Source organism: Allomuricauda sp. M10 (assembly GCF_020782875.1).
GTDB lineage: Bacteria > Bacteroidota > Bacteroidia > Flavobacteriales > Flavobacteriaceae > Flagellimonas.
The window spans coordinates 115,117-172,787 of sequence record NZ_JAJGBN010000004.1 but is presented as its reverse complement, the minus strand read 5'-3'; the positions used below and the strand labels follow the sequence as shown (position 1 = coordinate 172,787).

At 41.5% G+C, this 57,671-nt stretch carries 62 protein-coding genes (2 of these 62 only partly in view); 23 read left to right on the top strand and 39 right to left on the bottom strand.

Translation table 11 applies throughout. The annotated features are described in order from the left end of the window. Both LKX84_RS12005 and LKX84_RS12000 read left to right on the top strand, forming a co-directional pair. Positions 1–92, top strand: partial view of a zinc-dependent metalloprotease gene (locus LKX84_RS12005; protein WP_228237406.1) — the 3' portion only. It extends 2,311 nt beyond the left edge of the window; only the last 92 of its 2,403 coding nucleotides appear in the window; the start codon falls outside the window, past its left edge; its stop codon occupies positions 90–92. A 205-nt stretch (positions 93–297) separates the two neighbouring features. Further along, a complete protein-coding gene (locus LKX84_RS12000; RefSeq protein ID WP_228237405.1) occupies positions 298–1,323 on the top strand; it encodes a threonine aldolase family protein in 1,026 nt (341 codons plus the stop codon). A 72-nt stretch (positions 1,324–1,395) separates the two neighbouring features. Here LKX84_RS12000 and LKX84_RS11995 read toward each other — a convergent pair whose 3' ends face one another. After that, a complete protein-coding gene (locus tag LKX84_RS11995) occupies positions 1,396–1,722 on the bottom strand; it encodes a YbaB/EbfC family nucleoid-associated protein (protein ID WP_228237404.1) in 327 nt (108 codons plus the stop codon). Between the two features lie 60 nt (positions 1,723–1,782). On the opposite strand from LKX84_RS11995, the gene LKX84_RS11990 reads away from it, so the two are divergent. The 3 genes from LKX84_RS11990 to LKX84_RS11980 all read left to right on the top strand — a co-directional run bounded on the left by LKX84_RS11990 (position 1,783) and on the right by LKX84_RS11980 (position 6,417). Next, a complete protein-coding gene (locus LKX84_RS11990) occupies positions 1,783–3,921 on the top strand; it encodes a S9 family peptidase (protein ID WP_228237403.1) in 2,139 nt (712 codons plus the stop codon). 71 nt (positions 3,922–3,992) lie between these two features. Further along, a complete protein-coding gene (locus tag LKX84_RS11985; protein WP_228237402.1) occupies positions 3,993–5,033 on the top strand; it encodes a PLP-dependent cysteine synthase family protein in 1,041 nt (346 codons plus the stop codon). A 124-nt stretch (positions 5,034–5,157) separates the two neighbouring features. Then, positions 5,158–6,417, top strand: a complete 1,260-nt coding sequence (locus LKX84_RS11980) for an aminotransferase class I/II-fold pyridoxal phosphate-dependent enzyme (protein ID WP_228237401.1) — start codon at positions 5,158–5,160, stop codon at positions 6,415–6,417. Positions 6,418–6,578: 161 nt separating this feature from the next. Here LKX84_RS11980 and LKX84_RS11975 read toward each other — a convergent pair whose 3' ends face one another. The 9 genes from LKX84_RS11975 to LKX84_RS11935 form a co-directional block, all read right to left on the bottom strand. After that, entirely contained in the window at positions 6,579–6,968 is a 390-nt protein-coding gene (locus LKX84_RS11975; RefSeq protein ID WP_228237400.1) for a DUF1801 domain-containing protein, read from the bottom strand. A gap of 55 nt (positions 6,969–7,023) precedes the next feature. After that, complete coding sequence (locus tag LKX84_RS11970) at positions 7,024–7,644, bottom strand: DUF2306 domain-containing protein (protein ID WP_228237399.1); 621 nt, start codon at positions 7,642–7,644, stop codon at positions 7,024–7,026. A 4-nt stretch (positions 7,645–7,648) separates the two neighbouring features. Further along, positions 7,649–7,849 carry a hypothetical protein gene (locus tag LKX84_RS11965; RefSeq protein ID WP_228237398.1) on the bottom strand — a complete coding sequence of 67 codons (201 nt, stop codon included), beginning with the start codon at positions 7,847–7,849 and terminating at the stop codon, positions 7,649–7,651. A 64-nt stretch (positions 7,850–7,913) separates the two neighbouring features. Next, a complete protein-coding gene (locus LKX84_RS11960) occupies positions 7,914–8,306 on the bottom strand; it encodes a VOC family protein (protein WP_228237397.1) in 393 nt (130 codons plus the stop codon). Between the two features lie 129 nt (positions 8,307–8,435). Next, positions 8,436–9,962: a carbon-nitrogen hydrolase family protein gene (locus LKX84_RS11955; RefSeq protein ID WP_228237396.1), complete on the bottom strand. Its 1,527-nt coding sequence runs from the start codon at positions 9,960–9,962 to the stop codon at positions 8,436–8,438. Positions 9,963–9,974: 12 nt separating this feature from the next. After that, positions 9,975–10,409, bottom strand: a complete 435-nt coding sequence (locus LKX84_RS11950; RefSeq protein WP_228237395.1) for a DoxX family protein — start codon at positions 10,407–10,409, stop codon at positions 9,975–9,977. Positions 10,410–10,433: 24 nt separating this feature from the next. After that, positions 10,434–11,246, bottom strand: a complete 813-nt coding sequence (locus LKX84_RS11945) for a DUF2490 domain-containing protein (RefSeq protein ID WP_228237394.1) — start codon at positions 11,244–11,246, stop codon at positions 10,434–10,436. Between the two features lie 52 nt (positions 11,247–11,298). Continuing rightward, positions 11,299–12,417: a GTP cyclohydrolase gene (locus tag LKX84_RS11940; protein ID WP_228237393.1), complete on the bottom strand. Its 1,119-nt coding sequence runs from the start codon at positions 12,415–12,417 to the stop codon at positions 11,299–11,301. A 65-nt stretch (positions 12,418–12,482) separates the two neighbouring features. Further along, on the bottom strand, positions 12,483–13,466 hold the full coding sequence (locus tag LKX84_RS11935; RefSeq protein ID WP_228237392.1) for a transporter: 984 nt from the start codon (positions 13,464–13,466) through the stop codon (positions 12,483–12,485). Positions 13,467–13,552: 86 nt separating this feature from the next. Between LKX84_RS11935 and LKX84_RS11930 the strand changes: the two genes are divergently transcribed. The 4 genes from LKX84_RS11930 to LKX84_RS11915 are packed head-to-tail and all read left to right on the top strand — an operon-like array spanning position 13,553 to position 18,998. Then, positions 13,553–13,813: a DUF4834 family protein gene (locus LKX84_RS11930; protein ID WP_228237391.1), complete on the top strand. Its 261-nt coding sequence runs from the start codon at positions 13,553–13,555 to the stop codon at positions 13,811–13,813. Positions 13,814–13,837: 24 nt separating this feature from the next. Next, positions 13,838–16,270 carry a YfhO family protein gene (locus LKX84_RS11925; protein WP_228237390.1) on the top strand — a complete coding sequence of 811 codons (2,433 nt, stop codon included), beginning with the start codon at positions 13,838–13,840 and terminating at the stop codon, positions 16,268–16,270. Beyond that, positions 16,270–17,538: a glycosyltransferase family 4 protein gene (locus LKX84_RS11920; protein ID WP_228237389.1), complete on the top strand. Its 1,269-nt coding sequence runs from the start codon at positions 16,270–16,272 to the stop codon at positions 17,536–17,538. Before LKX84_RS11925 ends, LKX84_RS11920 begins: the two co-directional genes overlap by 1 nt. Continuing rightward, positions 17,538–18,998, top strand: coding sequence for a lipopolysaccharide biosynthesis protein (locus tag LKX84_RS11915; RefSeq protein WP_228237388.1), 1,461 nt, complete (start codon positions 17,538–17,540; stop codon positions 18,996–18,998). Before LKX84_RS11920 ends, LKX84_RS11915 begins: the two co-directional genes overlap by 1 nt. A gap of 51 nt (positions 18,999–19,049) precedes the next feature. On the opposite strand, the gene LKX84_RS11910 is transcribed toward LKX84_RS11915, so the two are convergent. Together LKX84_RS11910 and uvrA are read right to left on the bottom strand one after the other, a co-directional pair. Further along, complete coding sequence (locus tag LKX84_RS11910) at positions 19,050–20,216, bottom strand: hypothetical protein (RefSeq protein ID WP_228237387.1); 1,167 nt, start codon at positions 20,214–20,216, stop codon at positions 19,050–19,052. Positions 20,217–20,331: 115 nt separating this feature from the next. Further along, the gene (gene uvrA / locus LKX84_RS11905; protein WP_228237386.1) at positions 20,332–23,109 is read right to left on the bottom strand and encodes an excinuclease ABC subunit UvrA; all 2,778 of its coding nucleotides are present in this window, start codon (positions 23,107–23,109) and stop codon (positions 20,332–20,334) included. Positions 23,110–23,357: 248 nt separating this feature from the next. Here uvrA and LKX84_RS11900 point away from each other — a divergent pair, with 248 nt between their 5' ends. Continuing rightward, entirely contained in the window at positions 23,358–23,939 is a 582-nt protein-coding gene (locus LKX84_RS11900) for an RNA polymerase sigma factor (protein ID WP_228237385.1), read from the top strand. Positions 23,940–24,188: 249 nt separating this feature from the next. Here the strand turns inward: LKX84_RS11900 and LKX84_RS11895 are convergent, their stop codons facing one another. Beyond that, positions 24,189–24,851 (bottom strand): endonuclease III domain-containing protein, encoded by a 663-nt coding sequence (locus LKX84_RS11895; protein WP_228237384.1) that lies wholly within the window; start codon positions 24,849–24,851, stop codon positions 24,189–24,191. A 53-nt stretch (positions 24,852–24,904) separates the two neighbouring features. Between LKX84_RS11895 and bcp the strand changes: the two genes are divergently transcribed. After that, entirely contained in the window at positions 24,905–25,360 is a 456-nt protein-coding gene (bcp, locus tag LKX84_RS11890) for a thioredoxin-dependent thiol peroxidase (RefSeq protein WP_228237383.1), read from the top strand. A 105-nt stretch (positions 25,361–25,465) separates the two neighbouring features. On the opposite strand, the gene LKX84_RS11885 is transcribed toward bcp, so the two are convergent. Beyond that, a complete protein-coding gene (locus LKX84_RS11885; RefSeq protein WP_228237594.1) occupies positions 25,466–26,917 on the bottom strand; it encodes a TonB-dependent receptor in 1,452 nt (483 codons plus the stop codon). A gap of 89 nt (positions 26,918–27,006) precedes the next feature. On the opposite strand from LKX84_RS11885, the gene LKX84_RS11880 reads away from it, so the two are divergent. Both LKX84_RS11880 and LKX84_RS11875 read left to right on the top strand, forming a co-directional pair. Then, positions 27,007–27,771: an MBL fold metallo-hydrolase gene (locus LKX84_RS11880; RefSeq protein ID WP_228237593.1), complete on the top strand. Its 765-nt coding sequence runs from the start codon at positions 27,007–27,009 to the stop codon at positions 27,769–27,771. Between the two features lie 4 nt (positions 27,772–27,775). After that, entirely contained in the window at positions 27,776–28,270 is a 495-nt protein-coding gene (locus LKX84_RS11875; protein WP_228237382.1) for a hydrolase, read from the top strand. 117 nt (positions 28,271–28,387) lie between these two features. On the opposite strand, the gene LKX84_RS11870 is transcribed toward LKX84_RS11875, so the two are convergent. The 8 genes from LKX84_RS11870 to LKX84_RS11835 all read right to left on the bottom strand — a co-directional run bounded on the left by LKX84_RS11870 (position 28,388) and on the right by LKX84_RS11835 (position 36,437). Further along, the gene (locus LKX84_RS11870; protein ID WP_228237381.1) at positions 28,388–29,047 is read right to left on the bottom strand and encodes an alpha/beta hydrolase; all 660 of its coding nucleotides are present in this window, start codon (positions 29,045–29,047) and stop codon (positions 28,388–28,390) included. A gap of 9 nt (positions 29,048–29,056) precedes the next feature. Further along, positions 29,057–29,380: a hypothetical protein gene (locus tag LKX84_RS11865; protein ID WP_228237380.1), complete on the bottom strand. Its 324-nt coding sequence runs from the start codon at positions 29,378–29,380 to the stop codon at positions 29,057–29,059. Further along, positions 29,377–30,633, bottom strand: a complete 1,257-nt coding sequence (locus tag LKX84_RS11860; protein WP_228237379.1) for a dihydroorotase — start codon at positions 30,631–30,633, stop codon at positions 29,377–29,379. Before LKX84_RS11860 ends, LKX84_RS11865 begins: the two co-directional genes overlap by 4 nt. Then, positions 30,630–32,552 carry a BatA domain-containing protein gene (locus tag LKX84_RS11855; RefSeq protein WP_228237378.1) on the bottom strand — a complete coding sequence of 641 codons (1,923 nt, stop codon included), beginning with the start codon at positions 32,550–32,552 and terminating at the stop codon, positions 30,630–30,632. Before LKX84_RS11855 ends, LKX84_RS11860 begins: the two co-directional genes overlap by 4 nt. Before the next feature lie 128 nt (positions 32,553–32,680). Then, complete coding sequence (locus tag LKX84_RS11850) at positions 32,681–33,688, bottom strand: glycosyltransferase (protein WP_228237592.1); 1,008 nt, start codon at positions 33,686–33,688, stop codon at positions 32,681–32,683. Positions 33,689–33,708: 20 nt separating this feature from the next. Beyond that, positions 33,709–34,104, bottom strand: a complete 396-nt coding sequence (locus tag LKX84_RS11845) for a hypothetical protein (protein ID WP_228237377.1) — start codon at positions 34,102–34,104, stop codon at positions 33,709–33,711. An 8-nt stretch (positions 34,105–34,112) separates the two neighbouring features. Then, positions 34,113–34,808: an SGNH/GDSL hydrolase family protein gene (locus tag LKX84_RS11840; protein WP_228237376.1), complete on the bottom strand. Its 696-nt coding sequence runs from the start codon at positions 34,806–34,808 to the stop codon at positions 34,113–34,115. Between the two features lie 138 nt (positions 34,809–34,946). Continuing rightward, positions 34,947–36,437, bottom strand: a complete 1,491-nt coding sequence (locus LKX84_RS11835; protein ID WP_228237375.1) for a S10 family peptidase — start codon at positions 36,435–36,437, stop codon at positions 34,947–34,949. A 142-nt stretch (positions 36,438–36,579) separates the two neighbouring features. Between LKX84_RS11835 and LKX84_RS11830 the strand changes: the two genes are divergently transcribed. Further along, entirely contained in the window at positions 36,580–37,719 is a 1,140-nt protein-coding gene (locus LKX84_RS11830; protein ID WP_228237374.1) for a Gfo/Idh/MocA family protein, read from the top strand. Here LKX84_RS11830 and LKX84_RS11825 read toward each other — a convergent pair whose 3' ends face one another. The 7 genes from LKX84_RS11825 to LKX84_RS11795 all read right to left on the bottom strand — a co-directional run bounded on the left by LKX84_RS11825 (position 37,720) and on the right by LKX84_RS11795 (position 42,794). Next, a complete protein-coding gene (locus tag LKX84_RS11825; RefSeq protein ID WP_228237373.1) occupies positions 37,720–38,856 on the bottom strand; it encodes a serine hydrolase domain-containing protein in 1,137 nt (378 codons plus the stop codon). It abuts the gene before it with no gap. Between the two features lie 10 nt (positions 38,857–38,866). Next, a complete protein-coding gene (locus LKX84_RS11820; RefSeq protein WP_228237372.1) occupies positions 38,867–39,457 on the bottom strand; it encodes a hypothetical protein in 591 nt (196 codons plus the stop codon). Positions 39,458–39,559: 102 nt separating this feature from the next. Continuing rightward, positions 39,560–40,378, bottom strand: coding sequence for a LytR/AlgR family response regulator transcription factor (locus LKX84_RS11815; RefSeq protein WP_228237371.1), 819 nt, complete (start codon positions 40,376–40,378; stop codon positions 39,560–39,562). Between the two features lie 60 nt (positions 40,379–40,438). Then, entirely contained in the window at positions 40,439–40,933 is a 495-nt protein-coding gene (locus LKX84_RS11810) for an SRPBCC domain-containing protein (RefSeq protein WP_228237370.1), read from the bottom strand. Further along, positions 40,930–41,250 (bottom strand): ArsR/SmtB family transcription factor, encoded by a 321-nt coding sequence (locus LKX84_RS11805; protein WP_228237369.1) that lies wholly within the window; start codon positions 41,248–41,250, stop codon positions 40,930–40,932. The genes LKX84_RS11810 and LKX84_RS11805 overlap by 4 nt, the downstream gene beginning before the upstream one ends. A 109-nt stretch (positions 41,251–41,359) precedes the next feature. Further along, positions 41,360–42,124 carry a TIGR02757 family protein gene (locus tag LKX84_RS11800; RefSeq protein ID WP_228237368.1) on the bottom strand — a complete coding sequence of 255 codons (765 nt, stop codon included), beginning with the start codon at positions 42,122–42,124 and terminating at the stop codon, positions 41,360–41,362. Between the two features lies 1 nt (position 42,125). After that, positions 42,126–42,794: an ABC transporter ATP-binding protein gene (locus LKX84_RS11795; RefSeq protein WP_228237367.1), complete on the bottom strand. Its 669-nt coding sequence runs from the start codon at positions 42,792–42,794 to the stop codon at positions 42,126–42,128. Between the two features lie 158 nt (positions 42,795–42,952). Here LKX84_RS11795 and msrA point away from each other — a divergent pair, with 158 nt between their 5' ends. The 3 genes from msrA to LKX84_RS11780 are packed head-to-tail and all read left to right on the top strand — an operon-like array spanning position 42,953 to position 44,430. Beyond that, on the top strand, positions 42,953–43,516 hold the full coding sequence (gene msrA, locus LKX84_RS11790) for a peptide-methionine (S)-S-oxide reductase MsrA (protein ID WP_228237366.1): 564 nt from the start codon (positions 42,953–42,955) through the stop codon (positions 43,514–43,516). Further along, positions 43,503–44,102 carry a GTP cyclohydrolase I FolE gene (folE, locus tag LKX84_RS11785; protein ID WP_228237365.1) on the top strand — a complete coding sequence of 200 codons (600 nt, stop codon included), beginning with the start codon at positions 43,503–43,505 and terminating at the stop codon, positions 44,100–44,102. Before msrA ends, folE begins: the two co-directional genes overlap by 14 nt. A 40-nt stretch (positions 44,103–44,142) precedes the next feature. Continuing rightward, positions 44,143–44,430, top strand: a complete 288-nt coding sequence (locus tag LKX84_RS11780; RefSeq protein ID WP_228237364.1) for a hypothetical protein — start codon at positions 44,143–44,145, stop codon at positions 44,428–44,430. Between the two features lie 41 nt (positions 44,431–44,471). Here LKX84_RS11780 and LKX84_RS18005 read toward each other — a convergent pair whose 3' ends face one another. The 10 genes from LKX84_RS18005 to LKX84_RS11735 form a co-directional block, all read right to left on the bottom strand. Next, a complete protein-coding gene (locus LKX84_RS18005) occupies positions 44,472–45,734 on the bottom strand; it encodes a TonB-dependent receptor (RefSeq protein WP_317206476.1) in 1,263 nt (420 codons plus the stop codon). After that, entirely contained in the window at positions 45,649–46,728 is a 1,080-nt protein-coding gene (locus LKX84_RS18000; protein WP_317206475.1) for a TonB-dependent receptor, read from the bottom strand. Before LKX84_RS18000 ends, LKX84_RS18005 begins: the two co-directional genes overlap by 86 nt. Before the next feature lie 27 nt (positions 46,729–46,755). After that, positions 46,756–47,109 (bottom strand): hypothetical protein, encoded by a 354-nt coding sequence (locus tag LKX84_RS11770; protein WP_228237363.1) that lies wholly within the window; start codon positions 47,107–47,109, stop codon positions 46,756–46,758. A gap of 54 nt (positions 47,110–47,163) precedes the next feature. After that, complete coding sequence (locus tag LKX84_RS11765; protein ID WP_228237362.1) at positions 47,164–47,679, bottom strand: DUF6787 family protein; 516 nt, start codon at positions 47,677–47,679, stop codon at positions 47,164–47,166. Between the two features lie 30 nt (positions 47,680–47,709). After that, positions 47,710–48,165, bottom strand: coding sequence for a DUF6146 family protein (locus LKX84_RS11760; protein WP_228237361.1), 456 nt, complete (start codon positions 48,163–48,165; stop codon positions 47,710–47,712). Between the two features lie 69 nt (positions 48,166–48,234). Next, positions 48,235–48,876 (bottom strand): DUF937 domain-containing protein, encoded by a 642-nt coding sequence (locus tag LKX84_RS11755; RefSeq protein WP_228237360.1) that lies wholly within the window; start codon positions 48,874–48,876, stop codon positions 48,235–48,237. A gap of 77 nt (positions 48,877–48,953) precedes the next feature. Further along, a complete protein-coding gene (locus tag LKX84_RS11750) occupies positions 48,954–49,907 on the bottom strand; it encodes a D-2-hydroxyacid dehydrogenase (protein WP_228237359.1) in 954 nt (317 codons plus the stop codon). 34 nt (positions 49,908–49,941) lie between these two features. Continuing rightward, a complete protein-coding gene (locus LKX84_RS11745; RefSeq protein WP_228237358.1) occupies positions 49,942–50,280 on the bottom strand; it encodes a four helix bundle protein in 339 nt (112 codons plus the stop codon). 30 nt (positions 50,281–50,310) lie between these two features. After that, the gene (serC, locus tag LKX84_RS11740; protein ID WP_228237357.1) at positions 50,311–51,375 is read right to left on the bottom strand and encodes a 3-phosphoserine/phosphohydroxythreonine transaminase; all 1,065 of its coding nucleotides are present in this window, start codon (positions 51,373–51,375) and stop codon (positions 50,311–50,313) included. Positions 51,376–51,446: 71 nt separating this feature from the next. Then, on the bottom strand, positions 51,447–52,415 hold the full coding sequence (locus tag LKX84_RS11735) for an acyl-CoA reductase (protein ID WP_317206474.1): 969 nt from the start codon (positions 52,413–52,415) through the stop codon (positions 51,447–51,449). A 163-nt stretch (positions 52,416–52,578) separates the two neighbouring features. Here LKX84_RS11735 and LKX84_RS11730 point away from each other — a divergent pair, with 163 nt between their 5' ends. The 6 genes from LKX84_RS11730 to LKX84_RS11710 all read left to right on the top strand — a co-directional run. After that, the gene (locus LKX84_RS11730; RefSeq protein WP_228237355.1) at positions 52,579–52,932 is read left to right on the top strand and encodes a 4Fe-4S dicluster domain-containing protein; all 354 of its coding nucleotides are present in this window, start codon (positions 52,579–52,581) and stop codon (positions 52,930–52,932) included. A gap of 53 nt (positions 52,933–52,985) precedes the next feature. Further along, positions 52,986–53,114, top strand: a complete 129-nt coding sequence (locus tag LKX84_RS17945; RefSeq protein ID WP_262909139.1) for a hypothetical protein — start codon at positions 52,986–52,988, stop codon at positions 53,112–53,114. A 130-nt stretch (positions 53,115–53,244) separates the two neighbouring features. Next, complete coding sequence (ychF, locus tag LKX84_RS11725) at positions 53,245–54,339, top strand: redox-regulated ATPase YchF (RefSeq protein ID WP_228237354.1); 1,095 nt, start codon at positions 53,245–53,247, stop codon at positions 54,337–54,339. Positions 54,340–54,406: 67 nt separating this feature from the next. After that, a complete protein-coding gene (locus LKX84_RS11720) occupies positions 54,407–55,309 on the top strand; it encodes a DMT family transporter (RefSeq protein ID WP_228237353.1) in 903 nt (300 codons plus the stop codon). Positions 55,310–55,414: 105 nt separating this feature from the next. Continuing rightward, complete coding sequence (locus LKX84_RS11715) at positions 55,415–57,274, top strand: DNA topoisomerase IV subunit B (RefSeq protein WP_228237352.1); 1,860 nt, start codon at positions 55,415–55,417, stop codon at positions 57,272–57,274. Positions 57,275–57,298: 24 nt separating this feature from the next. Next, positions 57,299–57,671 carry the beginning of a DNA gyrase/topoisomerase IV subunit A gene (locus tag LKX84_RS11710; protein ID WP_228237351.1) on the top strand. 2,255 nt of this gene lie beyond the right edge of the window, so 373 of the gene's 2,628 nt are visible here — the first part of the coding sequence; the start codon lies at positions 57,299–57,301; its stop codon lies off the right edge, out of view.

Genomic DNA, 57,671 nt, shown 5'->3' with positions numbered 1-57,671 from the left:
ATGATTTTGTAAAAGAGCCTTCCAAATTTGAACTTATTGAAGTGCCTCAAATCCCTGATGGTTCGCCCATTGGAATGGATTGTATGGACTAGACATTAAGCGAAATTCAAGTTCAAGAATCAATTGCAATTCATTGAAACGACAACTGTGAATAACATGCAATAGCAGGAAACTGAAGTTTTTTTATAAAACATGGGTGTCCAATGTCAGTCAAAACCATTTTTTAGAAATAACCGGTAACAGAAATTTAAGTAATGAATAGGGCACTTTTGAGCTTTATTTTGAATTTGAACTTATATGACAATCAATTTAATCAGTGATACGGTCACCAAGCCCACACCGGGCATGCTGGAGGCTATGATGACCGCCAAAGTGGGCGATGATGTTTTCAAGAACGACCCCACCGTAAACGAACTGGAAGCCAAAGTTGCCGATTATTTTGGCATGGAAACCGCTTTGTTTTTCCCGAGTGGGACAATGACCAATCAAACAGCGATTAAAATCCATACACAACCTGGGGATCAATTGATCTGTGATAAATATGCCCACATCTATAATTATGAAGGTGGAGGCGTGAGTTTCAATAGTGGTGTTTCCTGTAAACTGGTAGATGGAAATCGGGGCATGATGACCGCTGAGCAGGTGGAAGTTTCCATAAATCCGCCAGATTTTTACCATAGCCCTTTAACTACACTGGTCTGCATTGAAAACACCACGAACAAAGGTGGTGGGGCCTGCTGGGATTTTGCAGAACTGCAAAAAATTGGCAAAGTCTGCGAAGAGCATAATCTGAAATACCATTTGGATGGTGCCCGACTGTGGAACGCTTTGGTAAAGAAGGGCGAGGACCCAAAAACCTATGGCAAGTTGTTCGATACCATCAGTGTATGTTTGAGCAAGGGAATGGGCTGCCCGGTAGGTTCGGTATTGGTGGGCAGTAAGGAACATATTCATAAAGCCCTTCGTATTCGAAAGGTATTTGGTGGTGGTATGCGACAATCAGGATTTTTGGCCGCAGCGGGTATCTACGCTATGGACCATCATATTGACCGACTGGCCGAAGACCATAAAAAAGCGGAAGAAATAGGTGAGGTGCTCATTACCTTGGATTTCATCAAAAAAGTGGAGCCTATTGAAACGAATATCATCATTTTTGAGATTGATGAAACTAAAATGTCCTCCGCAGTTTTTCTGGAACAATTAAGTCAAAACCAGGTATCCATTATTGGTATGGGGCAGGGGAAATTACGAATTGTCACCCATCTTGATTATACGGACGAGATGCACCAACGTTTCTTGAAAATCCTGAAAACTATAGGGTAAACTTGTCAAGTTCAAGTATCAAGCCCAAGTTCAAAACATCCAAAAATCTAGCAATCTGAATACTGACTTTTGCTATTTCATAAAGGAATCCAACCCAGGAATGTTCGGCATTCCTTCCTTGGCAACAGCTGCAAGTTCAGCTTCATTAATATTGGTAGCTTTTGCGATGGCTTTGTTCAGTGTAAGGATAAGATAATCTTCCAATTGCTCTTTATCGGCCAAAAGAGAATCGTCTATGGATATGGATTTTATTTCGCGGTTTGCAGTCAAGGTCACTTTCAACAATCCATCGGCAGACTGCTCATCAACCAGAACGGTGTTCATGCGTGCTTTGGTTTCCTCTACTTTTTTCTGGGTTTCCTTCAATTTGCCCATCATTCCCATGATATCTCCAAACATAATTTCAATTTTAAAGGTGAGTAAGGTCAAAAGTAGTAAATTGGCTAAAACCTAAAACTGATGAAACAGACTATTTCTAGAATTCATATTCTGGTTTTATGCCTTATTTTTGCAAGTTCTTGCAAGAACAGTAAAGAAGAATCAATGAACATAGCCCCACCTGTGGCCCCTAAGCATCCAACCAAGTTGGAAAAGCACGGCGATGTGCGAATAGATGATTATTATTGGATGAACAATAGGGAGGACCAGCAGGTTCTGGACTATTTGAACGCCGAGAACGAGTACTACCAAAAAATGACGGCGCATACCGTTGCTTTCCAGGAAGAACTTTATAAGGAAATGAAGGGAAGGATCAAGGAAGATGATTCCTCCGTGCCATACAAACTGGATGGCTATTGGTACATCACCCGTTATGAGGAAGGAAAGGAGTATCCTATCCACTCCCGTAAAAAGGAAAGTCTGGATGCCGATGAGGAGTTGATGTTCGATTGCAACCAAATGGCCGAAGGGCATGAGTTTTTCAACCTAAGGGGAATTTCAGTGACTCCCGACAATACTTTGGCTGCTTTCGCTACGGATACCATTTCCAGGCGTCAGTATAACATCCAGTTCAAGAATCTGATTACTGGTGAAATTTACCCTGATATCATTAATAACACCACAGGAAGTTCCGTTTGGGCCAGTGACGGCAAAACTTTGTTCTATACCAAAAAAGACCCTGTAACCCTTCGTTCCGACCGTATTTTTAAGCATGTTTTGGGTACCCCTTCGGAAGAGGATGTACTGGTTTTTGAGGAAAAGGACGATACCTACAACACATTTGTCTACAAGACCAAATCCCGAAAATATATTGTCATCGGTTCTGGCAGTACCCTGACCACCGAATACCAAATTTTGAATGCCGATGACCCGAATGGGGAATTCAAGATATTTTCTCCACGCGAAAAGGGTGTGGAATATTCCATCTCCCATTATGATGGCAATTTTTATGTGTTGACCAATAAGGATGGGGCCACCAACTTTAAGTTGATGAAGACCGATGAGGAGCACACCACTTCCGATCAATGGAAGGAATTTATTCCCCATCGGGAAGAAGTTTTGTTGGAGGATATCGAAATCTTCAAGGACTATTATGTGCTGTCCGAAAGGGAAAACGGTCTCAACCAGATGAAAATCTCCAAATGGGACGGTTCCGACAGTTATTACCTTCCTTTTGAAAGTGAGACCTATGTGGCCGGACCTTCCACGAATTTGGATTTCGATACCAAGGAACTCCGTTATTATTACAACGAAATGGGTGCGCCTTATGCCATGATTGATTTCAACATGGAGACCAAGACCAAAACCGTTTTGAAGGAGCAAGAAGTGTTGGGAGGCAAGTTTGATAAGAACAATTACAAGACCGAACGCCTTTGGGCCACAGCCAGGGATGGTAAAAAAGTACCCATTTCTTTGGTGTATAGAAAAGACACTCCGCTGGATGGCACCAGTCCATTATTACAATATGGATATGGGTCATATGGAGCTACCATTGATCCCTATTTTTCTTCGGTACGTTTGAGTTTGTTGGATCGGGGTTTTATTTACGCCATCGCCCACATTCGTGGTGGCGAGTATTTGGGCAGACCTTGGTATGAAGATGGAAAATTGTTGACCAAAAAGAATACGTTCACCGATTTCATTGATGTTTCCAAATTCCTGATCGAGCAAAAATATACCAGTCCGGAACATTTGTATGCGATGGGCGGTTCTGCTGGTGGACTTTTGATGGGCGCCGTAATCAATATGGCTCCGGAATTGTACCATGGTGTCATTGCAGCTGTACCTTTTGTGGATGTGGTCACCACCATGTTGGATGATACCATTCCTTTGACCACAGGTGAATATGATGAATGGGGCAATCCAAATGACAAGGAATACTATGACTATATCAAATCGTATTCCCCATATGACAATGTTGAGGCCAAAGCCTATCCAAACTTATATGTGTCCACTGGTTTGCACGATTCCCAGGTACAATATTGGGAGCCAGCAAAGTGGGTGGCCAAGTTGAGGGAGTATAAAACGGACAATAACCAACTGTTTTTGGATACCAATATGGATGCCGGCCATGGTGGTGCATCGGGGCGTTTTGAGGCCTTGAAGGAGACCGCCAAGGAGTATGCCTTCATTTTAGACCTCGAAGGGAAAGTCCATTAAAAATAAAATATTACTTTTGCAGGGAACAATTTTCTTATCTTTAGAAAAATGTTCCCTACCTAATACCAGTTATGAAGAAACAGATAAATGCTTACAGCAGTATCCTAGACCTAATTGGAAGTACCCCCTTAGTCAAGCTTAACAAGATTACAGCCCCACTTGCCGGAAACTTCTACGCCAAACTGGAGGCCTTTAACCCTGGGCATTCCTCGAAGGACAGAATCGCTGTTCACATTATTGAGGAAGCCGAAAGAAAAGGGCTCCTGCATCCAGGTAGTACCATTATTGAGACAACTTCTGGGAACACAGGATTCAGTCTGGCGATGGTGAGCATTGTTAAAGGTTACAAATGCATTTTGGCCGTTAGCTCCAAATCCTCACCAGACAAAATTGATATGCTTCGTTCCATGGGAGCCAAAGTGTATGTTTGCCCTGCACACGTAAGTGCGGACGACCCAAGGTCGTACTATGAAGTGGCCAAGCGTTTGCACAGCGAAACCAAGGATTCCATCTATATCAACCAATATTTTAACGAACTGAACATTGATGCCCACTACAAGACCACCGGTCCTGAAATTTGGGAACAGACCAATGGTCAGATTACGCATTTGGTTGCGTGCAGCGGAACCGGTGGTACCATTTCCGGTATTGCCCGTTATCTTAAGGAGCAGAATCCAGCAGTGAAAGTTTTGGGTGTTGATGCGTACGGTTCCGTATTGAAAAAATACCATGAAACCGGTGAGTTCGATCATAATGAGGTGTATCCATACCGTATTGAAGGTTTGGGCAAGAACCTGATTCCATCAGCTACCGATTTTAATAGCATAGACCGATACGTAAAAGTAACGGATGGTGAGAGTGCCCACATGGCCCGTAAATTGGCGCATACCGAAGGTATTTTTGCTGGGTACACCAGTGGAGCGGCTATGCAGGCTTTGTTCCAATTGGATACCGAAGGGGAATTTACTGCCAACAGCAATGTGGTAGTGGTATTCCCAGATCATGGCTCACGTTATATGAGCAAGGTATACAGTAACGAATGGATGGACAATCAAGGATTTTTTGACATCCAAAATGCGGAAGTGCCAGAAAAAATTGAATACATCAAATAATGAATACTTCATTATAATATTAAGGAACGGCAATGCAAAACATTGCCGTTTTTTTATGCTAAAAATTCGTTGTGCGAGCAACGTAAAAATATATACTTTTGCAATTGAATAAAATTTTAGGTAGATGAGAGATTTATTTGATAGAATCATTGAAAATAAGGGACCACTGGGAAAATGGGCATCACAGGCCGAAGGATATTTTGTATTCCCGAAATTGGAAGGACCCATTTCCAACCGCATGAAGTTCCAAGGAAAGGATGTTATAACGTGGAGTATCAATGACTATTTAGGTCTGGCGAGTCTGCCCGAGATTAAAAAAGTGGATGGTGAAGCAGCCATGGAACACGGGGCTGCATACCCTATGGGTGCCCGTATGATGAGTGGACATACCGATTACCATGAACAATTGGAAAAAGAATTGGCCGCTTTTGTACACAAACAAGCTGCCTATCTTTTAAACTTCGGGTACCAAGGATTTATGTCCGTGATCGACGCCTTGGTTTCCAAGGACGATATTATTGTATACGACGTGGATTGCCACGCCTGTATCATAGATGGGGTACGTTTGCACATGGGCAAGCGTTTCACTTTTAAGCACAACGACCCTGAAAGCTTGGAGAAAAACTTGGAACGCGCCACAAAAATGGCAAACGAGACCGGGGGTGGTATCCTTGTAATCTCTGAAGGGGTATTTGGAATGCGTGGGGAGCAGGGAATACTAAAGGAGATTGTTGCCCTGAAGAAAAAATACAAGTTCAGGTTTATGGTCGATGATGCACACGGTTTTGGAACTTTAGGTAAAACCGGTGCCGGAGCAGGTGAGGAGCAAGGTGTACAGGATGAAATCGATGTATATTTGGCCACCTTTGCCAAATCTATGGCCGGTATCGGTGCTTTTGTAGCGGCCGATAAGGAGATCATAGAATATTTAAAATACAATCTTCGATCTCAAATGTTCGCAAAATCCCTTCCTATGATTTTTGTGAAAGGAGCCTTAAAACGTTTGGACATGCTCCGTAGCAAGCCAGAATTGAAGGCAAAACTTTGGGAGAACGTAAACGCACTTCAAAATGGATTGAAAGAGCGTGGTTTTGATATTGGTACCACTACCAGTTGTGTAACTCCTGTATATTTGAACGGTAGTATCCCCGAAGCAATGGCTTTGGTAAAAGATCTTCGTGAGAATCACGGAATCTTCTGCTCAATAGTAGTGTATCCGGTAATTCCAAAAGGATTGATCCTATTGCGTTTGATTCCGACCGCTACACACACTATGGAAGATATCGCCGAAACACTGGATGCCTTTTCATCTATTCGTGAAAGGTTGCAAAACGGAACATACAAGCGTTTGTCCGCTGCTGTTTCCGCTGCTATGGGGGAATAAATATTCTCGAAAACATATAAAAGCCGCACAGTTCATGAACTTGTGCGGCTTTATTATTGGAACAAATGTGGTGATTCCAGAACTTCAGGAAAGGAATCAGCAATTGATTTAAATTCTTCAAATGTCATGTGATACTCAAATGAATTATCTGCTGTTATGGATTATTCAATTGTTGCCTTAATCCAATCTTTGACAATATCCTTTAATTCGGACTTGCTGTTTTCAATTTCCGTTTTGTTTTTGAAGGAGGCAATTGCTCTATCATTTTCCTTCCAAGCAAGCAGTTTTGTGTTGGTGGACAACAATCTTTCCTTGGGTTGTTCCAGTTTTTTCACCCCTCGATGAAAAATCAATTGGATTTGTTTTGGGGGTTGGATTTTCATGGTAATCCGATCGGCATCACCAATGCAATAATTTGGGCCGTTCCACTTCACATTTTCACTGAGCTTTGGTTCAGCCTTCAATAGTAATTCCCGCAACTGCTCTATTTCTGCCCGTAACGGATGGTTGAGTTGATCCAAAAAAGTGGTAACATCTTGGTTTTTATTCATTCTATTGGCTATTGAAATTTTGAAATACTATAATGGCGTTCATAAACTTGTTGACTTATCTTTTTTTAAGAGCTGGCACCCAAGAAATCCAAAACTCAACAATCAAAAGGGGTAAAACCCAACTCATCCATTCATAGGTTGCATCTTTGACTTCTTCACTATGAATAAAAAACAAGAGGTTCGCTTTATACACAAGGTCTCCCAATAATCTTAGTACCACAAAGGTCAGGGCCAAAGTATAACTGCGAATCATGAACAACCGATGGTTTTTAATGTCCTTCCTTTTGATGGTCACCCAAGCGGAAGTGGTCATGAACAACCAAAGCAGGGCCAAAATGACAACGGGCACAATGGAACCTTCATACGGTTGCGTTATGCCCAATATCAATGCAGTCAATCCTCCCAGTAAAGATCCTACGATATAAATTTTCCCAAGGAGGCGATGCCATTCCACATACCGAATCCGAAATTTGTTCCAGAATTGTATCGGTCCTAAAATCAATGGTGCCAGAGTGGTGAACAGATGGAATACAAACAAGAACTGCTTATTCCAAAATGTCGGTCCTGTACCTTCATTAAAAAACCGAAAAAGAATGGCACGGTACAAATAATAAGCACTGAAGATTACAATTACGGTCCAAAACACCTTTGGTCTGACCTTTTTCCAAGTATTCATGCTACTACTTCTTTATGTGGTTGTATTTTTTCAGGATTTCAATCAATTTGTCGTGGGGAATGGCCAACCAGGTACTTGTAGTAGTGATAGCATTGAATTTGTCAGTTTCAACTACAAAGGGAATCCCCAATTCCTTCGCGCGAGGTTTTTGGGCATAGCCAATGGATGTGATCAACAAGGCTATCAAGGGTAGTACTTGTTTCATTAGGTTAGTTATTTATGTGCCTAATCTACAAGTTTTTACCTTTGACTGTACAAGATATCTTTGCTTAAATTTTCTTCTGGATTTGCCAAAAATGGCCAAAAGGGTCTTGGAACATTCCCTGGCGATATCCATAATCGTGGTCTGTGGTGGGATTGATCAATATGGCCCCTGCCGCTATGGCTTTATCCATCACTTTTTGCACATTCGGCACAAATAGGCCAATGATAGTGGTAACCCCTTTTGCACTTTTGGGTTCCAAGGAATTGCCCCGCATGGTTTCATGAACATGGAAAATAGCTCCGTCAAAATTCAATTCGGCTACATGGATGCTACCGTCATCATTTCGGAAACAGAAATGTTCCACAGCTCCCCATTTGGTATAAAAACCGATTTCGAGTGTTCCTTTGGGGATATGCAGTTCGGGGGCGAAATGGGTAGTGGATCCTTCTTGGGACATAATTAATTCAAATTAAACCAGTGTTTACTAAAGGTAGTTACTTTACTGGTTATGAATTGGATTTAAGGTAATAAAGTGATTTTAAGAATAATTCCCATCTATCTAAAAAATTAGAGCAATATCCCAAGTCTATTTCTTCTTCAAGACAAAAAGGTCTTTTCTTCTGTCCTTGAGATTGCGCACACTACCAAATCGATGTAGTTCACGGAGTAGGTCAATATCCAGATCCGCAATCAAGATCATTTCGGTATTCGGCGTGGCTTCCGCCTTTATTCCGTTTGTAGGAAAGGCAAAGTCGCATGGAGTGAATACCATGGATTGTGCAAATTGAATATCCATATTATGCACATTGGGAAGGTTGCCCACACTTCCTGCAATAGCCACATAACATTCGTTTTCTATGGCCCTCGCCTGTGCGCAATTCCTAACCCTGGAGTAGCCGTTTTGAGTATCTGTCAAGAAAGGCACAAATAGGATATCCATTCCTTCATCTGCCAGCAACCTGCTTAGTTCCGGAAATTCGGAATCATAACATATCAAGATCCCGATCTTACCACAATCGGTATCAAAAACTTTTAGTTCATTGCCACCCTGCATTCCCCAGACCTTGGCCTCATCAGGTGTCACGTGTAATTTTTCGTACCGTTCCACCGTTCCGTTCCGTTTGCACAAATAGCCCACATTATACAGTTTGCCATTTATAATCTCCGGCATACTTCCTGCTACTATATTGATATTGTACGATATGGAAAATGCCGAGAATTGCTGAACAATGTCACTGGTATGTTTAGCCAATTCGCGGATGGCCTCTGCTTCACTCAAATGGTTATTTTGGGCCATTAAGGGAGCATTGAAAAACTCGGGGAACAAGGCAAAATCAGAGCGATACCCTGATACGGCATCAATAAAGTATTCTGCTTGCTGCATTAAGGAAGCTACATCTTTATAGGGCCTCATTTGCCATTGTATGAGCCCCAGCCGTACCACCTTCTTTTTAATAGCGGCCTTTTTTGCTGGCTTCTCGTAATAAATGTTGTCCCATTCCAACAGCACTGCAAATTCCTTGGAGGCCGCGTCACCTTCCAAATATCCTTGCATGATTCTGGTCGGGTGAAAATCATTGGAAATCTGGAAGTTCAGCACTGGGTCATGAATCTCCCTTCTTCGCACTTTTTCAATATACTCCTTAGGACTTATTTCGTGGGAATATTTGTGGTAGTTGGGTATTCTTCCTCCAAAGGCAATACCTTTTAAATTTTTCTTTTCACAAAGTTCCTTTCTGTAATCATAAAGTCTTCTTCCCAACCGTAGCCCCCTGAACTCTGGCTTGATGAAAACATCGATTCCGTAAAGTACATCCCCATCGGGTGTATGGGAATTAAAAGTGTAATTGGAAGTGATTTCGCGATAGGTATGATTTTCATCAAACTTGTCATAATCCACAATAATGGACAAGGCACAACCGGCAATTTGCCCATTTACCTTGATTACAACCTGTCCTTCGGGAAACTTTTTAAGCAACGCGCTGATATGTTCCTCTCCCCAATATGCCCCGGGCATGGATGAGTAGGCGGATACCATAACATCCTTGATTTCCAAATAATCCTCAAACTGAAGATACAGTAGTTCAATATTGTCAATGTCGCTAAGCTCCATTTGTCTTTATATTTAAGTTTTTGATGTTTTGATAAGGCTGTCCAATTCCCAATGTTTTTCTTTTATCATGCTTAGGGCAAAGGCGCACCCGGCAGCACTGAAAACAGAGTAATCAAAAGCTCCTTTGATTCCTGTTGAAAATGTCATGGATATTGCAAACAAAAGCAATAAAATACCACTCCATTTAGCAAACAATTCCGTTTTAAATCCGATGAGCAAGAAAAGGGCAAATACAATTTCGGCTGCAGTGGCCAAAAATCCAAGGGTTGGAATTAAGGTTTCCGGAATCCAAGGATTAATCATTTGTGTATAGGCCAAGAAATTTTCCCAATTGCCCCAAACGGATATTTCTGCTGGCCAAATGCCCAAACGATCGGCCACGGCGGATAAAAAACTGGCCGCCAAGGCAAAACGTAAAAAGAGCTTTACATATTTGATGTTGTTCATGTATGCTTAATTTGTGAAAACGTATTATTCCGCTGCATCCTTTGAATTGGGTATCACAGGATTCTGGTATAAAGGAAGATTTTCTTCCTTTTTATGTGCTAAATTTAGTGTATGGTTAAGTTGTAACCAAAAAGCATTGGTGTGGATATATTGTCCTGCTGTTGATGTATTGAAAAATTGATTGTTCCAAGCCAAGGCTACCGCCACCCATTTATTGAACTGTACCGTGCTCGTCACAACAAATCTGTTCTTGTCGAAAACATTATAAACAATCTCCTTTCCTGCATTCACCATTACTTCATCACTTATCCCCAAACTCAATTTAAAGTCTGGGTTTTCCTTGGACAGGTTGGCAATAGGGATTCGGGTTGATAATGCATATCGAAAACGTACCGCGAAAGTATTCTCGGATTGAATGTCACCATCTACAACCGGGTTATAAAACCGTTGTTCAAATCGAAAACGATGACTCAGTCCAAACTTTTTCTCAGGATTGGCCCTGACCAACAGTTCTTCATACGGCCTGAATTCCGCCAAATAAGTTGCTCCTTCCCGTTTTAATTCTGCATAGGTAAAACCGGTACTCAACCGAACCGTTCTGTTCAAATTATAACCGGTTCCAACCCTTCCAAAGAAGAGGGTATATTTTTCAAAACTGTCCCTCCATCGGGTTCCTGTGTTTCCAAAAAACATCCATTTTTCACTGGTGATCACATTCAGATTGTATTGAATCCATTGTTCCCCGCGGTGAATGATTTCCTTTTCCTGGGCGTTATCTTGGTTGGGCCACAAAGTAAATAACAACAGCAGCCCCATAAAGGGCCACTTAATTTTCATGAAAGTTGGTTTTTTGAGGTTGTGAGGCTGGCATTTGGTTGGTTATTTGTGGTTATAAATCTTTTCGATAGGTACGGCGTCTTTTATGGGTTACGGGATCAAAATGCTTCCACATTTGTCTTATGGCCACATTATCCTCCAACTCAGGCGTACGAATACAATTGACCACACCTTTTTTCTTGAAGGTATGATGAAACTCGTTGAAGATGATGGAGGTGACGCCTTTATTTTGATAGGAGGGATGGATGCCGATGAGATAAAAAATAACATCCTTGCTGTTCTTTTTCGCACTTAACAGATGGAAGATTCCGGTCGGGAACAATTTTCCATTTGCTTTCTGCAAGGCTCTTGAAAAAGAGGGCATCACAATGGCGAAGGCCACCAGATTATCCTCGGAATCCACCACAAACTTGATGTATTCCGGGTTGATGAAACTGATGTATTTTTTCTTGAAATATTCCTTTTGCACATCGGTAATCCTAACGAAAGACGAAAGCTTGGCATAAGAATCATTGAACAGGTCGAACATTTTGTCGACCCACGGCATAATCTCGGAGCTTTTTTGAAAGTTCATTTCTTTAAGGCCATAGCGTTGTTTGATCAGCATATTGGCTTTTTCAAAAAGCTTCGGGTCGGCATTGGCCGCCAAAAACTTGTTTTCCAGATATTCCTTCTCCTTTACAAAACCATGATGTTCGTAATGCGATTGGTAATACGGATGATTGTACCATGTGATCATGGTTCCAATATGATCAAACCCTTCAATAAGTACCCCAACCTTATCCAAATTTGAAAACCCGACAGGACCTTCCATGTACTCTAGTTGATGTTGGAATCCTATCTCTTTTACTTTTTCCAAAAGGGCTTTGGAAACTTCAAGGTCGTCCTCAAAATCGAACCAACCGAACCGCATTTTCTTCAAGCCTTGGTCATTCACCTCCAACCAATTGATGATGGCAGCTATCCGTCCAACCACTTTATCACCTTTATATGCGAGAAAAAAGGTGGCTTCGGCATTTTGAAAAACAGGATTCTTTTCCGGGTCAAAGGATTCCATTTCATCATTGATGATGGGCGGTACCCAATATGGTGAACCTTTATAAAGGGAAAAGGGGAATTTTACGAAAGTTTTTAAATCTGATTTAGATTGAACCTGCTTTACGGTAACCATGTATCCTAATTATATCTTCAATATTAGGAATATTACCTACAGTAGAAAAATGATAAGGGCAAAACTTAGAAATCTATGTCATCTTTGTTTTTATCCTTCTTCTTTTTTGAGTTTTTCTTATTGGCGTTCTTCTTTATTGCACCATTCTGACCTGCTTTTTGGTCGTCGATGGGGATTAGCTGGTCTTTGTGGAAGTCTAAACGGTACGAAAAGCCCAAGACCACGAATACTTTGGAAGGGGAATTGTTAAAACCGGAACCCATGTGAATGTCCGCCTGAAAATTGGAACTAATCAAACGGGCCACGCCGGTTCTTAATATCACATCGGAATAACGGTCACTGGAAATTCCCTGTCCTTCAAAGAAAACACTCCAACGGGGATCTCTAAAAGCATGACTAAGGGACAATGCCGCACGCCATTCCGGGAAATCGGTCCCGATACGATCGTATGCAATATTCGAAATCAATACAAACCTTGGCGACAACCTACTTTGGGTATTAATGGCGCCCCGATAAGAAAGGCTAGGTTCACCTGGATAAAATGGATTGTCGTTAAACAAAAAGTTCGCTCCTGCATAAACAGAAACGGCCGGAATCAAATTTTTCCATTGAAAAACATTATTGGCACGCCAACTATACAAATTGGGCTTGTTGCGTTCGGGATTCTTATACGGATCATAGACCAAATATTTCAAGCCTAAGCGATTTCTGGAGAAATTGGTCAGTTTACCTTCAATATTATAATCAGGGTATGAAATGTTTTGTTTGATGAAAGATCCTTCCAAATTGATTTCCAACTGCTCAAACAACAATCCATACCGAAGTGCGAAATCCGTTCCGAAAATGTTCGAATCCGAATTAAGGTCGGCATTATCTTGCTGTTCGTATAACAGTCCGACTTCTACTTGGGCCACATTTTTGCCCACTGCATAGGCGCTTACCGCCCTTCCGGGTCTATTGGAATTGATGACGTCTGTATATTGCGCACTCAACAATGCAGGGAACAGAATCAATACAAAAAGGGATTTTTTAAGGATGGAAAGATCCATATAACTGGGTTTTAATACTATTTTAAGATACGTTTGACCGTTTTCCGTTACTAACAGTGTAATTTTGATACAATAACTGAGGTTATATGGTTTTACTACAAACGATTTTAATTGTCATATTAGTATACTACGCCCTTAAAATGCTTTGGACGTGGTTGGCTCCCAAACTGCTTAATTATGCAGTGAAGAAGACCAGTGAGCGGTTTGGTCAACAATTTGGTGGCCATCAGGCGTATGACAACACTAAGGAAAGGGAAGGGGAGACCTCCGTTTTTCAGAAGCCTCCCAGAAGGTCCAATCCGTCAAAAAAAGTTGGAGAATACATAGATTTTGAAGAAATTGACTAATATTTGTCTTTTCAAAACCTATCCATGAATCTCTCGCCAAAGGCCCTAATCACCCATATTTGTGTAATCGGAATGCTTGTTCTTGTATCACTGGTCTATTTTTATCCAGTATTGCAGGGCAAGGCCATTTTCCAGTCGGATATTGCCTGGTACAAGGGCATGTCCAAGGAAAGGGACGATTACAAAGCGGCCACTGGGGAAGAGTCGTATTGGACCAATAGTGCTTTTGGTGGAATGCCCACCTATCAGTTGGGGGCCAATTATCCCAACGATTATATCAAGAAATTAGATCATGTGATCCGATTTTTGCCAAGACCTGCAGATTACCTATTCCTTTACTTACTGAGTTTTTACATTTTATTGCTCTGCTTAAAAGTAGATTTTAGGCTGGCGGCATTGGGAGCTCTCGCCTTCGGCTTTTCTACCTATTTGATCATTATTTTAGGAGTTGGACATAATGCCAAGGCACATGCTTTGGGATACATTCCCATGGTTTTGGGAGGAATTGTTCTCGTGTTCAGAAAAAAATACATTCTCGGTTTTATTTTGACGGCGTTGGCCATGGCGTTGGAAATCAGCGCCAACCACTACCAAATGACCTATTATTTTATGCTTTTGGTCGTGGTCATGGGCTTGGTGTATTTGGTTTACGCCATTAAGGAAAAGGAACTGAAGCATTTTTTCATTTCCGTTGGCATTTTGATTTTGGCCGTGGTCCTTTCCATTGCCACCAATGCTACTAGTTTGATGGCAACCAAGGAATACGCCGATTGGAGTACTCGTGGTAAATCGGAGCTTACTATAAATCCCGATGGGAGTCCAAAAGAAATTACTTCTGGATTGGACAGGGAATACATCACCCAATACAGCTATGGTATCGCCGAGTCTTTGGATTTGTTCTCCCCTAGATTATTTGGTGGATCGGGTGGTGAGGATTTAGGCAAGGATTCCAAAGCATATGAATACTTGACCAATCAGGGGTTGCCCCCAAGTAAGGCACTGGAATTTTCAAGCGGATTGCCTTTGTATTGGGGAGATCAGCCCATAGTGGCTGGGCCGGCATACATTGGTGCCATTGTTTTCTTTTTGTTTGTTTTGGGTATCATTTTGGTGAAAGGAAAGAAAAAATGGTGGTTGTTAATCGGGGCCATTATGTCCTTGGTGCTCTCTTGGGGTAGAAACTTTTCCGTGCTTACGGACTTCATGATCGATTACTTCCCATTGTACAACAAATTCAGGGCGGTATCCTCCATTCAAGTGGTGTTGGAGCTTTGTCTTCCTGTATTGGGAATATTGGGCTTGTGGGAACTTTTTAAGGCTTCAGTTGACAAAAAAGAAAAACTCAACGCTTTAAAATGGAGCTTTTTTATCACGTTGGGATTGGGTGTTTTCATCTTCCTTATCAAAGGATTTTTCAGTTTTGAAGGATTACGGGATGATATGTACCGCGGCTATTTTGGGGATGATGTGATGACCATGATCAAACGCGATCGCGAGGCAGTATACATAAACGACACCATTCGTTCGTTGGTCTATGTGACCTTGGCGGCAGCTGCCCTTTGGTTTTTCATCAAAGATAAAATTGGAAAGAACACATTGGTTTTGGCCATGGCGGCCTTAATTCTGTTCGATTTGGTAGGGATTGACCTCCGTTATGTGAACGAAGATGATTTTGTTCGTCAAAGAGAAGTGAACGAGCCATTTCAGGCAAGTCAGATCAATCAATTGATCCAACAGGATGATTCCATTTTTAGGGTCTTTGATCCTGAGGAAGGTGTAAACGGTTCCAGAACGTCCTATTTTCATATGTCGATAGGAGGCTACCATGCCGCTAAACCCCGTGCTTTGCAGTATTTGTTCGAGTATCATCTGTACCAGAACAACTTACAGGTATTGAACATGCTCAATGTAAAGTACATCATCCAAAAGGATGAAGATGGAAAAAGTTTCCCTGCCATTAATCCTGATGCCAATGGAAACGCTTGGTTTGTGGAGCAGTTGTTACCGGTATCCTCTGCAAATGAAGAAATTACCAAATTAAAAGATTTCAATTCCAAAAACCAGGCTGTTATCAATACCAAAACATATCCCACGCAAACCAAACTTCGTTTTGAGGTGGATTCGTTGGCAAGTATAGGTTTAGTGTCATACCGTCCGGATTATCTCAAATATAAATCCTCCAATCCAAACGAAGGATTCGTGGTATTTTCAGAGATGTACTACCCATCAGGATGGGATGCCTATATTGATGGGAAACCTGAACCCCATTTTAAAGTGGATTATGCCCTTCGTGGGATAAAAGTCCCTGCTGGAAACCATGAAATCGAATTTAAATTTGAACCCCAAATAATTGAAAAAGGTGGTAAAATAGCTCTTGCCGCAAACATTCTACTCGGCTTGATCATATTAGGCGGAGCAGGATATTCGATAATTGGAAGAAAATCCGAGGATTCGTAATGCAAAAGATCTTGGTCATAGCATACTATTGGCCTCCTGCCGGGGGACCAGGGGTACAGCGGTGGCTAAAATTTGTAAAATACTTGCCCGATTTCGGTTACGAGCCTGTGGTTTATGTGCCAGAAAACCCAAGTTATCCGATCACTGACCTTAATTTGGAAAAGGAGATACCTTCTAACATTAAAATCCTGAAGCAACCGATCAAGGAACCTTATGGCTGGGCGGGATTGTTGTCCAAAAGGAAAACCAAGACCATTAGTTCAGGGATCATACAGGATAAAAATCCTTCTTTGGTTGAAACCATTTTACTTTGGATCCGTGGAAACTTTTTTATTCCGGATGCCCGTAAAAGCTGGGTGAAACCTTCGATTCATTTTTTGGCAAAAGTAATCGCCGATGAAGGCATAAAGACCATCATTACCACCGGTCCTCCACACAGTTTACATTTGATCGGATTGGGTTTGAAAAAGAAGTATGATGTACAATGGATTGCTGATTTTCGTGATCCTTGGACATCCATCGGATATCATAAGAAATTACGGTTGACACCATGGGTGGCCCAAAAACACGAATCCCTTGAAAAGAAAGTATTGGTTTCAGCCGATAAAATAATCGTAACCAGTCAGACCACCCGGAGGGAGTTTGAAGCCATCACACCAAAACCCATAAAGGTGATCACCAACGGGTTTGATGAGCATCTTGCCCCAAGGGAATTGGATCAAGATTTCACCATTTCACATTTGGGTTCGTTGTTGACTGGTAGGAATCCATTGGGACTATGGCAAGCCATTCAAGAGCTTGTTTCCGAAAACGAGAGCTTTCAAAAAGTATTGAAAATCAAATTGGCCGGGGTCATCAGTGATGAAGTCCAAGAAAGTTTAGCATCCTTCGGTTTGGATATTTTTGTGCAGCAATTGGGATATTTACCCCATGATCAAGTGATTGGAACCATGCAATCATCCCAGGTTTTGCTATTGTTGGAAATTGATTCCGAAGAAACTAAGGGCATCATTCCCGGTAAATTATTCGAATACTTGAATGCAAAACGACCTATTTTGGCCATTGGTCCGAATGAATGGGAGGCAGGTAACATGGTTGAGGAGTCCAATGCAGGGAAGTTTCTACACCATTCGGAGGTGGCCATGTTAAAAAATGTACTTTTGGATTGGTTCAACCAATACCAAAAAGGAAAATTAGAGTGTCAGTCGAAGAACGTTGAACAATTCCACAGAAAGGCACTTACAGAATCCTTGGCAAAATTTATCTAATGGGAGTTGTTCTAAAGCAATCGGTACAAAATGTAGTGGTTACGTATTTGGGTTTCATTTTTGGAGCCGTGAACACTCTCTTTCTATACACTAAAATATTGCCTGCCGAATATTATGGACTCGTTACCTTTATTTTGGCTTCCGGCGCCATTCTCATGCCTTTGATGGCCTTCGGCATACACAATACCTTGGTCAAATATTACAGCTTTTATTCGGATGATCAAAAAGATGGGTTCCTTACCCTTATGCTTTTGGTCCCGCTACTGGGTATTGTTCCCGTGGCACTGGTTGGATTGTTTTGGTATGATCCACTGGGTGATTATGTTTCACAAGTCAATCCAATTGTAAAACACTATTTATGGTATGTGTATTTTGTTGGATTGGCCATGGCTTATTTTGAAGTGTTCAACGCTTGGTGCAAGGTACTTATGAAGTCGGTTTTTGGCAATTTCATGAAGGAGGTGTTTGCAAGGGTAGGGGTTTCCATATTGTTGCTGCTGTATTATTTCGAAGTGATATCCCTTGATTTGTTTTTCAAATCCTTGGTCGGTCTGTATTTGTTGAGAACCATAATCATTAAGATCTACGCATTTTATTTACGGTACCCAAGGCTTAACTTTAATTTTCCAGCGGGTACCAGAGAAATCCTTTCCTATTCTTTTTTGATCATTTTAGGAGGATCTGCTGCTTTGATTTTACTTGAAATTGACAAGGTTATGCTCAACCAGTTTGTCAATATTGAGAATGTGGCCTATTATGGGGTAGCCGTTTACATTGCAACAGTGATCATTGTGCCCTCAAGGGCCATGCACCAGATTACCTATCCGTTGACTGCCGAGTTATTGAATTTGGGCGATTCTGATGGATTAAAGAAATTGTACCAAAGAAGTTCATTGACGCTTTTTATTGCTTCTGGGATTTTGTTCGTTTTGATCATTTTGAACCTGAATGACCTATACTTAATGATCCCTGAAAATTATAGGAGCGGTTTTACGATTGTTTTCTTGATTGGCTTGGCCAAAGTGATGGATTCAATTTTAGGGAACAACAATTCCATTCTTTTCAATTCCCAATATTATAGAACGGTTTTGGTATTCGGGGTAGGGTTGGCCATCCTTACCATTGTGCTCAATTATATACTTATTCCCAAATTGGGATTGGAAGGTGCAGCATTGGCCAGTTTTGTTTCTATTTTGATTTTCAATATTGTCAAATTGGTTTTTGTAAAAATGAAATTTGGCATTTTGCCTTTTACACAAGCTACTTTTAAGGTGCTGGCGACATTGATTTTGTTGACCGTGTTGTTCAACTTGGTGCAATTTCCTTTTCATCCTATCATCAATATTCTATTGAAATCTACCTTGATTACCCTCATGTACGTTGGCATTCTTTATCGGTTTAATATTTCAGAGGATGTTACCGGTATGCTATCCAAATGGTTGAAAAAAAATACCCCGTAGCGGATAAATCCAACCACGGGGTAAACAACTAACCAACCTAAAAACTCTCTTTTATTCGTTGTGTCTGGAACTTCTGGTAGTAGAAGCTCTAGAGCTACCTTTCTTTGTTACAGCATTAGAACTGCGGTTTCCATTTCCGTTAGAACTTCTGGCAACCGTTCTCTGGGTATCGTTACCCCTGCTCACTGTGGTCCTACTTGAATTTCCCCTGGCTTCAGGTTTTTGGTAGGTACTTTTAGTGGTACGGGTCACCGTCCTACTATCTGGAGTGGTACGAACCGTTCTCTCGGTCACACTCTTGCTGTTGGGCGTGCGTGACACACTTTTCTGAGAAATCTCCCTGCTGCTCCTAGACCCATTATCAGCTCTTCTGTAATCGCTGTTCTTTACAGTTCTAGAAGTTGTTGCCTGTCTTTTCACAGTATTGTTGGAACGGGTCACGGCATCGCCTTTTCTATAGGAATTTTGATCTACATACTTGTTGCTTCTACCGTTATCCCCACTTCTACGGATGCTGTTATCACGTACTGTCACCCTTTTATCATTTCTATAGATATTGTCCCTTCTATAGTGGTTGTCGTTACGGTATACCTTACCTACTGAAGCATAAGCTCTACGGGTGTTGTACCTGTAAGGTGCATAGTAAGTATATCGCACTGGGCTATAGTACCTTCTGTAAGGAGAGGTATATACGTTACAGAATCCGATGGCAGGTCTAGCAAAATACCCATGGAAAGGTCTGTACACATAATATCTGTTGTAAACGTTGATGTATCCGGTATAGTGGCTAAATACGCCACCATTGTAATACACATGTAGACCACCGATTCTACGTACCCTACCGTTATTGTACCAAATGTCTACGCTACCAATTTGTGAAACTCTACCATAATAATCATAGAATACAGGGATGTTCTCCACTTGGATCACGGCACCGTAATCATCATACTGTACATAGGGGTTATAGTCGTAACCGGAGTTGAAAGTAATCCCAACGTTTCCGATTTGGGCACCGATGCCTACATTCACCCGACTGTCCATATAGAAGTCGAACTCACCATCAGGATACACTGAAAAAGTAACCCCATCTTCAACAAAGATGAAGGAGTTTCCATATCCACGGATGGTACTGGTGCTAACTGTATTTTCTAATGTTGCGGCCTGGATGTTCGGTAACCCAAGAGCAACTGCTGCTATTAAGAGTACTAACTTTTTCATACTACAAGGTTTTACGTTCTAGATACAACTATTTGCATCCACCCTTGTAATAACAATCAGCGTGCCAAAAATTTACAATGATTTATAAATAACTGAATATCAAATAAATAAAACTTTATATCTTATCTTTAAGATATTTTGCAGTGAAGGATTTCTTGTTTTGGATCACTTCCTCTGGAGTTCCTTCGGCCATCAATTGTCCGCCCAACTCTCCTCCTTCAGGACCCAGGTCGATGATATAATCCGCACATTTGATGAGTTCAATGTTATGCTCGATCACAATGATGGAGTGTCCTTTGTCAATCAGCTCGTCGAACGATTTGAGCAGTTTTTTAATATCGTGAAAATGCAACCCCGTGGTAGGTTCATCAAAGATGAACAAGGCCTTTTCTTTGGTATGGCCTTTAACCAAGAAAGAAGCCAGCTTAATACGCTGGGCCTCACCACCAGAAAGGGTAGAGGAGGACTGCCCCAAGGTAACATAACCCAACCCCACATCTTGCAAGGGCTGTAACTTGGCTACTATCTTGTCCTGTTTGTTGGATTGAAAATGTATTATGGCATCATCAATGGTCAGGTTCAGGATGTCATCGATGTTTTTGCCTTCAAACTGAACTTCAAGTATATCTTTTTTGAATCGTTTGCCGTTACATACATCACATTCCAAATGCACATCGGCCATAAACTGCATTTCCACAGTAATTTCGCCTTCACCTTTGCATTTTTCGCATCGGCCACCATCCACATTAAAGGAGAAATGCTTGGCCTGATACCCACGCAGTTTGCTCAATTTTTGGTTAGCGAACAAACTTCTAATGTCGTCATAGGCTTTTATATAGGTAACCGGATTGGAACGGGATGAACGTCCAATGGGGTTCTGGTCCACAAATTCCACATGCTTGATGTGGACATATTTGCCCTCCATACTGGTGAACTGGCCTGCTTTTTCGCCATACCCGCCAACTTCCTTTAAAATGGAGGGGTACAGTATTTTTTTGACCAAGGTGCTCTTGCCGCTTCCTGATACACCAGTGATTACGGTCAACATGTTCAGCGGAAAAGTGACATCAATATTCTTAAGATTGTTCTCCCGTGCACCTTTTATTTGTATGTAGTGTTTGGAATTTCTTCGTTCCTTCGGAACTGAAATTTCCATGGTGCCATTGAGATAGGATGCAGTAAGGGAATCAGACTTTAAGATGGCTTCCATAGTGCCGGTAGCCATTACACGACCACCCAAGGTACCCGCTTCAGGGCCAATATCGATGATTTCATCAGCAGCTTTCATAATGTCCTCGTCATGTTCCACCACAATAACGGTATTGCCCAGGTTGCGAAGGGATTTTAGTACTTCAATCAGATTTTCGGTGTCCTTGGGATGCAGACCAATACTGGGTTCATCCAAAATATACATGGAGCCCACCAAACTACTGCCCAAACTTGTAGCCAAGTTGATACGCTGACTTTCCCCACCGGAAAGCGTGTTGGATTTTCTGTTAAGGGTGAGATAGCTGAGTCCCACTTTATCCAAAAAGTCCAACCGTGTGGTGATTTCCTTCAAGAGCCTGTTTGCTATGGCCGTATCATGTTCGGACAGTTGCAAATCTTCAAAGAAAGGAAACAGTTTTCGGATGGGCAGTTCTATTAATTCCGATAAGGATTTACCACCGACCTTAACATAATTGGCCTCAACACGTAGTCTCTTGCCTTTGCAGACGGTACACTTGGTTTTACCTCGATACCGGGACAACATCACCCGATTTTGAATTTTATAACTCTTTTCTTCCAATTGTTCAAAGAACTTATGGATACCTATAAAATACGGGTTGCCTTCCCAAACCAATTGTTTTTGTTCTTCGGAAAGTTCAAACCAAGGTTTATGAATAGGAAAATCGAATTTGTAAGCGGAGTTGACCAATTGGTCTCGGTACCAACCCATGCTTTCACCTCGCCATGGAAAAACAGCATTTTCATATATGGATAATGAAGTATCGGGAATGACCAAATCTTCATCGATTCCAATCACATCACCGTACCCTTCGCATTTGGGACAGGCACCATAAGGGTTGTTGAAACTGAACAGGTGAACATTAGGCTCCAGGAATTTGATGCCATCCAATTCAAACTGATTGCTAAATGTGCGGGTCTCCCCATTTTCCAGGTTCTCAATGGCACATTCCCCTTTTCCTTCGAAGAAGGCATTGTCCACCGCATTGGCCAATCGGTTCAGAAAATCCTCATCATCCTTAACAATAATACGATCCACCACAAGGTCGAACTCCCGTCCTATATCTTTTGGTGCCTGGTCTATTCGGATAACATTACCATTATATTTAATACGGGCATATCCTTGTTTGGAAAACAACTCAAGCGATTTGATGGGGTCTCGTTCTTCTTTAATAGTGATCGGAGCCAATAAAAGGAGCTTGGTTTCGTCCTTTATACCTTTAACATAGTCCATCACATCACTTACGGAATGTTTTTTCACCTCTTTCCCCGAAATGGGAGAGATGGTCTTCCCGATGCGGGCATATAATAATTTAAGGTAATCGTATATCTCGGTAGTGGTGCCAACCGTAGATCTGGGGTTGGTAGAGTTCACCTTTTGTTCTATGGCGATGGCCGGGGCTATACCTTTTATATAATCCACTTTCGGTTTGTCCAGCTTCCCCAAAAACTGTCTGGCGTAGGAAGAAAGGCTTTCCACATAACGCCTTTGCCCTTCGGCATAAAGCGTATCAAAGGCCAAACTTGATTTACCGGAGCCCGATAATCCAGTGATAACCACCAGTTTGTTCCTGGGTATCACCACATCTATATTTTTGAGATTGTGCAACTTGGCACCTTTAATGATGATATTGTGCTTGGGATCAACGTTGGTAATGGCCGTCATTTGTTAAAATTAGGGTCTCAAAGATACGACTCCCCACTCTTAATACGTATATTGCACCAGTTAACATCTAAAATTTAGCATCTCACAACATAGTTTTTTAGGTCGCCTACCTATTTATCTATATTTGAAGTGTAATTAAAATACTGATAGGCCTATACAGAAATAATTACTTTTTAAGATTAAAAACTAAATACCTGAAGTCTTTCTTGGAAAGGAAGGACCATGTTTTAACCAAAAAAGTAATTTGTATGGAACTACAGATTAATGACTCGATTTTAGTAAAAAACTACATAGCAGGAGACGAGAAAGCTCTTGAGACTCTCATCAACCGCCACAACCAAAGGATTTCCAGTTTTATTTATTCCAAAGTAATGGATAGGGATGTTGCAGAGGACATCTTCCAGGATACCTTTATTAAAGTGATCAAAACTTTAAAAAGAGGTAACTATAGCGAAGAAGGCAAATTTTTGCCTTGGGTCATGCGAATCGCACACAACCTGATCATTGACCACTTTAGAAAAAACAAAAGGATGCCCAAGTTTGAGGGAAGTGATGACTTCAATATTTTCTCCGTAATCAAGGATGAAAAGTTGAATATTGAAAAACAGATCATCAAAGATCAGATTGAAAGCGATCTTACGCTTTTGATAGATGAACTGCCCGAAGACCAAAGAGAAGTCTTGATCATGCGTATCTACAAGGATATGAGTTTCAAGGAAATCTCCGAAAACACTGGGGTTAGCATCAATACCGCCTTGGGAAGAATGCGTTATGCCCTTATTAACCTCAGAAAAATCGTTGATCGTAAGAACATCGTTTTAACGAATTAATAATACAGTACGTCGAAGACTGCAATATTTCCAATCTAGCTGCGTTATCTATATTGAAACATTTATGCTAGAATATGGAAAACATTTACTCTGAAGAACAAAAATCCGTAAAAACGGTAAAGGCTAGCCAGAAGACTATTGATTTCTTGCTTAGCTATTCAAAATCGATTCATGTAGTTGACTACAAAAAACACCAGTTTGAAGTAACGTTAAATTAATCAATGTTCAAACTGACGAAAAGAGCCGCAATTAGCGGCTCTTTTTGTTTTTATAATATTCGTCCAATACGGTTTTTCTGCCAATGGTTTTTGTGATGATGTCCTTTTCCAGGTTCCAACCTCGTGCTGGGGAAAATTCCCTTCCATACCAAATGATCTGCAAATGGAGTTTGTTCCATAGTTCCATTGGGAATAATCGTTTGGCATCCCGTTCTGTCTGCACTACATTTTTTCCATTACTGAAACCCCAACGATACATAAGTCGGTGAATGTGGGTGTCCACTGGAAAAGCAGGAATTCCAAATGCTTGTGATACTACAACACTTGCCGTTTTGTGACCAACTCCCGGTAATTCTTCCAACAATTCAATTTCCTCGGGGACTTCACCATTGTATTTTTCAATCAAAATTTGAGACAGTCCATGAATCCCTTTTGATTTCATAGGAGATAACCCCACCGGTTTGATGATTTCCCTAATTTCCTCAACCGTAAGCTTTACCATATCATATGGGTTATCGGCACGTTCAAATAAAAGAGGAGTAATCTGGTTCACCCGAACATCGGTGCTTTGGGCCGACATCAACACAGCGATCAATAGGGTATAGGGGTCTTTATGGTCCAGCGGAATAGGAATGGTTGGATAAATCATCTCCAAAGTAGAAATGGTGAAGTCAACTTTTTCTTGTTTGGTCATTTTTGTTTAATTTTACACTAATAACATTAAACAATAATTTCAATCCAGAAGCTATGAACATGTTAAAAGTAGGGGATAAAGTACCTGATTTTTCAGCAAACGACCAAGATGGAAATATAATTAATCTGAAGGATTATACGGGAAAATCCCTAGTGGTTTTCTTTTATCCAAAGGCAGATACCCCTGGCTGTACGGCAGAGGCATGTAACCTTCGGGACAATTATAAAGAATTGAAAGACAAAGGGTTTGAATTGCTCGGAGTTAGTGCTGATTCTCAAAAGAAACAGACCAATTTCAAGAATAAATACAAATTCCCATTCCCATTATTGGCCGATGAAGACCATACGGTCATCAACACTTTTGGCGTATGGGGACCTAAAAAATTTATGGGTCGGGAGTATGATGGCATTCACCGAACTACCTTTGTGATCAATGGTGACGGTATCGTGGAAAAAGTAATCGATAAGGTAAAGACCAAGGACCACGCCGCCCAGCTATTGGAAGATTAATCAAGGTTTGTCACATAGAACGCAGTTGAGAACGTATTCCATGAATTGCATTTCGACTGCGCTCGAACTGACGGTTTTCAACAATCTGGAAAATAGTAAAATCTACTATTCCTTTTCTTCCAGAACCTTTCGGGTAAAAAGATGCTTTTGTTTGATGATCTCCGCAATACCTTCCGGTAATTCAGCTTCCCAGCCTTCTTCATTATTGATGATCTTTTTCAATACGTCACGGGAGAATATGTGGAGTACTTCTGGATCATAATCGATGATGTCCATCACTTTTCCATTGTACTTGAAGAATTTATAAAGCTCTTTCATCCTCGGATGCACCTTAACATTGTTGCTGGTTAGGATTTGTCCGGTATCCGGATCCTTCATGGGGTAGAGGTATACCTTCAGATCCTTGAAGAACAATTTTCCGAAAGCCTCCAAAATACCACCACTTAAATGGCGATAGTATTTTTCATCGAATACATCCACCAAGTTGTTCACACCCATGGTAAGTCCAATCTTGGCTTTGGTGTAGTTGTTGAAATATTCCACCAATTTGTAGTATTCCTGGAATTTGGAAATCAATACGGTATGTCCCAGGGCACATAAAAGCTCCGCACGGTCCATAAAATCCTGTTCATCGATTTCCCCTGCCGCTTTTAAGTTGGAAAGGGTAATTTCGAACACCACAATCGTATTTTCATATTCCACCGTTTGTTCCCGAATGAATATGTCATACGATTTTTTGAACATATCCATATTCACCTTGGTTACGGGTCTAAAACTACCGCGAAGCGCCAAAATGCTCTTTTTATACAAGACAGCTGCAGGCAACAAGTTGTTTCCATCAGGACCGAACATTACGGCATCTGTCATGTCGTTCTTGATCAACTGAAGACTCATCAACCTATTGTCCACATCGGCAAAATTGGGTCCGGTAAAGTTCACCATATCAATTTCCAAAGTGTCCTTGTCAATATGGTCGTATAGATATTTCAGCAGTTTTTTGGGCCTATCAAATTTGAAGAATGCCCCATAAATCAAGTTTACACCCAAAATTCCAAGGGTTTCCTGTTGTAAACGGGCTTCATTCTGTTTAAATCGAATATGGAGTACAATTTCGTCATATTCCTTTTGGTCTGGATCCAACTGAAAACGGATTCCGACCCAACCATGACCCTTGTATCGTTTTGAAAAATCGATCGTAGCCACCGTATTGGCATAGGTAAAGAACAAATAGTTCGGATTGGTTTCCCTCCCGATTCGCTCTTCCACCAAGCGCATTTCGTGGTCCAACATTTTCTTCAATCGGGACTGGGTCACATACCTGCCATCCTCTTCAATACCATAAATGGCATCACTAAAGGATTTATCATAGGCGCTCATGGCCTTTGCAATGGTTCCTGATGCACCACCGGCCCTAAAAAAATGTCTGGCCGTTTCCTGTCCTGCACCAATTTCGGCAAAGGTTCCATAAATATCAGGGTTCAGGTTGATTCTTAAGGTTTTGGCCTTTATGGACGGGATATTTTCAAAGGCATTTTCTTTGCTAGGTACAGAAGGCATATCCGGATTTTTATTGAAGAACAAAGTTACACTCTTCATTCAATCTATTAAATAAATAAGTTATAATTTTGGATTTAATGGATGACAGGATGACCATTACTTTTTTGGGAACGGGAACCTCGCAGGGAATACCTGTAATTGGAAGCAATCATCCGGTATGTCTTAGCAAGGATCCCAAGGATAAAAGGCTTCGGGTCTCTGTTTTGGTCTCATGGGACGATAACAATTTTGTTGTGGACTGCGGCCCGGATTTTAGACAGCAAATGTTGTTACATCCTATTGAAAAACTGGACGGTATCCTCTTCACCCATGAGCATGCCGATCATACCGCTGGCATCGATGACATACGTCCCTTTTTCTTTCGGCAAGGCGATATTCCCATTTATGCACACCAAAGAGTAATCAATTCCCTAAAAAAACGTTTCGATTATATATTTGCTGATGAAAATCGATATCCCGGTGCTCCGGCGGTACAAGTTTTCGAGGTAAAAAAGGATAAACCAATTTCGTTGGGAGGCCTTAATGTAATCCCGATTGAAGCTTACCACAACCGGTTACAGGTGTTTGGGTATCGCTTTGGGGAATTTGTGTATCTCACTGATATCAAGAAAGTTGAGGAAGAAGAAATCGAAAAAATAAAAGGAGCTAAAGTGTTGGTGGTAAATGCCTTGCGTGAAGAACCACATCATTCCCATTTTAATTTGGAAGAAGCCCTTGAATTTGCGGAACAGGTGGGGGCGGATAAAACATATTTTACGCATATCAGTCATATGTTGGGATTCCATGAAGAAGTGGAAAAACAGCTACCCCCGAACATTCATTTAGCATACGATAACCTACAATTGAAAATTTAATTCCATGAAAAGCAGAATTTTTCTTTACCTATTCGTATTTACGGCCCTTTTGGTGCTGTTCCAATTTGTGACCGCCAACAACATGCAAAAAACACTTAATTCTGACGTTACCAGATTACAGGATGAAGTAGAAAAAATGGAGGATTCCATTAAAACCTTAAACTTGAAGGTTTTGGATATGCAATATTTTACCCTTGAGAATAACGATGATGCCTTAGCATACTACGATCATTTGAATTTGGACAATCCTTCTCGCTACATTGAGGATAAGTTACTGGAAACCAATGAAAGGAAAGGCGACAACCCCTTGATTCCGTATGAAGGAATGGAAAGTGATTTTAAGATCAACAAGATCAAGGTGTTGAATCATAAATGGATTTTGGCCGACTTTTCCGATGGAAAATATTGGGGTGAACTGCTCATCAAATATGAACTCAAGGATGATCTAAGCGTGGACTTTACCATGTTGGACCATTTACTTTACGCTAGGAGTAATTAATCCTCACCGGTCATTCTGAGTGCAACGAAGAATCTAAACTATTCGAATTATCAGTAAGTAAGGGATTCTTCACTGCGTTCAGAATGACAAAGAAAGAAACTCGGATGTCACTGACAATCAAATGTGGTTCTCCAACCACTTTTTGAAGGAATAAAAATTTTGTTGGGAAACCCCGTGACCGATCGGAAATTCTTCGAAAGTGCAGTCAATTCCCAATTTCTTCAGTAATTCTGGAGCCCGCTGCGCCCATTCCAAAGGAATGACCTGATCAACCTGTCCGTGTGAGGCATAAATATGTAGGTTGCCATGATTCTTTTCAGAATAATCTGGCGTCAATATTCTTTCATTGATGTACCCGCTTAGGGCCACTACATTTTTAACCTTTTCAGGATAGGATAGCGCTACGGCATAACTTAAAATGGTGCCTTGGCTAAAGCCTAAAAGCGTAATGTTTTTTGCATCAAGATTGTACGCCTTAATAGCCTCATCAATGAAAGTCACAATCTTTTCACGGGACTCCTTGGCTTGTTCATCATCGCTCCATTTTCCGTATTCCGCATCAAAATTAATGGCATACCAAGCATGGCCAAAGGGCTCAAGGTCAAAAGGTGCCTTTACGGAAAGTACCATCAATTCCTCTGGCAATTCAGGAGCAAAGGAAAATAAATCTTCCTCATTGCTGCCATAGCCATGGAATAAAAAAATAGCGGGTTTCTTCTCAGATGTTGATGAAGAGGGACGTAGGAGATAGTCCAAAGAAAGTGGGATGGGGGACATGCTATACTTTTAAGGAATGAAGGTAAACCATTTTTGAAAATATTCACCTATTACGGGTAATGGCTTCATTTTATCGTTCATTACTTGCAAGAATCCAAAAATCCAAATGACGAAATAGAAAATATAAATGGGCAATGCCAAATACACCATTCCTGAATAGGTCAACAAAATGGCCAAGGCATGAAACAGCACGTGGATACCAAATGCCTGTCGGGTATGAAATCGTGCAAAGGCATTCTTGGGCTCCACATTCATGGTGATGGCAATCAAACAACCTATAATAGTAATATACGCCACTATTGCTGTAGTTTTCCCTGGATTGGTTTCGCTCATTTTAAGGTGATTTGGTCGTTATTAATGACTCCGATGGCTTTTCCCTTTAGGGAAGCCCCCAAAAACATACTGTTTTTGGAAGTGGAAAGCACATGTTCCAATCCAAAGGTATACTCTTCATCAGGAACAAAAAGGGTGAGGCAGGCCTTGGCTCCTTCTTTTAAAACAGGTTCTTCCAGTCCAAAACGAGAACGTCCCTTGATCAACATGGTTATGGTTTCATCCAGATCAAAAATGTTATTCAGGCAACCAAATGCAGATTCTAATCCAATGGAACCACTCATCGCATTATCGAATTCCACTCGTTTATGCTCAATATCCACAGGAATATGATCAGAAGTCACAAAATCGATGGTACCATCGCTCACTCCTTTGATCAAAGCCTTACAATCCGATTTTTCGCGAAGGGGAGGCGATACTTTGTAGTGCGTATCAAATCCTTGTAGGGATTCATCCGAAATAAATAGGTTATGAACGGCTACACTACAAGTTACATCCAATCCCTTCTTTTTGGCATTGGCAATCAGTTTTACCGATCCTGCCGAGGAAATGGTAGGGATGTGCAATTTTCCTCCTGTATATTCCAGGATAAAAAGATCTCGGGCCACTTGCAGTTCTTCAGCCAAAGCCGGAATTCCTTTCATTCCCAAAATGGTCGAAATTTTTCCTTCGTGGGCCACACCGGTCCCTTTAATATTACCATCTTGAGGGAAGGAAAAAATCAGTCCCCCAAAATTTTGAGCGTATAGTAGGGCTATTTTTAAAAGGTTGGGATTGGCCACTTGCTTCTTGAAATCGTAAAAGGCCACGGCCCCTGCGTTTTTCATATCGAAAAGTTCCGCCAGGTCGGTTCCATCGGCGTTTTTAGTCAAAGTACCCATGGGATGGATCACTGTTGCCTTATTCAGTCCCCTTTCCTTCAAAAACACCACATCCGAACTGGTATCGGGCACAGGATGCGTATTGGGGTACAAAAGAATATCCGTAAAACCACTTTTTCCTGCGACCATCAGTCCGTTTGAAATCGTCTCCCGCTCTTCGTAACCAGGTTCACCAAAACTTACTCCTGAGTCGAACCAACCTATAGATACATGCAGGTTCTTTTGATCTACAACCTTGGTATTGGAAGGCCCCTCCACAGAGGTTCCAATCTTTTCAATGACCCCGTTTTTAATCAGGATGTCCCGCTTTTTCAAGTGAAGTTCCTTGTTATCTGGGCATACAATTTTTGCAGACTTCAGCAGAATGTTCATGTAACGAATTTTTGAATGATAACCTCGATGAGTGCCAGCAGCAACGCTAAAATAACAAACCATTTCCAATAAGCCGTTATGTTGTTGTCCTGTTCCAATTGTTCGAACACGGACACCACGGAGTCTTGTATATTGGCTTGGGAAAAACTTTCCAAATCCAGATAGCTGAGTTGGCTTTCAACTCTTGGATAATTAAAACTGATATGTTGCAGGGCATTCCCATTTTCTGAAATGGTATAAATGCCGTCTTCAGTTGGATTTTGGTCAAAAGAAAGACGTACCCGGTTGGGAAAGGTCTGTTGAAGCGGAATAAATTCATATCCTTCTTTCGCAACCGATAAAATATCATCATTTCCCAAACTGGTGGTGACATCTATATTGCTTGGAACTCCCAAGGTATGATAGAGTTCAGGGGCCTTCAGGCTGGAAATTGCCATATTGTAAAAGGTGGGCACGATCAACGGGGAATTCTTAAAATTGGAATTTTCCAGTTCCAAGGGCGTCGAAAAAATGTAAAGTCCATCCGTCCCCGATAAAAATGCATCACCACCTTCCAAAGTTAATATACTGGGCAAGTTGGACTGGACCTTAAAATATTCCTTTACCGAAGGATATTGGAAATTGGTCACCTGTTTTTCAAAGACATTCCTGTAAAGCGGATGGTCAAAAGCAATGGTGGTCAATTTGGTATTTGATGATACTTTTTCAATAAAACGGATGTTGGACGGACCTGATAAAAAGGGGTTGTAAGAAGCAAGATCACTATCTGCGGCCGGTATCAGGATTAAGGTTCCACCATTGTTTTTAAAGGTGCGGAGTACATTTTGAAGGCTATTTGGGATGGCCTTTAAATTATCCAAGATGACCACATTTTGATCATCAAGTTTGCTGTAATCCAATTGATTGAGCTTGAAATTTTGAAGGTCAAATTCGTCCTCCGTGAAAAGTCTACTCAAGTAATCACTATTGGATTCACTGATAGCCAACACCTTGATCTTTTCAGTTTCATTGATGTTGAAATAAAAGGTGTTATCGTATGCCAATCCATTGTCAATAAGGGTCAACCTCCCATTGATTTTTTCATTTCCTGGTATAGAAAATTCAACTCTAGCCTTTGTATTGGAACCAAATTTTGCAGCCGTTTTGGCAATCAGATTTTCATCATTGTACAACGATAGCGGCAAGGCTTCCTCTGGCTCACCTCCAGATAAAAGCACCGTAAGCTTGGCTTGGTCCGAAAATCGGTCTGCAAGAAAAACGGAATCCAAGGAAACGTTGCGCATTTCCCTAGGTCTTAAGGTAACAAAATAGGGATGCAGCGCACTATCCAATGGTTGGGTTCCGGTTGCCATTCTATCTTGAAAATCAGATATAACCATCAAGTTTTTTGTGGAATTGTTCGATTTGGAAAACAGGGTATTCGCCTTCAGTTCTATTTCATCAAGGTTCAACTGTTTGAAGGTATAGGGCAAGGACAACAGGTTGTTTTGGATATCCTTTATCTGAATATTGGTAAACGTTTGGGTATTGGTAAAAAGACTGAAAACCGACTCCTCATCCACATTTTTAATAAGGTCTTGAATGGCTTTTTCAAATAGAGCCAGTCCATTGTCCTTGGCCTGCATGCTGAAGGAATCATCCAAATAGATCACGGTTTCCTTTTGTTGCAAGGCCGTTCCTGAGGACACAAACGGTTGGGCAAATGCTAAGATCAACGCGGCCAGCAATAACAACCTAGTAAAAAGCAGCAGCCATTTCTTTAAGGAATTGCTTTTACGCGACTCCGATACTACTTTTTGTAGCATGGCCACATTGGTAAAAGGCGTTTTTTGAAATCTACGTAACTGGAAAAGATGAATGAATAGGGGGATGATCAGAAGAAAAAGGGCCAAAAGAATTTCTGGATGTTTAAACTGCATTCCCGACTTAGATTGAACAAATATAGGCATTAAAATATTTGATCATTTTAAATAATGCTGTTAAGAGGGTGATAAATTAATGTGGGTGAAGAGTTAATGGGTTAAAGGTATAGGATGTAAAGGGGTTGTCAGCAAAAGAAAAAATAATCCCTCATGGATTCTTGACCGAGTGATTTCAAATGGATCTTTATTTTCTTTTGTTCCTTGCCATTGGCAACGGTAATGATGCTCTGGGGGTTGCTCAGCGTTTTCAAAGCATCAAAGTGAACCAATTCTTTCTGATAGATTTTTTTACCAATCTTTTTGGGATTATCACAAAGCCAAATAAAATTAATCCCTTGACTTTGTAGTCCCTTGGCAATGGCTTTTCCTTTAAAACCAGCTCCCCAAACAACCAGGGGACGATTTTTATCACGATTCAATTTTAAAAAGTAACGGAGTTTGATATCCAAAAAATAGTTTTGGGCATAATGCTCATGGGTGCGTGAGGTCCGTGTATCGTAATCCCGCCAAAGATGCAATATTTCATTGCACGGAAGAATTTTTAATCCTCCTTCATAAAAACGAAAGGCGAGATCATAATCTTCGGGGTAACGCATCGGTTCAAATCCATCACAACGTTCAAAATCTTCCCGGTGTACCATCCAGCAAGGCGATGGAATTACGCACTCTTTGTAGATTTCATCAAAATTGGTTCCCTTGGATGTCAACCCGTTCAACCATTTTTCATAGCGTGAATAACCATTGCTGATCCCACGGTTAGAGAAGTATTTCACCTGCCCCACGGCGATGTGTCCTTGGCCGGTTGCTATCAAGTTATCAACCATTCGTTGCAATCGTTGCGGTTTCATGATATCGTCAGAATCCATCCGGGTGATAAAGGCTCCACTACTTTTGGCATAGGCTGTCTGCAAGGCGGGGATAATCCCTTCCCCTTCATTTTTAAAGACTTTTATGCGTGGTTCTTTGTCCGCATATTGACTCAAGACCTCAAAACTGTGGTCGTTGGAATGATCATCAACCGCCAAAACTTCCCAATTGGAATAGGTTTGGCCCAGAATGGAATCCAAACATTCCGGTAAATAATGAGCAGTGTTCTTAAACGGGATGACGATGCTTACTTTGCCCTGTTGCATATTGCAAAGTAACCAATTCTTCAATCAAAGGGTATGAGGTCCGGTGCTACATATTCTGATTTGGCTTTGACACTTTTTAGCAAGTCAAAGGCATAATGCTGGTCCAACAATAGTTTAAAAGATGTTTTGAGTTTTGGGAACTCCACAATAAAATCATCAAAAGTGGTGGATTTTGATTTTTTCATGAAGTGATGCACCGCTTTCACCGAAGCCACAGTCAAGGTCTTATGGAACTTGGTGCCATCCCCATGTAATCGGTCAAATTCACGGATACCTCCACAGCATTTATCGATGGCCGATTCCTCTCCAAAATTCTTCAAATAAATATAGGCCAAACGAATATGCTCCTCATGCGTGAACAGGGAAGGGGGTAAGTGTCCCGTTTCAAATAAATGAACAAACTCAAAATCCGTCATTTCAATTTTTATTTGGTGGCGAGTACTTCATCAATAGCTTTCAAAACCAGTTTTTCTATAACGGAATATCCGGCTTTTGTCAAATGCACTTCATCTGTGGTCAAAGCTTTGGGCAAACCGTTACGTTTGTCGGCCATGGCCGCAAAATAATCCAGGTAATTTACGTTTTGCTCTTTTGCCATTACTTTTAGCATGCCATTCAATTTTGGTATCTTGATGTTAGGCTGCAATCCTGGTCTCCACGGATAATCATAGGCAGGCAGTACGGAACAGACAATAGGATGTATGCCATTTGCCTTGGCCAACTCTACCATTCCCAAGATGTTATCCCTGATTTCTTCAAGGGTCATGGGCCCGGTATTTCCTGCAATATCATTGGTTCCGGCCAAAATCACTACAACTTTTGGTTTTAGGTTGATAACATCCTGCCTAAAACGCAACAACATTTGTGGCGTGGTCTGCCCACCGATACCACGATCAACAAAGGGATGGTCTTTAAAAAATTCAGGATGGGCTCCTATCCAGCCCTCAGTAATGGAATTTCCCATAAAAACCACTCGGTTTTCATCAGATGTAGGAGCGGCTAATTCGGAATTTGCTTTTTTATACTTTTCAAGGTTTGGCCAATCTTGTGCGGTAGTTTTGAACGGGTTCAACAATCCTAATAAAAATGCCATAGCCCAAATGGTGGTTTGTGTTTTCAAAATGTTTGTTTTAGTTACTGTACAAGGTTCTAATTTACATAAAAAGTTTTCAGTTATAGGGAAGAATCAAGTTCTAATCCGATTCAAAAAAAAGGCAGGTCTTTATGGACCTGCCTTTTTGTATGGTTTCAATTAGCATTAATATTTTGCACTCTTACCGTTGGCTTGGGTTTTTAGAATGAAATTTCGGATGTCCTCATTTGCTGATTTCAAATCTTCATGACGTAAATACATCATGTGACCGGAACGGTATCCTTTAAACTCAAAGCGATCTTTCATGCGCCCACTTGGGTCCACTTGAGACATGGTATATTTCGCGGCAAAGTAGGTACAGGCACCATCATAATAACCTGACTGTACCAATACATTCAAATAAGGGTTCTGTGCCATGGCTTGACGAAGATCTTCACGAACATTATCATCACTGTCATCCCATGGGTGTACTGGACCGAACATGTTGTATTTGATGTCGGTCTTAAAGTTCAGCTCTTCTTGCAAGTAATAGTTGATGGCCGGGGTGAAGCTATGCAACCAGGACGTCAACTCTGGAGAATAATCGGGCCTGGTGCCGGTCAAGGTCTTATCAATTCCCAAATAACGACTATCTAAACGACCAATGGTATAACCGCCTTTTTCCCTCATCAACGCCTTCCAGAAGAATTGTGTGGGCACCACCAAATTTTGATCTATGATATCCTGGGCATCCAAACCTGAATAATAGGCCACTTTTTCGGCGATGGCCTTACGTTCCGAATCTTGAATAAATCCACCTTTTGCTATGGCAGGCAATAACTTGTTGATCGTAAAATCCTCTACTTCAGGTAGCACCTCCAAAAGATCTTGATTTTGTAAAGCGGCTGGTAATGCTTTATGGTGCCAAGCAGCAGCAGCAAAATAGGGGAGGTTCAATGCACTTGAAACAGGATCATTGTCACGGAACACCTTATAATCTGCAGGGGACACCATGATCACACCGTTCAAGTACATCCACTGTTGATTTTGTAGTGCCAAGGAAAGTCCCATTACGCGGGTACCTCCATAGCTTTCCCCAACAATGTATTTAGGAGACCTCCAACGGTTGTTTCTTGTCACGAAAGTATTCAACCATTCGGCCAAATATTTGGTATCGGCATTGATACCGAAGAATTTTTTGTGATCCACTTCCTTTCCAGATTCAGGAATAGTGCGAGAATAACCGGTATTGGCAGGGTTTACGTATACGATATCGGTCACGTCCAAAACCGAATACGGATTTTCTTTTACACCATAAGGTTGAATAGGATAGCCCTCATCATCAATTTTAAGTACACGAGGACCAGTATAAGCCAAGTGCATCCAAACGGAACCGGAACCTGGACCCCCGTTGAAGGAAATCAACAAAGGACGGTCCGCCCTATCCTTAACTCCATTTTTGGTGTAATAGGTATAATGAAGGGAGGCAATCGGTTTGCCCAATTCGTCCCACACCGGTTGGGTTCCTGTAACAGCGGTGTAATCAATACGGGCGCCGTTAATGGTTACCGAATGTTGGGTAGTTACCGTAGTATCGATCGGTAATTTCCTTTCTTGGGCAAAAGTCAAGGTAATAGCAGAGCATAACGCAATGCTGAAAAGGTAAAGAGATCTCATAATTTTTTGGTTGAATTAGTCTAGTCAATAAAAGTAAGGATTTTGAAAGGTCTATTTCTGTTAAAGGAATCGTAAAAACATAAAATTATAAAGGTTCAATCATTATATGTATTTTTAGTACAGCACACTAAACATGACATCGATGAAAAATTTGACCCGAAGGGATTTCAATGGTTTAATGATGAAGGGAGCCGGAAGCGCTGCCCTAATGTCCGTAACTTCGTTTGCCTGCGCCATGGGACCCAACCAAGATAAAAAGAAACTGGGAATTGCCTTGGTAGGATTGGGGAGCTACAGTACGTACCAATTGGCACCGGCCCTTCAGGATACCCAGCACTGTTATTTGGCCGGAATTGTGACCGGAACCCCGGACAAAGAAAAAATCTGGGCCGACAAGTACAACATTCCAAAAGCAAATATCTACAATTACCAGAATTTTGATGATATCGCCAAGAATGACTCGATTGATGCAGTTTATGTTGTGCTTCCCAACAGCATGCATGCCGATTTTTGTATTCGGGCAGCCAAAGCTGGAAAACATGTTATCTGCGAAAAGCCCATGGCCGTCAGTGTGGAAGAGTGTGATGCTATCATCAATGCCTGTAAGGCTGCCGGGGTGAAATTGGGCATGGGATATCGGTTACATTCCGAGCCTTACACGCAACAAGTGAAGCAATTTGTAAAGGAAAAAACGTTTGGTGACATCAAATTTATATCTGCCGAAGCCGCTTATAGATCTACCGGGAATCCTGATCAATGGCGATTGAACAAAAAACTTTCAGGGGGCGGAGCCTTGATGAACATGGGGGTTTATGCCGTGCAAAGTACCATTTACGGGACAGGGGAGAACCCCATTTCGGTTTCTGCACAGGAATTTAGTACCAGACCTGAATATTTTAAGGATACGGATGAGACCATCATGGCCCAATTGGAATTTCCAAGTGGGGCAGTGGCCAATATCTCCACCTCACATAATTTCAATGCGAATAGTATGTATGTTTCGGGCACCAATGGCTGGGTTCAGTTGCAACCGGCCAATAATTATGGACCATTGAGTGGAAAAACATCCAATGGGGATATTCTTGAATTTCCACACGAAAGCCAACAAAAATTACAAATGGACGATTTTGCCAAGCACGTGCTCTTGGGGGAACCCAATAAGGCTCCGGGAGAAATGGGCAAGCGCGATATGATGATCGTGGAGGCCATTTATGAATCCATCGCCAAAGGAGGGCAAAAAGTTAATTTGAATTTTGCCCCCGGTTTTGGTTTTGGAGGATGATCATTGTGCCAAAGTGGCGAACAGTTTATCCCTAAGTTCCCCTATTTTTACATGCAAAGGGCTTTCGGTCACCGTTCCAATGTTGATGGCAATGAACATATAAAGTTTATTTTCCGGAAAATATCGGAGCTCGCAACCGGCACCGATTCCACCACCGGAATGACCATAATAGGGATGACCTAGGATTTCCCCTATGCCCAATCCCAATCCGTAAGCAGGTTTTCCAGCTCCATTGTTCACCCACGTCTTCATCAATTGTAAGGTGGAATCTTTTAATAATTTCCCATCCAACAATCCTTTTAAGAATAGAACTGCTTCTTCCGGAGTTGTCACAACGCCATCATCCCCGACCATGTAGGTTACATTCTGCTTTTGGATGTACGAGATGTTTTCCAGTAGCCCATCACTATAACGGTCCCAGTAGCTGTCCGATAGTTTTTCTCCCTTTAATTTTTCATCTGAGATTTGATAATAGGTGTGCTTCAAGCCCAATGGTTCAAAAATGACCTGCTCTATATATTTTCCATGATCTCCCATGATGTTATCCACAATCATGGAAAGTAACACATAGTTCGTATTACGGTAGGAATAACGGGTACCTGGCTCAAACGACAACTTTTTACCATTGATAAATGAGATATAATCCAAAGCCGTAAATGGTTTATCCGGATGTTGGAGGAGAGTGCTGGCGTACTCGGGGTCAAAATTGTATTCGGGAACCCCAGAGGTATGGTTCAGCAACATCCTGATGGTAATCTCGTCTGCCCGGTCCACCATTTTGGAGATTGAGGGTTTTAAATACATGGTGATGGGATCATCAAGGGCAAGTTTGCCTTCCTCATACAGTTTTAAAACGGCAACGGCCATATAGGTTTTGGCAATACTTTGCAGATACTGTAGATGGGAATCTTCCATCGGTAGTTGCTTTTCTAAATTGGAAAACCCCTCACTTTTCATCCACCAACCCTCTTCATTTAAAATGGCAATACTGGCACCAGGGCATCCATTTTCCACAATCTCTTTCAGAATAGGAGCCACGACTACACCTTTGGGATGTTTAGGATTTGATTCTTGTTGGGCCAATCCAATATAATAGCTTCCCAAAACGAACAATATGGTTATGTATATCTTTTTCATGAATGTTGAATTAAAAGTGAATACGAGATCCAAATCCCATCAGGGTGAACGGAACAACGGGCATACTATCATTATAGTTGGTGGCCAAAAGAAATTGATAGTTTGCAAAGGGTGAAACATATGCACCTTGACCATAAGTGTCATACCCCAATCCTATGGTGGCAGGGATCACCAACATGCCCTTGCCCTTTTTGCCCACATTTTTCCAACCGTTATCCGTCAATTGATAGGCATCTTTGGGACGCTTGGCATAGAGGTATCCCACTCCAAGTTTGATTTCGGAATAGGTATCGTTGAATAATGTTGGCCTCCAAACAGCTTGAGTCTGAAAAAGAAGTCCTCCACCGACCCTTTTATTACCGTACCAGACCATTTTAAACTCCTGTACCCAATTTCGCTTGCCATTGTGACTTACTTCAGTGCCCAATCCAATGCCTATATTGCTGAACAAAGGTTTTTTGTTCTTAAATGGAAGGGAAAGGGAATGAAACTCGATACTGACGATCAACGGAAAATTGCGGTGATTGTCCACCGAAGATTGGGCATTTCCGTACTGCCACAGCATGATGCCTACCAGCATCCATACAATTTTTGTTTTCATTTTTTGATTGATTTAATGCTCCAAATATCCCATCCCTTCTTTAAAATTTCAGGTTAAAGAGGTTCAAATACCTTGAAGTGTAGCAAAAAATGGGGTGAATTGTCAAGAGATGTCCCGAAACCAACGCTTAAATGAAGGAGCTTTGGTACGGCTTACAGGAATTTCTTCAGGCAGTGCCAATTGATTTTTTAAAGAAACACTGATTTTTCCATTTTCCAACTTGGAAAATCCTTGGATCATATTTCTGTTCACAATAAACTGACGGTTCAACCTAAAGAAGTAGAACTCTGGAAGTTCTTCCAATACCCTTTCCAATGTTTTGTCCAAAAGGTATTGATTGCCATCAAAAGCATGTAGGGCCACAAACTCGTCTTCTACAGACATTCCCATAATTTCATGGTATGGAATGTGAACTTCATTTTTTCCCTCTTTCACCAGAAAACCTTTTTGAAGTTTTTTCTTGTCCACCTTCACTTTCTGCTCCGTGCCCTGCCATTTGTAATAATAATGGATCATGATGTAAATGGCATTGATGAAAAAGAACCAGATGGAAATGATAAAAAGATCGGTCGAATAAAAACTAGGATGTGCCCGCTTTCCGTAAACGATCAAACTGGAAAGCTCAGTCAAAAAACTAATGATGAACAACCCGATGAAAATGGTAGCGAAAAACTGGATGATGACCCTTTTGGAAAAGCCTTTGGAGTAGGGGAGTTTCTTATCGAACCAAAGGATCATTTTTCGTACGGCTAACCAAGCAGTATACCCGATCAAGGTATCCAGCGTATACGTAAAAGCAAACCACCAATTAAGTTTTACATTGGAGTAGGTCAAATAATAATTGAATCCACTGATAAAGGGGATAAGTACCAGAAAAAGTGGAATATCAGGATAATACGGTGACCTACTTCGTTGTTCCATGGCTATTTAGCTACCCTAAAAGTAATGCATGGAACAGAAATGGTGAAATCTAGAATCTAATCAGGAATGTGATTTTAACATATTTGCCAAATAGGTTAATGTCGAAGTAAAACCTTCCTTGAAGCCCATTTCAATCATCTGTTCCATTCGGGTGAGTGATTCATTGTGGATGGAAATGCTCACCGTGGTAACGCCGTTTTCTTCACTAAAACTCAAATCCCAATTAGAGCCTGGTAATTGTGGGTTTTCATCCGCATCAGCAAACGCATTGAACATTTTAAAATTGGTCTTGGGGCTGATGGAAGTATATTTTTGTAGCGACCAATGTTCCTGGCCTTCAGGACTCACCATGGCATAAAAACGTCTTCCACCCACCTTAAACTCCATATGCTTGGTAACCGATTTCCAAGGTAGGGGAGCCCACCATTGATCCAGAATTTCCTTTTTGGTAAAAGCATCCCAAACCAAGGGCAATTCTGCTTCAAATTCCTTGTCAATAAAAACGGTTTGAATTGATTTGTCTACCGTGAAGTTAAAAAGCAAATGTTCGTTCATTTTGTTTGTTTTTTTATGGTGGATAATACGTTTTCGAGTTGACTGAACCGGGTTTCCCAAATTTTTCGGTATTGTTCAAGCCAAGCATCTATTTCCTTCATCTTCTCTATTTTAAGCGAATAGAAAATTTCTCGGCCCTGTTGTTCTTGATGCACCAATTCGCATTCGGTGAGAATGCGCAGGTGTTTTGAAATGGATTGACGGGAAGCATCGAAGTTTTCCGCAATGGCATTTGGCGTCATAGATTGCAAGGCAATCAGCGCAATGATGGCCCTTCTTGTGGGATCGGCAATGGCTTGGAAAACATCTCTTCTCATCTTCTCAATATGATTTATGAAACTGTTTGGTTGCAAATATATATGCAACTTTTTGGTTGCGCAAAATATTTTAGCATTTTTTATCACTTGAAATTTTTAAAAAAATGAATTAGAATTTTTCAAACACGCCCAACCCAAATAGGGCAAAGTCATACTTTACTGGGTCGGAAGGGTCCAGTTTTCGTAGGTTCCTGTCCAACTCGGCCAAGGCCTTGGCATCACTCTGTTTGCGTTTCAACAGTTTTAATTTACGACCTACGTTACCTGTGTGTACATCCAAGGGGCAGGAAAGTTTGCTGGGAGAAATGTTTTTCCATAAACCAAAATCCACACCAGTGGAATTATCACGTACCATCCATCTTAAAAACATATTGATGCGTTTGGCCGCCGAACCTTTCAGGGGGTCGGACACATGTTTAGCGGTGCGGGTCTCATGGGGCAGTTCAAAGAAAATTTCCTTGAATTTGGATATGGCCGGTTGCATAGAATCCTGTTGCTGATAAGTTGTGAATACACCCTCCAAACCGCTATGGTTGGCATATATATTTTTGAGGCTTGTTACAAAGTAACCTAAATCGATGCCATTAAAAGTACGATGTACAAAGCGTGACAGTTTTTCAAGATCATCAGCTTGGTGACCCATTACAAAATCGTGGGGAGCATGGTCCATAAGGTCCATCAATTTAGAGGCATTGTTGATGATGCTCTTTCGGTTGCCCCACGCAATAGTGGAAGCCAAAAAGGCACTGATCTCAATATCCTCTTTTTTGGTAAATCGATGGGGAATCTGTAGGGGGTCATCCTCCAGAAACCTAGGATGGTTGTATTCCAGCACTTTGGCGTCCAAAAATTCCTTTAACTCCGCTTTGGTCATCTTAATTCTTGGCTACGATCAAACCATCTACCATGGTCAATTTGCGGTCCGCCATATTGGCCAATTCCAGATTATGCGTCACCAAAACAAAGGTCTGCCCAAATTCATCCCGAAGCTTGAAGAACAGTTTATGAAGGTTGTCCGCACTTTCAGAATCGAGGTTACCACTCGGTTCGTCCGCAAAAACCACGGCTGGACTGTTCATGAGGGATCGCGCCACGGCCACCCGTTGCTGTTCCCCACCGGAAAGCGCATTGGGCTTATGGTCACACCTATCGGATAATCCCAAAAAGTCCAAAAGCTCCTTCGCCCTTTTTTCCGCATCGGATTTGGCCGTACCCTTAATAAAAGCTGGAATACAAACATTTTCCAGCGCCGTAAACTCAGGCAATAATTGATGGAATTGGAAGATAAACCCGATATGCTCATTCCGGAAACGGGCCAAATTTTTATCGTTCAATTGGTTGATGTCCGTATCATTGATGAACAAGGTACTTTCGCCTTTATTGGAAGGAATATCCAAGGTTCCCAAAATCTGTAACAAGGTAGTTTTTCCTGCACCTGAAGCACCTACAATGGAAACGACTTCTCCTTTTTGAATTTCGAGGTCAACCCCTTTCAAGACCTTTAGGTCTCCGTAACTTTTTTGAATGTTCGTGGCCTTAATCATAAAAATGGCTTCGTGGAATGAAAGTAATGAATACTGTCGAAGCCACAAAGATGCAGGTTTTTAATTAAAGTTTCGGTCATTTGTACGACTAATACGGAATGGAATAAGTTTAGGATTTAAAGTGTGATATCCTAAACTTTGTTTAACTTTGAACTATAATGGATAAACAAAATACTATTTCAATAGAGACCGCCATCTTTGCTGGCGGTTGTTTTTGGTGTACCGAAGCTGTTTTTCAACGCTTGAGAGGGGTAATGTCCGTTGTACCCGGCTATACGGGCGGCACTATAAAAAATCCGGCCTATCGGGAAATCTGTACGGGCAGGACAGGGCATGCGGAAGCCATCAAGATCACTTTTGAACCTTCACAAGTTTCCTACACTGAACTGTTGGAAGTTTTTTTTGCCACACATGACCCCACAACTCTTAACCGACAGGGGAACGATGTGGGCACCCAATACCGTAGTGAGATTTTCTATACCAATGCCCAACAAAAGGAATTGGCTGAAGAATTCATCGCTTTGTTACAAAAAGAAGGCATCTTTGCATCACCGATTGTAACGGCCATTTCCGAAGAAAAGCCTTTTTATTTGGCCGAGGAGGAGCACCATAATTATTATAATGACCATCAGCAACAACCGTATTGCCAAGTCATTATTGACCCGAAAATCAAAAAATTGAATACCTATTTTTCAAAAAAACTGCAGCATGGCACCTTATAGAAATTTGGAGGAATACAACATTGAAATCACCAATGAGGTGAAGGACCATTTTGCCAAAATAATGGACGATATTGGTGAAGATGTGAACCGTGAAGGATTGGTCAAAACACCTGAGCGCGCCGCCAAGGCGATGTTGTTCCTAACCCAAGGGTATAAACAAGATGCAGAAGAAATTTTAAGAAGCGCCATGTTCGCCGAAAGTTATGACGACATGGTCATCATTAAGGATATAGAAATGTATTCCCTTTGCGAGCATCATATGTTGCCCTTTTTTGGTAAGGCCCACATCGCTTACATACCCAACGGGCATATTGTTGGATTGAGCAAAATTCCACGTGTGGTGGATGTTTTTGCACGCAGGTTACAGGTTCAGGAACGATTGACGCACGATATTTTGGAATGCATCAACAACACTTTAAAACCGAAGGGAGTTGCGGTGGTGATCGAGGCATCCCACATGTGCATGATGATGCGTGGGGTACAAAAACAGAATTCTGTGACCACTACATCTGGGTTTAGGGGGCAATTTGAAAAAATTGAGACCCGCAACGAGTTCCTGAAACTGATTAGTTCAGATTTGTCCTAACCGATTTTTACAATTCGGGGGGAATTCCTATTTTTCCTTTATGGGAGAAGAAAAAGACAAGAAATATCGCAATCTCATTTTGGGATTGGTATTTGATGGTATCGGTATGTTATCCTTTGTGATTCCGGGAGTGGGTGAGTTTTCCGATGTAATCTGGGCTCCCATTGCGGGGTGGCTTATGACCCGGTTGTATAAGGGCAGGGTAGGGCAGGCCGCCGGTTTGATCACCTTTGCGGAAGAGTTGATTCCAGGGCTGGATATTATCCCAACGTTCACTTTGACCTGGATTTACACCTATCTTATCGCCAAAAAAAAGAACAACGACTGATATTCATCAATCGTTGCCTCTCTTCTAAATGCTTATGCTTTTTAAAGCGGAATGCTCAAATTGAAGGCTACGTTACGCCCAATGTTGGCAATGCCATCTGTTTTCAACCTGGAAAGGTGTGAAATGTAGTTTTTATCGAACAGGTTATTTCCACTGATCTTATATCCCACTTTTTGGTTGAAGATCTTGATATCCCCACCGACTCCCACATTGAATAGATTGTAACGAGGCGTTTTGGTCTCGAATGCGGCCACTTTGTTCTGGTCAAAAAAGGTTTGAAGGGTTACGAATGCATAGCATTTGTATTGGGTGTCCTTTTTGTTCCATTCCACTCTAAATGTGTTGGTCCATTTGTTGGCCGGCATCAAGGGTAGGTCGGTATCGTCTTCCAATTGACCGTAGACAATATCATAACTGCTTTCCAAATGCAACCAATCTATGGGGTGTGGATGGATGTGAAATCCAAATTCACCACCGTATAAAGTAGCATTTTGTTGTTCAAAAACGTAGATAGGGTCCGTATCCCTGAATTCGCCAGTAGGTTGAAGGTAAATGTAATCGCTTACCCCATTGTAAAACCCATTGATATAGGCTTCTACGTGTTTGTTGCCATATTCCAGGGCCAGGTCAATTTGAAAATTCCTTTCGCTTTTCAAGTTAGGATTACCGATTTCCACACGGTTGGCCCCGCTATGTAACCCATTGGAAGTCAATTCTGCCAAATTGGGTGCCCTGAACCCTGAAGCCAAGTTCAAACGGACCAAAATATTGTCGGTAACATCCACGCGATATCCTAAAGCAGCATTAAAACTGTTGAAATTCCGATCAATGGCAGCGATATAGGTTTCTTCTCCCTCAACACCACTTTCATCACCTTTAATGCCTCTTACATCATAACGCAATCCCCATTGAAAATCGCTCTTGTTAAAATGGATGTGCGAGGTGGCCAAGACCCCAAAATCATTGGTGGTCGCGTTCGGAATCAACACTTCTTCCCCGAAGTTTTCATTCTTTTGACTCATTCCTTGTATTCCAAAAATGGTAGTGGTTTTGCCCCATTGCGGATTGTAATGGATGTTGTAGTTAAAAGTACTCAACTCCATGTGCAGAGCAGGACCTTCTTCTTCGTGCTCTTCTTCCTCGCCTGGAACTTCCTCTTCATCATGATGGTGCTCTTCAAATTCCTTTCGATCATTGAAAATATACCCGAAAGTGGCCTCAAGACTCGAATTTTTGAAGAACAAATTGTTCTTGGAGCTCAGGGATATGGGTAAAAATTTCCTGATAAGGTAGCAATGGGTCACGATCGTTATTTTGTACACCAATTTCTTCGGGGATTCCCAATTCAGATTTGTTGTAGTTGTATCGTAATTCCGTTTTGAATTTGGATGCTTGATAAGCAAATCCAGTTTTGATATCCGATTCTTTGAATCGGGAATTGGTCACACTGGTACCATCTCCTGTTTCGTAATCCGCATTGGAGGCAATGGCTCCACGTACCAAAAACTTGAATTTGTCACCAGAGGTTTTAAAGCCCGCATTGGTTCCATAACCCAACGTATTGGTAAAATAGTTCAAGTTCACATCCCCGGATGTTTTCCCCGACAATTCAAAATCTTCCGGATTTAAATACAGTACGCCTCCCAAGGCATCGGAGCCATAGAGTAGGGAGGCAGGACCTTTTATGACTTCGATACTGGAAATTCCCGCATCGTTCAAGCCAAGACCGTGTTCGCCGCCAAATTGTTGGTTTTCCAAGCGAACCCCTTGGGTGTAGACCAATACGCGGTTAAAACTCAAACCACGGATAACGGGTTTGCCAATACCGACCCCAGTGGATACGGAAGAAACTCCAGGGATTCGTGTAATACCATCGGCCAACGTCATGGCTCCTTCACTTTTCAGTTCCGCGATGGATTTCTGTTCCACTTTCATCACGTTCTCGCGTTCCAGTTTATGGAAGGGGGTGGAAAGGACCACTTCATCCATTTCAATGGCCGAAGCCACCATTTGATAATCGAAAACGTTGCTTCCCGAGTTGATTTGATAAGAAACGGAATGGGTTTCGTACCCTAAATAGGAAACGACCAATTTATAATTGCCTTCAGGAAGGTTCTTTAAGGTGAAATTTCCATTTTCGTCCGTAATGGTGCCATTCTGAAGCTGTGGAAAGTATACGGAAACCTGTTCCAATGGATAACTGGTATCTGCATCGGTAATGGTACCGGTCAATGTATTCTGTGAAAATATATAGAGGGGGGACAATGCACAAAGCACTGCCAAATAAATTTGTTTCATTGTAAAGATTAAAAAGGTTTGTAATATCTAAATGGTTGTAGATACTAAAACCTCCGGAGGTCCACGCAACGCATGATATTCCGTTTTGAAGGGTTTGAAGATAAAATGGTAACCGATTTCACAATGTCCAATTTCAGGAACTTCAACCGGCACATATATAAAGGAAGAAGTAAAAAGTACCTTGTTAGCCAAGGTAAAATCATGGAAGTCGCAATGAAAATTGCCACTGTGAATATGATTTGTACCGTGTGAGAGACATTTTTGCTCCTTGGAATGCCCAGATATGGCATGCGACAATTTTACCGCAGACGGAGTAAGAATCCCTAAAATTAGAATGAGGGATAGCCAAGAAATTGCGCGTTTGTGGAGTTTGAAGGCCATTTGCAACAAATTTAAAGAAGACCTTTCCTCTTTATGTGTTAACAAAAACTTAAACTATGGCACAAGGAAGCCCAAACCCATCCGTTTGAGCATCTTTTTCTCAAAATTCCAGAAAAAAGGGAACTGTCCAAAGAACCACCCAACCAAAAGAAGTAAAACTTGGTAGATGGGAAAAATAATCAAGATTCTGAAGGTCCAATACGCGATTTGGTGCACGGCCCCCTCACCGAGTCCAACCCACTCCACCAAAGGTCCCGCCAATTTTCCTGACAAGCTACCTGTGATGGCAAAAACGATGAAAATGGCAATCATTTCCCATTTGTAGGTCACCTTCCATTTGTTTTCCAATTTTTTAAAACACCACAAAAAGAATTTGACCAATACAAAGTAAATAAGCAACGTAACACCAATGGTAAACACCCATTCAAAAGCTGTGTTGTTCAGGCCAAAAAGATGTAGGAACCTTCTTGCTATCAAATAAGACGTCGACAAAGTCAAAAGCACGCCCAATACTGGGAAAAGGAATTGCCAATTCTTCTGAATTTCCCAACGCTGTCGTATTCTTTGCATAGCAAATAGTTGTAGTGCAAAAATACTACATTAAATTCTTGGAAGGAAGGGGCCAAGCCGCTGATTGTACTTTCTTTGAAAGTAAATGAAGTAATTGTAGAGCTTGTAATTCACCTCGTACCCATAATCAATGTTGGGATCGTAATTGATCTGCATTTCATACAGATTTGGATTGTAAACATTAGGTTGAAGCACCCTTTGGTTCCAATTCATCACCAAAATGGCATTGCGGTTTTCCAAAAAACTTTGGGAATAATAGCCTTCAGGTTTGGCAATACTCAACAACCACGTATTAAACCCAGGTTCAATGATGATGATCTCGTATTCTGTTTTTTCATCCTTTATTTCGACGGGTTGCTCTTCTTTGGAATCAAACAGCGCTTGTTCCTCGTTGGAAATATCCAAGGGCTGTTTTTGGGTGGAACAGGAGGTGATTAATAGCAAAATCATTGCCATCAATACGTGTGTTATCTTTTTCTTTTTCATGACATTAAGGTACAAAAAAAGCCGCTTGAAAGTTCAGAACGGCTTCTTAAATATGAGTTATAAAAGGAATTACTTTCCGAAAAGGCCTCCGAGTATTCCTCCCAAACCACCTTTCTTTTGTCCGCCACTATTCAACACCATTCCAGCAAGGTCGTCCATAATGCTGCCATCCCCATCAGAATCCAAAAAGGTTTCAATAAGGGATTGTTGTTTGGCGGCGGTCTTGGTACCACCCATTAATCCACCCAATAATCCATTCAATCCATCGGGACTACTGATGTTTTGTTGACGAGTTTGTTTGCCGAGATATCCTAACAAAAGGGGAGCGGCAATTTTCAAAATTTGAGCTACAGTACCTGCATCAAGTCCTGATTTACTACTAAGTGCATTTTCCACTTGTGGTTGTTTGGAACCCAAAATATGTCCCAGGATCCCAGCTCCATCATCCATGGCACTTTGATCTACGCCACCTCCAAAGAAACCGCCCAGATTGTCCAAAATGCTTCCATCATGTTTGGAACTCAAAGCATTCATTAATCCCTGAGCACCACCTGGTGTGGAAGTGTTTTTTTTCATGGCACCCATCAAAAGGGGCATGGCCATACTCAAAACATCGGCAGTTTTGCTTTCCGACTGTCCTGTTTGACCCGCAACTCCGCTGATCAATTGTCTACCCGTTGGGCTATTGAGTAAATCCAATAATCCTGACATGTGTTTAGTGTTAAGGTTAGAGTGACAATGTACGAAAAAGTAGGGTTTGAAATCCTGATAAACGTACTAAACCTAAATTAATTTAGCAATTTGATCACCTGTTCCGCAAGCTCAATACCAATTCTTTCCTGAGCTTCCAAGGTAGAAGCTCCGATATGGGGTGTCAGGGAAATTTTTGGATTCATTAAAATTTGGATTTCCGGGTGTGGTTCCGACTCAAACACATCCAAACAAGCAAAGGCTAACTGGTCATTATCCAAGGCATCTACCAAAGCCACTTCATCCAAAATGCCACCTCGAGAGGTATTGATAATCCCTGAACCAGATTTCATGAGTTCCAATTCCTTTGCCCCGATGATATAATCCTCCTGGGCCGGTACATGAAGACTAACAAAATCGGATTGTTTCAAAACACTTTCCAGATCTTGGCCAATCAATGAGAAACCTACGGTTTGACCATCAAAAAAGGAAATGTCCAAATTGGCCTGGGCAACATGATGATCGGTGTAGATAACCTTCATTCCCAACGACAAGGCCATTTTAGCTGTTGCCTGTCCAATCCTGCCAAAACCAACTATGCCCAAGGTTTTACCTCGAAGTTCAGTTCCACCAGAATAGCTCTTCTTCAATGATTTGAAGTGACTCTCGCCTTCCAAAGGCATATTTCTATTGGAATCAGGTAGAAAACGAACCGCTCCCAACAAATGGGCAAAAACCAGTTCGGCAACAGATTCCGATGAGGCTTCTGGCGTATTGATAACGTGGATACCTTTTGATTCGGCATATGGCACATCGATGTTATCCATCCCAACACCTCCACGACCAATCAATTTGAGGTCGGGACAAGCATTTATGATTTCCTTATTGACCTTGGTGGCACTCCGCACCAATAGCCCAGTAATCTTATTTGCATTGATATAATTTGCCAACTGCTCTTGGGCAACATGGGTAAGGTTAACCTCAAAACCGGCATTTTCCAATAATGTGATACCTTCTTTTGCCAATCCATCGTTGGCCAATATAATCTTCATTAATAAATAAATTTTAAATTTTGAATGCCAAATGCTAAATGGTTTCTTGACTGGTCTTTACAATTTTCGTCAATATTTTGATAATCTGGTTGATTTCATCCAAGTAAGATTCAGTCCCGATCTTCGTTAAATTACTTTCTTTGATCAATCTGAGCCAATACCGTGTCTCCCTTGCTTCTTTGGAAGCAATAGCCATTTTTGCTATAAAATCTCTTTTGGATTGACCTGCACCGGCTTCCACAACGTTAGCACCAATACTGGTAGATGATCGAAGTAATTGATCCGCAAAGACAAACTCTTTGTTTTCTTTCAAATCCTTGACCAATTTGATGATACTAAGGGAAAAATTAAAGGTTTTGTCCTCTATCAACACTTAAAACTTAGAATTGAACACCGAATAAAACTATCCTTTCTTTTCCAATTCACTCATGATGTCCACCAGTACCCCAACACTTTCAATGGGAAGTGCATTATACATAGAAGCCCTGTATCCGCCAACGGATCGGTGACCTTTAATGCCGCTGATACCCGCTTCTTTGCACATCTCATCGAACATATCTTTTAATCCATCATCGGTTATGTTGAAAGTGGCGTTCATCAACGAACGGTCTTCTTTTGCGGCATATCCCGAGAACACTGGGTTCAATTCAATTTCAGAATAGATCAAATTGGCTTTACGCTCATTGAGCTCCTCGATAGCCGGGATACCACCCAAATCCTTCAACCATTGCATAGTGAGCATGGAAACGTAAATGGCAAAAACAGGAGGCGTGTTGAACATACTGTCCTGCTTGATGTGAACGGAATAATCCAACATGGATGGAATTTTTCGGGATACTTTACCCAAAATATCTTCCTTGACTACTACCAAAGTGGCACCTGCAGGGCCCATGTTTTTTTGGGCACCGGCATAGATCAGGTCAAATTTGGAAAAGTCGAGCTGACGGGAAAAGATATCCGAACTCATATCGCAAACCAAAGGAACACTGGTTTCAGGGAACTTTTTGATCTGGGTTCCGTAAATGGTGTTGTTGGAGGTCAAATGAAGATAATCCAGGTCTTTTGGAACCTTGTATCCCTTTGGGATATGGTCAAAATTATCTTCTTGGGACGAGGCCACTTCTACCACTTCTCCGAACAAACGAGCCTCTTTAATGGCCTTTTGACTCCAGGTACCGGTATTCACATAACCCGCCTTTTTCTCCAAAAGATTGAAGGCGGTCATCATAAACTGCATACTGGCACCACCTTGCAAAAAAATGGCCTGATATCCTTTTCCTTCCAATCCCATCAATTCCAGAGCCAAGGAACGTGCCTTTTCTATGATGGCCACAAACTCCTTGCTGCGGTGGGAGATTTCGATTAGGGAAAGTCCGATTCCATCGAGGTCCATAACGGCCTCTGATGCCTTTAACAATACTTCTTTGGGCAAAATACTGGGTCCTGCGCTAAAATTGTGTTTTTTCATTTCCTTGGTTTACGGGCTAAAGGTCTTAAAAATTCTTGTATCTAAAAATGGTTGTTAGGGTCGGATTTCCATTAAAGTTGAAGTAAAAATTCCATGGTGTCTATGCCATCCGCATAATCATCAAGTTGGGGTTTTTGTGTTTGACCAAAATCGACATGTCCAGCTTTATTTTGTTTGGAAACCACACATTGGATTTGATCATTCAACGCTTCCAATTCCTTTTGTAGATTTTCTTCTGAACTATAATAGGAATAGAACAAAACGGAAATAGGCGAGGAGAGGGCAGTCTCTTCTTTCAAGACCAAAAACTCATTGTCCAAAATCTTGAAATCACTCATTAAATACACCGCTTTGTTATAATCATAATTGTTGGCGTACTTGTGCTGGTGGATGATATTTCCATACTTGTACATGGCCTTAAAAAAGGGTTCAAAATCATATCCTTCGGGAATATAGATTTTAGAAACATTGCGACATCCCAGACCATAATATCTGAAAATATCTTCGCCCAAGGCAACCAATTCTTCATGGGTTTCCTTGCCGGTCAATATGGCAACCGAATTCCGGTTCTTTCGGATAATATGTGGTTTTTGACCAAAGTAATACTCAAAATATCGACCCGTATTATTGCTTCCTGTGGCGATAACGGCTTCAAAACCTTCCATTTTTCCATCCACAAAAGCAATGCGTTCTTGTAATGATGGATCTTGTCCGACCAAAAATTTCACTAAATGAGGCAACAATCTTTTGTCGTTGGAGGAAAGCTTGGCCAAAACCTTGTGTCCGGATAAGATGACGCAAAGAAAATCATGGAAACCTACCAACGGAATATTCCCTGCCATGATGATTCCGATCGTTTTGGGTGTGTCAACAAGATTTAGATTATAATGTGACAACCAAGATTCAATATTTTCCTGGTTGAGCAATTTACCCCATTCCCGAAGGGAGTATAAAATATTTTCTTGGGTAAACCATCCGTTTTCTTGTTCGGCCCGTAATACTATTTCCTTGAATTCAAGGTCGATAGAATCATCGTTCACATAACATTTTTCGCAAAAATTCGTTAGGTATTTTCCTAGTTCGACAAAAGCTCTTATTCTTTGGTTATACGGCGTCATTAAATTTGTACACTAAATTACTAGGGTTTATTTTTGTCAAAAGTAAGCATGCTGAAAAGAATCAGCCCAAAAGGAAAAGAAAATTATGGCCATAATTATAACAGATGAATGCATAAACTGTGGTGCTTGCGAGCCAGAATGCCCCAATACCGCAATTTATGAAGGTGCAGATGAGTGGAGGTACAGCGATGGGACATCGTTGACCGGTGATGTGGTTTTGCCAAGCGGTAAGGCCGTAAACGCCGATGATGTACAAGATCCCGTTAGTGATGAGATCTATTACATTGTTCCTGATAAATGTACCGAATGCAAGGGTTTCCATGAAGAACCCCAATGCGCAGCGGTTTGTCCGGTGGATTGTTGTATCCCCGATGAGGACCACGTAGAAAGTGAAGATGTTTTGTTGGGCAAGCAGCGTTTCATGCACCCCAACAATTAATCCGTAAAATATCTTGTAAATTAGCCCGGACTTTAATTGGTTCGGGTTTTTTTATGGAAGAAAAGGAAAAAGAGTACAACGGTATTTGGATGCAGGTAGGCTGTATCCTATCCTTAGTGGCCATTTTGGCCATAATTGCCCTGTTCGTAATGGGCATCTACCTATTGATTGGGAAATATTGATCCCCCAACCAAAACTTCAACTTATATTTGCAGCCTTAAATCAATGAACAATGTTCAATAATCAAGGTACAGAAAGATTTTTCTGCATTTTTGAGATGTGTTCTGAGTTCCAAAATCTAGTATCCAATAAATGAAAGCCGGTATTGTAGGATTGCCCAACGTAGGAAAATCAACTTTGTTCAATTGCCTTTCCAATGCAAAAGCACAAAGTGCCAACTTCCCATTTTGTACCATTGAACCCAACATTGGCGTGGTGAACGTGCCCGATCAACGATTGGAAAAATTGGAATCCATGGTGAATCCAGAGCGTGTGGTTCCTGCAACGGTGGAGATTGTGGATATTGCCGGATTGGTAAAAGGTGCTAGTAAAGGTGAAGGTTTGGGCAACCAGTTTTTAGGAAATATCCGCGAAACAGATGCTATTCTTCACGTGTTGAGATGTTTTGACAATGACAATATTGTGCACGTAGATGGTTCCGTAAATCCTATCCGTGATAAGGAAACCATTGATATGGAACTCCAGTTGAAGGATTTGGAAAGTGTGGACAAAAAGCTTGAAAAAGTAAAACGAGCCGCCAAAACCGGAAATAAGGAAGCCCAGAAGGAAGAAGCAGTCCTAAACGCCATCAAACAAGGTTTGGAATCCGGAACTTCGGTCCGCGCCATTCAAATCAGCGAGGAAGACCGCGAAGAATTTGTACGACCTATGCAGTTGATTACCGATAAACCTGTGATGTACGTTTGTAACGTGGATGAAGGTTCAGCCACAACAGGTAATGCCTACGTGGAAAAGGTAAAAGCAGCAGTGGCCAATGAAAATGCTGAAGTCATCTTTTTGGCGGTGGGTACCGAAGCCGATATCACTGAACTGGAAACCTATGAAGAGCGTCAAATGTTCTTGGAGGATTTGGGACTTACTGAGCCCGGTTCCGCCAAATTGATTCGTGGCGCTTATAAACTATTAAATCTTGAAACCTATTTCACCGCTGGTGTAAAAGAGGTTCGTGCTTGGACCATTCCGGTCGGGGCAACAGCTCCGCAGGCAGCAGGGGTTATCCATACCGACTTTGAAAAAGGATTTATCCGGGCAGAAGTTATTTCTTATGACGATTACATTAAATATGGTAGCGAATCCAAGGTGAAGGAAGCAGGCCGTATGCGTGTAGAAGGCAAGGAATATATCGTGAAAGATGGTGATATCATGCACTTTAGGTTCAATGTGTAAACACTGACCGTTGTAATTCCATTTAATTTTTCCTATTGAATTTTTTACTCAAGCTTAGTTTTGATGCATGTCAGTCAAAAGCTTGGGAATCTTTTATGGTATCGTGGGGGTTATCTTGTTTTCCTCCAAGGCGGTCATGGTGAAACTGGCCTATGAATATCACGTGGATACTCTGGACCTTCTTTTGTTCCGCATGCTATTTTCCTTGCCCTTTTATCTTTTTATTCTTTTTTTGATTCGAAAGAAAAAACCAACCGTTCAAATTAATCCAAAGGATTATGCATGGTTGTTTCTATTTGGATTTGTGGGGTATTACCTGGCCAGCTATTTTGACTTTTTAGGCCTGAACTACATCAAGGCCGGCTTGGAACGAATCATTCTTTTTGTGTATCCCACCATCGTGGTTTTTCTGTCTTGGTTGTTCTTCAAGCAAAAAATCACCAAAGTGCAGTCCGTGGCGATCATGATTACTTACATAGGTGTAGTCATCACCTTTTGGAATGAATTGGATATTGCAGGCAACGGGGTTTTGTGGGGTGGATTTCTGGTATTGTTGAGCGCCATCACCTATGCTTCCTACTTGGTAGGTAGCGGCTGGCTGATTCCTAAATTTGGTATGTTGCGATTTACCTGTTATGCCATGATCGTTTCTACATGTTGTATAGTGGTTCACTATTTAATCGCAGGGGAGTGGGGAATGTTCAACTATCCATTACCCGTTTACCTTTACGGAATTGCCATGGCCATATTGGCTACATTGATTCCTTCATTTTTGGTATCGGCCTCCATTGAACGATTGGGTGCTTCCAACTTTTCCATTTTGGGAAGTCTGGGTCCGGTTTCTACAATTCTGTTAGCTTTTGTATTTTTGAATGAACAATTGACTTACTGGCAATTACTGGGAATGATGGTAGTGATTTTTGGTGTCACCTATCTTTCCGTTCAGCGAAAAAAGAGGCCTGAGGCCTGATGTATATTAACAACTACTCGTTTTATTGTTGATTACTTTCTTGGTTCTACGCCTTAATTTTTGCCCCTAAATTTTATATTAGCAAGGATTAACCCTTATAGATTCATGGCAGAAACCCAGTATACAGAGGATAATATCCGTTCCCTGGATTGGAAGGAGCATATTCGTATGCGACCCGGTATGTACATTGGTAAACTGGGCGATGGTTCGTCTGCGGATGACGGTATCTACATCCTGCTCAAGGAAGTGATCGATAACTGTATCGATGAGTTCGTGATGGGTGCGGGTAAAACCATCGAAATCACCATAAAGGATAATGTTGTCAATGTGCGCGACTTTGGCCGTGGAATTCCATTGGGCAAGGTGGTGGACGTGGTCTCAAAAATGAACACAGGGGGTAAGTATGACACCCGTGCCTTCAAAAAATCGGTGGGATTGAACGGGGTTGGAACCAAGGCGGTGAATGCGCTTTCCACTTATTTTAAGGTGGAATCGACCAGGGATGGACAATCCAAATCTGCGGAATTCAATATCGGAAACCTCGTCAACGAAGAACTTTTGGAAGAATCTTCCAGAAAAAGGGGGACCAAGATCAGCTTTACGCCGGACGACACCATTTTCAAAAATTACAAATACAGAAACGAGTATGTGGAACGCATGCTCAAAAACTACGTATACCTCAATCCCGGACTTACCATTATTTTCAATGGCGAAAAGTACCAGTCAGAAAACGGATTGAAGGACCTTTTGGAAGACAACAACAACCAGGACGATTTCCTTTATCCTATCATTCACCTGAAAGGGGAGGATATTGAAGTGGCCATGACCCACAGCAAAACCCAGTACAGCGAGGAATACCATTCCTTTGTAAATGGGCAGCATACCACCCAAGGAGGCACACACCAAGCTGCTTTTAGGGAAGCCGTGGTGAAGACCATCCGTGACTTTTATGGCAAGAACTATGATGCTTCGGATGTTAGAAAGTCCATCATTTCGGCCATTTCCATAAAAGTAATGGAACCTGTTTTTGAAAGTCAGACCAAAACAAAATTGGGATCCACTGATATGGGGGGCGAATTGCCAACGGTCCGTACCTATATCAATGACTTTTTAGGAACCTATCTCGATAATTACCTGCACAAAAATCCCCAAACTGCCGAGGCGTTGCAGCGTAAGATCGTTCAGGCAGAGCGGGAACGCAAGGAACTATCGGGCATTCGTAAATTGGCCAGGGAGCGCGCCAAAAAAGCAAGCCTGCACAATAAAAAATTACGCGATTGCCGTATCCATTTACAGGATATGAAAAGCGATCGTAGGCTGGAAAGTACTCTTTTCATCACCGAGGGAGATTCTGCTTCCGGTTCCATCACCAAATCAAGGGACGTGAATACCCAAGCGGTTTTCAGTCTTCGAGGCAAACCGTTGAATTCCTACGGAATGTCCAAAAAGATTGTGTATGAAAACGAAGAGTTCAACCTGCTTCAGGCCGCATTGAACATTGAGGAATCCATGGAGGATCTTCGATACAACAATATCGTGATCGCTACCGATGCCGATGTTGACGGTATGCACATTCGCTTGTTGTTGATAACATTCTTCCTACAATTCTTCCCTGAATTGATCAAGGAAAACCATCTTTACATACTTCAAACGCCCTTGTTCAGGGTGCGCAATAAAAAGGAAACCATTTATTGCTATAGTGAGGAAGAAAAACGCAATGCCATTATAAAATTGACCGGCAAGCCAGAAATCACCCGCTTTAAAGGATTGGGTGAAATTTCCCCGGATGAATTCCAACATTTCATTGGAGATAATATCCGATTGGAACCCGTAATGCTGGACAAGGCCATGAGCATTGATAACCTGTTGCAATTTTATATGGGTAAAAACACACCGGACAGACAAGAATTTATCATAAACAACCTTAAAGTCGAACTAGATCTAGTTGAGCAAAATCAACTGTAAACCAACTAAATGCTGCCCTTCTAAATGGAAGAGAACGAAGAACTGAATGATGAAGGTTTAGAAAACCATGAAGAACCCCAGGATAGCCTTGTAAAGGTTACGGGGATGTACAAGGACTGGTTTTTGGATTATGCCTCTTACGTAATTCTGGAGCGTGCCGTGCCAGCTATTGAAGACGGGTTCAAACCGGTTCAGCGTAGGATCATGCACGCCTTGAAGGAACTGGACGATGGTCGTTACAACAAAGTGGCCAATGTGGTGGGGCACACCATGCAGTACCATCCCCATGGTGATGCCAGTATCGCGGATGCCATGGTACAGATTGGCCAGAAAGATTTACTTATCGATACCCAAGGAAACTGGGGAAACATCTTGACCGGGGACGGAGCTGCGGCAC

Bases quoted from the DNA above. Each gene is read 5' to 3' on its own strand.
- LKX84_RS12000 (WP_228237405.1), top strand. From the start codon at position 298: ATGACAATCAATTTAATCAGTGATACGGTCACCAAGCCCACACCGGGC.
- LKX84_RS11995 (WP_228237404.1), bottom strand. From the start codon at position 1,722: ATGTTTGGAGATATCATGGGAATGATGGGCAAATTGAAGGAAACCCAG.
- LKX84_RS11990 (WP_228237403.1), top strand. From the start codon at position 1,783: ATGAAACAGACTATTTCTAGAATTCATATTCTGGTTTTATGCCTTATT.
- LKX84_RS11985 (WP_228237402.1), top strand. From the start codon at position 3,993: ATGAAGAAACAGATAAATGCTTACAGCAGTATCCTAGACCTAATTGGA.
- LKX84_RS11980 (WP_228237401.1), top strand. From the start codon at position 5,158: ATGAGAGATTTATTTGATAGAATCATTGAAAATAAGGGACCACTGGGA.
- LKX84_RS11975 (WP_228237400.1), bottom strand. From the start codon at position 6,968: ATGAATAAAAACCAAGATGTTACCACTTTTTTGGATCAACTCAACCAT.
- LKX84_RS11970 (WP_228237399.1), bottom strand. From the start codon at position 7,644: ATGAATACTTGGAAAAAGGTCAGACCAAAGGTGTTTTGGACCGTAATT.
- LKX84_RS11965 (WP_228237398.1), bottom strand. From the start codon at position 7,849: ATGAAACAAGTACTACCCTTGATAGCCTTGTTGATCACATCCATTGGC.
- LKX84_RS11960 (WP_228237397.1), bottom strand. From the start codon at position 8,306: ATGTCCCAAGAAGGATCCACTACCCATTTCGCCCCCGAACTGCATATC.
- LKX84_RS11955 (WP_228237396.1), bottom strand. From the start codon at position 9,962: ATGGAGCTTAGCGACATTGACAATATTGAACTACTGTATCTTCAGTTT.
- LKX84_RS11950 (WP_228237395.1), bottom strand. From the start codon at position 10,409: ATGAACAACATCAAATATGTAAAGCTCTTTTTACGTTTTGCCTTGGCG.
- LKX84_RS11945 (WP_228237394.1), bottom strand. From the start codon at position 11,246: ATGAAAATTAAGTGGCCCTTTATGGGGCTGCTGTTGTTATTTACTTTG.
- LKX84_RS11940 (WP_228237393.1), bottom strand. From the start codon at position 12,417: ATGGTTACCGTAAAGCAGGTTCAATCTAAATCAGATTTAAAAACTTTC.
- LKX84_RS11935 (WP_228237392.1), bottom strand. From the start codon at position 13,466: ATGGATCTTTCCATCCTTAAAAAATCCCTTTTTGTATTGATTCTGTTC.
- LKX84_RS11930 (WP_228237391.1), top strand. From the start codon at position 13,553: ATGGTTTTACTACAAACGATTTTAATTGTCATATTAGTATACTACGCC.
- LKX84_RS11925 (WP_228237390.1), top strand. From the start codon at position 13,838: ATGAATCTCTCGCCAAAGGCCCTAATCACCCATATTTGTGTAATCGGA.
- LKX84_RS11920 (WP_228237389.1), top strand. From the start codon at position 16,270: ATGCAAAAGATCTTGGTCATAGCATACTATTGGCCTCCTGCCGGGGGA.
- LKX84_RS11915 (WP_228237388.1), top strand. From the start codon at position 17,538: ATGGGAGTTGTTCTAAAGCAATCGGTACAAAATGTAGTGGTTACGTAT.
- LKX84_RS11910 (WP_228237387.1), bottom strand. From the start codon at position 20,216: ATGAAAAAGTTAGTACTCTTAATAGCAGCAGTTGCTCTTGGGTTACCG.
- uvrA (WP_228237386.1), bottom strand. From the start codon at position 23,109: ATGACGGCCATTACCAACGTTGATCCCAAGCACAATATCATCATTAAA.
- LKX84_RS11900 (WP_228237385.1), top strand. From the start codon at position 23,358: ATGGAACTACAGATTAATGACTCGATTTTAGTAAAAAACTACATAGCA.
- LKX84_RS11895 (WP_228237384.1), bottom strand. From the start codon at position 24,851: ATGACCAAACAAGAAAAAGTTGACTTCACCATTTCTACTTTGGAGATG.
- bcp (WP_228237383.1), top strand. From the start codon at position 24,905: ATGAACATGTTAAAAGTAGGGGATAAAGTACCTGATTTTTCAGCAAAC.
- LKX84_RS11885 (WP_228237594.1), bottom strand. From the start codon at position 26,917: ATGCCTTCTGTACCTAGCAAAGAAAATGCCTTTGAAAATATCCCGTCC.
- LKX84_RS11880 (WP_228237593.1), top strand. From the start codon at position 27,007: ATGACCATTACTTTTTTGGGAACGGGAACCTCGCAGGGAATACCTGTA.
- LKX84_RS11875 (WP_228237382.1), top strand. From the start codon at position 27,776: ATGAAAAGCAGAATTTTTCTTTACCTATTCGTATTTACGGCCCTTTTG.
- LKX84_RS11870 (WP_228237381.1), bottom strand. From the start codon at position 29,047: ATGTCCCCCATCCCACTTTCTTTGGACTATCTCCTACGTCCCTCTTCA.
- LKX84_RS11865 (WP_228237380.1), bottom strand. From the start codon at position 29,380: ATGAGCGAAACCAATCCAGGGAAAACTACAGCAATAGTGGCGTATATT.
- LKX84_RS11860 (WP_228237379.1), bottom strand. From the start codon at position 30,633: ATGAACATTCTGCTGAAGTCTGCAAAAATTGTATGCCCAGATAACAAG.
- LKX84_RS11855 (WP_228237378.1), bottom strand. From the start codon at position 32,552: ATGCAGTTTAAACATCCAGAAATTCTTTTGGCCCTTTTTCTTCTGATC.
- LKX84_RS11850 (WP_228237592.1), bottom strand. From the start codon at position 33,688: ATGCAACAGGGCAAAGTAAGCATCGTCATCCCGTTTAAGAACACTGCT.
- LKX84_RS11845 (WP_228237377.1), bottom strand. From the start codon at position 34,104: ATGACGGATTTTGAGTTTGTTCATTTATTTGAAACGGGACACTTACCC.
- LKX84_RS11835 (WP_228237375.1), bottom strand. From the start codon at position 36,437: ATGAGATCTCTTTACCTTTTCAGCATTGCGTTATGCTCTGCTATTACC.
- LKX84_RS11830 (WP_228237374.1), top strand. From the start codon at position 36,580: ATGAAAAATTTGACCCGAAGGGATTTCAATGGTTTAATGATGAAGGGA.
- LKX84_RS11825 (WP_228237373.1), bottom strand. From the start codon at position 38,856: ATGAAAAAGATATACATAACCATATTGTTCGTTTTGGGAAGCTATTAT.
- LKX84_RS11820 (WP_228237372.1), bottom strand. From the start codon at position 39,457: ATGAAAACAAAAATTGTATGGATGCTGGTAGGCATCATGCTGTGGCAG.
- LKX84_RS11815 (WP_228237371.1), bottom strand. From the start codon at position 40,378: ATGGAACAACGAAGTAGGTCACCGTATTATCCTGATATTCCACTTTTT.
- LKX84_RS11810 (WP_228237370.1), bottom strand. From the start codon at position 40,933: ATGAACGAACATTTGCTTTTTAACTTCACGGTAGACAAATCAATTCAA.
- LKX84_RS11805 (WP_228237369.1), bottom strand. From the start codon at position 41,250: ATGAGAAGAGATGTTTTCCAAGCCATTGCCGATCCCACAAGAAGGGCC.
- LKX84_RS11800 (WP_228237368.1), bottom strand. From the start codon at position 42,124: ATGACCAAAGCGGAGTTAAAGGAATTTTTGGACGCCAAAGTGCTGGAA.
- LKX84_RS11795 (WP_228237367.1), bottom strand. From the start codon at position 42,794: ATGATTAAGGCCACGAACATTCAAAAAAGTTACGGAGACCTAAAGGTC.
- msrA (WP_228237366.1), top strand. From the start codon at position 42,953: ATGGATAAACAAAATACTATTTCAATAGAGACCGCCATCTTTGCTGGC.
- folE (WP_228237365.1), top strand. From the start codon at position 43,503: ATGGCACCTTATAGAAATTTGGAGGAATACAACATTGAAATCACCAAT.
- LKX84_RS11780 (WP_228237364.1), top strand. From the start codon at position 44,143: ATGGGAGAAGAAAAAGACAAGAAATATCGCAATCTCATTTTGGGATTG.
- LKX84_RS18000 (WP_317206475.1), bottom strand. From the start codon at position 46,728: ATGAAACAAATTTATTTGGCAGTGCTTTGTGCATTGTCCCCCCTCTAT.
- LKX84_RS11770 (WP_228237363.1), bottom strand. From the start codon at position 47,109: ATGGCCTTCAAACTCCACAAACGCGCAATTTCTTGGCTATCCCTCATT.
- LKX84_RS11765 (WP_228237362.1), bottom strand. From the start codon at position 47,679: ATGCAAAGAATACGACAGCGTTGGGAAATTCAGAAGAATTGGCAATTC.
- LKX84_RS11760 (WP_228237361.1), bottom strand. From the start codon at position 48,165: ATGAAAAAGAAAAAGATAACACACGTATTGATGGCAATGATTTTGCTA.
- LKX84_RS11755 (WP_228237360.1), bottom strand. From the start codon at position 48,876: ATGTCAGGATTATTGGATTTACTCAATAGCCCAACGGGTAGACAATTG.
- LKX84_RS11750 (WP_228237359.1), bottom strand. From the start codon at position 49,907: ATGAAGATTATATTGGCCAACGATGGATTGGCAAAAGAAGGTATCACA.
- serC (WP_228237357.1), bottom strand. From the start codon at position 51,375: ATGAAAAAACACAATTTTAGCGCAGGACCCAGTATTTTGCCCAAAGAA.
- LKX84_RS11730 (WP_228237355.1), top strand. From the start codon at position 52,579: ATGGCCATAATTATAACAGATGAATGCATAAACTGTGGTGCTTGCGAG.
- LKX84_RS17945 (WP_262909139.1), top strand. From the start codon at position 52,986: ATGGAAGAAAAGGAAAAAGAGTACAACGGTATTTGGATGCAGGTAGGC.
- ychF (WP_228237354.1), top strand. From the start codon at position 53,245: ATGAAAGCCGGTATTGTAGGATTGCCCAACGTAGGAAAATCAACTTTG.
- LKX84_RS11720 (WP_228237353.1), top strand. From the start codon at position 54,407: ATGTCAGTCAAAAGCTTGGGAATCTTTTATGGTATCGTGGGGGTTATC.
- LKX84_RS11715 (WP_228237352.1), top strand. From the start codon at position 55,415: ATGGCAGAAACCCAGTATACAGAGGATAATATCCGTTCCCTGGATTGG.